Below are 47,444 nucleotides of genomic sequence, written 5' to 3'. Positions count from 1 at the left end.
AGAGTAGGACGCCGCCAAGCTTTTATCTTAAATTATATCATCGCGGGGTGGAGCAGTTCGGTAGCTCGTCGGGCTCATAACCCGAAGGTCGCAGGTTCAAATCCTGCCCCCGCAACCAAATATATAAATGAAATAAGGAGTGCCCAAAGGGTGCAACCAAAATCATTTTATACAAATATGGTCCGGTAGTTCAGTTGGTTAGAATGCCTGCCTGTCACGCAGGAGGTCGCGGGTTCGAGTCCCGTCCGGACCGCCATTATTGTAAACGAAACGATCATGTTTTCGTTTTTTTTGTGTTTTCTTTTACTGTATTTTCTGCTTGGTGTCATAGCCAAGCTTTCTTTATATCGGCAGCATCTTGGATATTTCAGCAAAATTCGATACACTAGGAAGAGCAATATAGGCGTAAGTAGGTTGAAAGGAGGTTTTGGTTCATGGATGAATTTGATTTGATACATAGCATTACTCCGCGGACCATTCACCATTCTTCCGTTGATGTAGGAATAGGTGATGATGCAGCGCTCTACACTGCGAAACACGGCGTTCAGGAAATTGTTTGTGTTGATACTATGGTAGAAGACGTGCACTTCAAATTACACTATTCCTCACCTGAAGATATCGGGTATAAGGCGTTAGCCGTTAATATAAGTGATATTGCCGCGATGGGAGGCATTCCGAAATTTTATTTGGTATCAATTGCGGTACCTTCAAAATGGACGGCATCCGAAATCAAGGCGATGTATGAAGGAATGAATGAACTGGCGAAACTATATCAGATGGATCTAATTGGCGGTGATACAGTCTCTACCTCTGACAAATTAGTCGTGACAGTCACTGTAATCGGTGAAGTTGAAAAGGGACGTGCCTGTTTGCGCAGTCTGGCAAGACCGAATGATGTTGTGTTTGTAACCGGTGAAATCGGTTCATCTGCAGCAGGACTTTCTTTATTATTAGAGGAGACTCATCCTCAAAACTCTGCTATTGACACGGATTGCTTTATCAACAGGCATAAACGGCCTCAGCCAAGAGTAAGTGTCGGCAGATTATGTTCGAATGTTCAGCGTGCAGCTTTAAATGATATCAGTGACGGCTTAGCTAGTGAACTGAATGAGATTGCTGAAGCCAGCTGTGTTTCAATTGAAATTGATGAAAGCATGCTACCAATTCATTCTGATTTACCTAGGCTTCATCCCAACTGGAAAGATTGGGCTTTGTTTGGCGGAGAGGATTTTGAGTTGACTGGGACGGTTTCACAGGAGGAGTGGGAAGTGTTGAAGCAGGAGTGTGAAATACGTCAACTGCCCATTACAAAGATTGGCCATGTCAGGGAAAAAACGGAATCAAACGTGATCCTAAAAACAGATCAAACATCAATGATTTTAGAGAAAAAAGGATATAATCATTTTAAATAAGACAGGTGACTCGTGTGAAGCAATTAAAGTGGAGAACTGTAAATCCTGAAGAAACAAAAGCGATTGCTAAGCTGACAGCATCGTTTGCTAAACCGGGAGACGTCCTGACATTAGAGGGCGATTTAGGTGCTGGAAAAACGACTTTTACAAAAGGTTTTGCGGAAGGACTTGGAATTACGCGTGTTGTTAACAGTCCGACTTTTACGATTATAAAAGAATATAACGATGGCGTGTTTCCTCTATATCATATGGATGTGTATAGAATGGAAGACGAAAGTGAAGATTTAGGACTTGATGAATATTTTCACGGACAAGGTGTCTGTCTCGTTGAATGGGCCCATTTAATTGAAGAACAGCTGCCGCAGGAGCGACTGCAAATTGTCATCAAAAGAGCTGGTGATGATGAGCGTGAAATCACCTTTACTGCTGTCGGGAACCGGTATGAAATGCTTTGTGAGGAGATAAGTAGACATGACAATATTAGCAATTGATACATCAAATTATACATTGGGCATTGCGCTGCTTCGAGGAGACACCGTCATAGCAGAATACGTTACATACTTGAAAAAAAACCATTCGGTAAGAGCGATGCCAGCTGTTCATTCATTGCTGAATGATTGTGATATGACACCGCAGGATCTTTCTAAAATTGTCGTTGCAAAAGGTCCTGGTTCATACACAGGAGTAAGAATAGGTGTGACGCTCGCTAAAACGCTTGCCTGGTCTTTACACATTCCGATTGCTGCTGTCTCAAGCCTTGAGGCACTTGCGGCAAATGGGCGGCATTTCGACGGTCTGATCAGCCCTATCTTTGATGCAAGACGGGGACAGGTGTATACAGGTCTTTATGAATACAAGAACGGGCTTTTGGAGCAAGTGGTTCATGATCAAAATGTGATGCTGGCAGAATGGCTGGACATGCTAAAAGAAAAGGATCGCCCTGTTTTGTTTTTAGGTCATGATACTTCTATTCACAGGCAGATGATAGAGGAAGAGCTTGGGACAAACGGAATTATTGGAGCTGCTGCTCAGCATAACCCGCGTCCTTCAGAATTGGCTTTTTTAGGCGCCGAAAAGGAAGTAGCTGATGTTCACGGGCTTGTCCCGGATTACTTGCGGCTGGCAGAAGCTGAAGCGAAATGGATTGAAAGTCAAAAGTAGGGTGATAGGATGAAAACAAAAGCAGCGGTCAGAAACATGCGGCTTGATGATATTGATCACGTATACGAAATTGAAACATCCTCCTTTACGTCTCCTTGGACGAAGGATTCGTTTTATCATGAGCTGCTGGAAAATCCGTATGCTCATTATCTCGTGATTGAAAAGGACGGCCATGTTGCTGGGTATTGTGGGATTTGGATCGTAATGGACGATGCCCAAATTACAAATATAGCGATAAAACCGGAGTATCGCGGCCAGTCTTTAGGAGAAACGCTTTTTCGCTCAGCGATTGAATTATGCAAAGAAAAAGACGCAAGGCGGCTTTCGCTTGAAGTAAGGGTTTCTAATCATCCTGCTCAAGGCTTATATAAAAAGTTCGGGATGCAGCCCGGCGGAATTAGAAAGAACTATTATACTGATAACGGGGAAGATGCGTTAATTATGTGGGTGACGATAAATGAGTGAGCAAAAAGCAATTTACATATTAGGGATTGAAACAAGCTGTGACGAGACAGCGGCAGCTATCGTAAAAAACGGGAAAGAAATCATTTCGAACGTAGTGGCCTCTCAAATTGAAAGCCATAAGCGCTTCGGAGGCGTTGTTCCGGAAATTGCTTCCAGACATCATGTTGAGCAAATCACTTTGGTTATAGAAGAGGCGTTTCGTAAAGCTGATATGACGTATAGTGATATTGACGCGATTGCAGTAACCGAAGGGCCGGGACTGGTGGGGGCACTTCTTATCGGAGTGAACGCTGCTAAAGCATTGAGCTTTGCGCATAATATTCCGTTAGTTGGCGTCCATCATATAGCCGGTCATATCTATGCGAATCGTTTGGTAGAAGAAATCGTGTTTCCGGCACTGGCATTGGTCGTTTCAGGAGGCCATACAGAATTGGTGTATATGAGGGAACATGGATCATTTGAAGTCATTGGGGAAACGCTTGATGATGCTGCAGGTGAGGCTTACGACAAAGTGGCGCGGACAATGGGACTGCCGTATCCGGGTGGACCGCAAATTGACAAGCTAGCTGAAAAAGGGAATGACAATATTCCGCTTCCTCGCGCATGGCTCGAAGAAGGCTCTTACAATTTCAGCTTCAGCGGGTTGAAGTCTGCGGTAATCAATACGCTTCATAATGCGTCTCAAAAAGGGCAAGAGATTGCTCCTGAAGATTTATCTGCAAGCTTTCAAAATAGCGTGATTGATGTCTTAGTGACCAAAACAGCGCGTGCGGCAAAGGAATATGGTGTTAAACAGGTCCTATTAGCCGGAGGAGTAGCTGCTAACAAAGGCCTCAGAGCTGCATTAGAAAAGGAATTTGCCCAGCATGAAGAGATTAAGCTTGTCATTCCTCCGTTAGCGTTATGTACTGATAATGCTGCGATGATCGCTGCTGCTGGCACAATTGCTTTTGAGAAGGGCATTCGCGGTGCCTATGATATGAACGGCCAGCCTGGCCTTGAATTGACTTCTTATCAAAGTCTCACGACATAATGGCGTGAGACTTTTTATCTGTTATTAACAGATAATTCACAATTTATCCACACATCTGTGAATAATTATGGAGACATAGATGGATAAAGGACTGAAGACACTGTTAGTAAAGTGGATAAATTCAGAATATTTTGTGGATAATGTGCATAAAGCGCTTACTTTGTTTGCTTGTAAGGTTATTTTCTGTGGATAAAAAGCACCTCTAAAAAAGAGGTGCTTGACTTTTTTAAGCTTCTTCTGTGGATAGTTCTTCCCATTCGGACAAAAGAGATTCCAGCTCCAGATTGAGTTTCTCGTTGTCTGCATGGATGGCTTGTACCTTTTCATGGTCTTGATAGACTTCAGGGTCACATAGCAATTCATCGTTGTGACTGATGTTTTCTTCAATGGTTTGAACAGCGGCTTCTATTTCTTCAATCCGCCGGAGTCGTTGGCGTTCTTTCTTTTTCCATTCTTTTTCTTCTTCATATGAACGTTTGGAGTCGGACTTTACCGCAGCTGGCGTTTTTTCAGTTTCCTCTTGCTGATTCATTTTCTCCAATTCCAACTGCTCTGCTTTTTTCTCGGTATAATAATCGTAATCTCCCAGATACTCCTCTATATGGTTTGGAGAAAGCTCCAATACTCTTGTGGCGATTCTGTTAATAAAATATCTGTCATGTGAGACAAATAACAGTGTGCCTGGATAATCAATCAGCGCGTTTTCGAGAACTTCCTTGCTGTCCAAGTCCAGATGGTTTGTCGGTTCATCAAGGATAAGAAAATTGGCTTTTTGAAGCATCAGCTTAGCAAGGGCCAATCTTGCTTTTTCGCCCCCGCTCAATGAATGGACGGGTTTCAGTACATCATCTCCGGAGAATAAGAAATTTCCGAGACAAGTTCTGATTTCTTTCTCAGGAAGACCGGGGTACTCATCCCACAGCTCATCAAGGACACGCTTAGAAGAAGTTAACTCAGCCTGCTCCTGGTCATAGTAGCCGACACTGACATTTGAGCCGTAAGAAATTGTTCCCTGATCTGGCTTTAGGGTGTCCATTAATGTTTTCAGCAATGTCGATTTACCGATTCCGTTAGGGCCGACAAGCGCAGCGCTTTCTCCTCTTGTGAGCATGAACGATACCTCTGTTAAAAGCGGCGGCTGGTTTTCATAGCTGATTGTGAGATCCTGAACGCGTAGGACCTCATTTCCGCTCTGTTTTGTAATATCAAAATGAAAGCTTGCGGATTTTTCATCGCCGAGCGGTTTTGACATGACTTCCATTCGTTCAAGCTGCTTTCGGCGGCTTTGCGCTCTTTTTGTGGTAGAGGCTCTCGCCAAATTTCGATCCACGAAGTCCTGAAGCTTTGCGATTTCATCCTGCTGCTTTTCATACATTTTCAGATCTTTTTCATACTGCGCGGCTTTTTGGTCGAGATAAGCGCTGTAGTTGCCGTGATACTTTTTGCTTTCAGCTCTTGATACCTCGTATACTTGGTTCACCACTTTGTCCAAAAAGTAACGGTCATGCGATACGATGAGAATGGCGCCTGAATAGCCTTGCAAATAATGTTCTAGCCAGGTTAGCGTATCAATATCCAGATGGTTTGTCGGCTCATCGAGAATGAGCAAATCAGGCTGTGTTAATAGAAGCTTCCCCAGGGCCAGCCTTGTTTTCTGGCCTCCGCTGAGGCTTTGCACCTGTGTTGAATCGTCAAAATGGCTGAAGCCGAGGCCGTGAAGAACAGATCTGACATCCGCTTCATATTGGTAGCCTCCTTTATCCTTGAATTCCTGCTGAAGCCGGTCGTAGGTTTTCATGATGCTTTCCAATTCACCGGGATCAGCTGCCGCCATGTTTTCTTCCATAGCCCGCATCTCTTTTTCCATTGCTTTTAAGTGGTCAAAAACGGTCAGCAGCTCTTCTTTTATGGTAAGCTTAGAATCCAAGCCCGTATGCTGGGCAAGATATCCCATTGTAATATCTTTCGGTTTAATGATTTCGCCCTTTTCATACGAAAGCTGGCCTGCGATAATTTTAAGAAGCGTGGATTTTCCCGCGCCATTTCTTCCGACAATGGCGATGCGATCACGATTTCTGACTTCCAGCTTTATATTGTTTAAAATAGTATCAGCACCAAACGATTTGGACAGCTGATTAACTTGTAAGATCATCATATTATTTCACCTCTGCTATAATAAGTTAAGTGTAGCTTATCAATCAGAAGTCAGCAAACAATACATTGGCCATATAAGACATAGAGAAGAAAATAGTGTATGATCTGTTTAAGGAGCGTTTTAATATGAATGGATTTTCTCATTTTAATGAACAGGGCAGAGCCCAGATGGTGGATATTAGCGAAAAATCTTCGACTGTCCGTACTGCGGCGGCTGTTTCGAGCGTACACATGAAGAATGAGGTGTACGAGAAAATACAAAGTCACGATATCGGCAAAGGAGATGTACTGGCTGTCGCGCAGGTGGCAGGCATTATGGCGGCAAAGCAAACGTCGAATATCATTCCGATGTGCCATCCGCTTTCACTGAGCGGGGTAGATATATCGTTTGACTGGAAAATAAAAGAAGCAGAAGTTATACTTCATATAAAAGCACAGGTCAAAACGAAAGGGAGTACAGGTGTGGAAATGGAAGCGCTCACTTCTGCATCGGTGTGCGCTCTTGCCGTTTACGATATGTGCAAGGCCCTTGATAAGGGAATGGTCATCGGCCCTACTTTCTTGCTGGAGAAGACAGGCGGGAAAAACGGTGATTTCAAAAGAGAACTATCCGAGTATAATTTGGAGGACCAAAAATGAATAAGGATCAATCAAAAATTCCGCAGGCGACGGCAAAACGGCTGCCGCTTTACTATCGCTTTTTAAAGAATCTGCATGCGTCAGGAAAACAGCGTGTATCATCCGCTGAACTCAGTGATGCCGTAAAGGTTGATTCTGCCACGATTCGCAGGGATTTTTCCTATTTTGGAGCTCTTGGCAAAAAAGGATACGGATATAATGTGGATTATTTGCTGTCTTTTTTCCGAAAAACCCTTGATCAGGATGAGATGACAGACGTCATCTTGATCGGTGTCGGGAACTTGGGAACGGCATTTCTTCACTATAATTTCACAAAAAATAATAACACAAAAATTTCTATGGCTTTTGATATAAATGAGAGTAAAATAGGAACTGAGGTAGGCGGCGTGCCCGTCTATAACCTTGATGACCTTGAACAACACGTGAAAGATGAATCAGTTGCCATTCTTACAGTGCCAGCAGTTGCCGCTCAATCGATTACAGACAGATTGGTCGCATTAGGAATCAAGGGCATTCTTAATTTTACGCCGGCCCGTTTGAATGTGCCGGAACACATTCGAATTCATCATATAGATTTAGCAGTTGAGCTTCAGTCACTGGTTTATTTCTTGAAGCATTATTCAGTTTTAGAGGAAATCGAATAGAGGGAAAGGAGGAGCCCACATATGCCGATCGGTCCTGGAAGCCTTGCTGTTATCGCAATCGTTGCTCTGATTATCTTCGGCCCTAAAAAGCTGCCTGAACTGGGGAAAGCTGCGGGAGACACACTCCGTGAATTCAAAAACGCTACTAAAGGATTAACGAGTGATGAAGAGGAAAAAAAGAAAGAAGATCAGTAAGTTAGGATGACTCGAATGAAAGTGAATCAAATGTCGCTGCTGGAGCATATTGCTGAGCTTCGAAAACGGTTGCTGATTGTAGCGCTGGCGTTTGTCGTTTTCTTTATCGCGGGATTCTTTTTAGCGAAGCCGATTATTGTGTATCTGCAAGAAACAGATGAAGCGAAGCAGCTTACGCTTAACGCGTTTAACCTGACAGACCCGCTTTATGTGTTTATGCAGTTTGCGTTTATCATCGGCATTGTCCTGACCTCGCCGGTTATTCTTTATCAGCTTTGGGCTTTTGTGAGCCCGGGCCTCTATGAGAAAGAGCGCAAAGTAACGCTCAGCTACATTCCGATCTCTATTTTGCTGTTTTTAGCGGGCTTATCTTTTTCATATTATATTTTATTTCCTTTTGTTGTTGATTTTATGAAGCGGATCTCTCAGGACTTGAATGTCAATCAGGTGATCGGAATTAATGAATATTTTCATTTTCTGCTGCAGCTGACGATTCCGTTTGGACTGCTGTTTCAAATGCCGGTCATCCTCATGTTTTTGACTAGGCTCGGAATTGTGACACCGATGTTCTTGGCGAAAATCAGAAAGTATGCGTATTTTACGCTCTTGGTGATCGCAGCCCTGATTACACCGCCTGAGCTTCTGTCCCATATGATGGTCACAGTCCCGCTTTTGATTTTATATGAAATCAGTATTCTGATATCGAAGGCCGCCTATCGGAAAGCGCAGAAAAGCAGTACAGCCGATCAGGATGTGTCTTCGGGGCAATAATAAAAAATCCATTTCTCTTGCGAGAAATGGATTTTCTTTATTTCTGGTTCTTTTTGATTTTAAATGAAAAGGCGAACATCTTAAAAGAAATGCTGATGTTGTAAGCGGCGAACACCATCAGCAGGATGGAGTAAAATGACCACATGCTGCCTGGTGAGCTTGCGGCAAGATAAGTAAAGATGCACCCTACGGCAAAGTAGATCATTCCCCAAACTACCGGGTTTCTCATAAACAGAATCCTCCAATAATCAATTGCATTTGTGTGCTCTGCTGTTCAAGGTAATTCCGAACAGGCTCAAGTTGCATGATGACGACGAATGTATTCATCATTAAATGGGCGAAAATCGGCACCCATATCCGTTTTGTTCTCGCATATAAAAAGGCAAAGGTGAAGCCCATCGCTGTATATAGAAGAAGATGCTTCAAATCAGCGTGAACAATACCGAAAATAACCGAGCTGATCAGTCCGGCGAAGAAGAAATTCGTTTTTTCGTACAGCGCGCCGAAAATGATTTTTCTGAAGATGATTTCTTCTAATATAGGCCCGACGACAGAAGAAACGATAATCATGAGCGGGACTGCCTGAATGACATCCAGAATCGCTTGTGTATTTTCTGATTCTCTTCCGATGCCAAATACATAATATTCAATAGAGCCTGCTATTCCTTGAGAGAAAAGGGCAATGAAAAAACCGGCTATCGCCCAAAGGATAGAAAGTCCGATTGAGTCCTTCTGTCCGTTTCGCAGCGTTTCTTTCGGAACGGTTCTCAGAATGAGCAGAACAATAACGAGACAGGCGATAAAGCTGATAACGGACCATAATCCTTGTGCATGCAGCATATTTTCATCTGTAGGCTGTCCTCCGGCATAACCGAATTTAAATAACAAGGGAATCGCGATTAATGCGGAAAACTGCATGATGATATATGTCAAAATAATAAACCAATACTGTTTTCTCAAATGGTATGTACTCCTTTGTTAAGTGGGTTTCGTTCATCTACAGCTATTGTAACATAATCGATACGGGGGTGAAAAAGCTAACGGAAAAGGGAGCGGAAAAGAATGATGTAAGCGTGAAAAATTTTTTATCTTATCACTTGAAATTGGAAGGGAGATTCTTTATTATAAGAATTGTGTTAGCACTCTTTAGTGCTGAGTGCTAAAATTACATATTCATACTATTGAGGAGGTTATTACATTGTTAAAGCCATTAGGTGATCGCGTTGTCATTGAACTCGTAGAATCTGAAGAAAAAACTGCCAGCGGAATTGTGTTGCCGGATTCTGCAAAAGAAAAACCGCAAGAAGGCAAGATCGTGGCAGCTGGTTCAGGTCGCGTGTTAGAAAGCGGAGAGCGCGTTGCTTTAGAAGTAAAAGAGGGCGACCGCATTATCTTCTCAAAATACGCAGGTACTGAAGTGAAATACGAAGGTACTGAATACTTAATCTTACGTGAAAGCGACATTTTAGCTGTTATCGGCTAATTCTTAAATAAACAATACTTAAAACATTTGAGGAGGTCTTGTAAACATGGCAAAAGAAATTAAGTTTAGTGAAGAAGCTCGCCGCGCAATGCTTCGCGGTGTCGATGCACTTGCTGATGCTGTTAAAGTAACTTTAGGACCAAAAGGACGCAACGTGGTTCTAGAGAAAAAATTCGGTTCTCCGTTAATCACAAATGACGGTGTAACAATCGCTAAAGAAATCGAGCTAGAAGACGCGTTTGAAAACATGGGTGCTAAGCTTGTTGCTGAAGTAGCCAGCAAAACAAACGACGTTGCCGGTGACGGTACAACAACTGCAACAGTTCTTGCGCAAGCAATGATCCGTGAAGGCCTTAAAAACGTAACAGCAGGCGCTAACCCTGTAGGCGTGCGTAAAGGGATGGAACAAGCTGTAGCGGTTGCGATCGAAAACTTAAAAGAAATTTCTAAGCCAATCGAAGGCAAAGAGTCTATCGCTCAGGTTGCTGCGATCTCTGCTGCTGATGAGGAAGTCGGAAGCCTTATCGCTGAAGCAATGGAGCGCGTAGGAAACGACGGCGTTATCACAATCGAAGAGTCTAAAGGCTTCACAACTGAGCTTGAAGTTGTTGAAGGTATGCAATTCGACCGCGGATATGCGTCTCCTTACATGGTAACTGACTCTGATAAGATGGAAGCGGTTCTTGACAATCCTTACATCTTAATCACAGACAAAAAAATCACAAACATTCAAGAAATCCTTCCTGTGCTTGAGCAGGTTGTTCAGCAAGGCAAGCCATTGCTTCTGATCGCTGAGGATGTTGAAGGTGAAGCACTTGCAACACTTGTTGTGAACAAACTTCGCGGCACATTCAACGCAGTTGCTGTTAAAGCTCCTGGCTTCGGTGACCGCCGTAAAGCAATGCTTGAAGACATCGCTGTCCTTACTGGCGGAGAAGTCATCACAGAAGATCTTGGCCTTGACCTGAAATCTACTCAAATCGCTCAATTGGGACGCGCTTCTAAAGTTGTCGTTACTAAAGAAAACACAACAATCGTTGAAGGCGCTGGCGAAACAGACAAAATTTCTGCCCGCGTGACTCAAATCCGCGCTCAAGTGGAAGAAACAACTTCTGAATTCGACAGAGAAAAATTACAAGAGCGTCTTGCGAAACTTGCTGGCGGCGTAGCTGTCATCAAAGTCGGCGCTGCGACTGAAACTGAGCTGAAAGAGCGTAAACTTCGCATCGAAGACGCCTTGAACTCAACTCGCGCAGCTGTTGAAGAAGGCATCGTATCCGGTGGTGGTACAGCGCTTGTAAACGTATATAACAAAGTGGCTGCAGTTGAAGCTGAAGGCGATGCGCAAACAGGTATCAACATCGTGCTTCGCGCGCTTGAAGAGCCAATCCGTCAAATCGCACACAATGCTGGTCTTGAAGGATCTGTCATCGTTGAGCGCCTCAAAAACGAAGAAATCGGCGTAGGCTTCAACGCTGCAACTGGTGAATGGGTAAACATGATCGAAAAAGGTATCGTTGACCCAACAAAAGTTACACGCTCAGCTCTTCAAAACGCTGCGTCTGTAGCTGCAATGTTCTTAACAACTGAAGCCGTTGTCGCTGACAAGCCAGAAGAAAACGCTGGCGGCGGAATGCCTGATATGGGCGGCATGGGCGGTATGGGCGGCATGATGTAATACCGACAAAAACCCCTTAATTTATAAGGGTTTGTCGGCAACGGACGTCATTTTTGATGCCCTTTTGATGCCATTTGTAAATTTCGAGGCTTCTCATGAGTTCATTGAACTTGTGAGAAGCTTCTTTTTTTCTGTCTTTTTTGATGTGTAAATAAACCTGTGTAGTATGTACGGGCATACATGGCATTTATGGACCGAAAACCAAAGCAAAAAAGGACTACTGAGTCCTTTTAAAAAATCGAAGCAGACTTTTTTGCCAAACACGTCATCTGCAATTGATATTATTTAATCTGGCATTTTACCGTCTCGATAACGATTAGAAACGTTTACTATATATGACTCGCTTTCTTTATGGAAGCTATGTAAGTATCCGAATGCAATTTCTTCCCTATCTTCAAGATCAAAAGTTTCAGGAGAGGGGGTAGCGCCGAATAGATTTTGACATATTCTAAATAATCTTTTGGGAACTTTACTTGTAATGTGTCTTCTACTTCATTAATTTCCTTGTTACTAACAGGTTGCTCTCCGAAATCCCATTCAATCATATGAAATCTCCGCCTCGATATGTAAAACCCTTCTTTATGTAAGAAGGGTTTTAATTTTATTCAGCCTTTAAATATGTCCGGAATTTTATCTCGCCATATTAATAGCAATTCTCTAAATTGATCGGTTTCAATTGAGTTTTCATAGGGTTCTTCTATCCTAAAAGAGTTTTCAACAATTGTCACATCTTTTTTAATGAGAACACTTGTAGCATTTAACTCAATCTCAAAATCTTCATATATCCCTTCTAAAACCTTCTCAATGTAATCTATATACTCGTTGGCTTGTTCTTCTGTAGCGATGTTTTCAATGAAATCAGAGAAAATACTGATTTCTTCTGGCAATACTATTCCTAAATCACCAAATGGATCTTCTTCAAATTTATATGGATATTTCATATGTTATTTCACCTTCAAGATTATTTTTTATATAACAGGTATTCGGTTGCTATTGTTCTATCCTTATTTAAATGCAATTCTTTTTTAATACCCGCACAGAGATGCCCCATTTTTTTATAGAGAAGTTTTTTTATTTTGAAGTTATCAAGGAGATTCAACTAATAAAGAAGTACGAGTAGTTTATAAGTAATAGAGTAGAGATTAAAACATCTAAAGATTACTTTATAAAAATAGAAGTTGTAGAAGAATAAAAATCCTATTAAATTTACAAAATGCATTTACAAAAATAAGGAATATAAGTTATTATATTATTTGAATGGAAGGTTATGTAATTAAAGGGGGAAAACTAATGCAAGCTTATTATAATTCTTTACTGATATCTATTTATAATAGTTTTTTATTAATTACATCTGATCTTAAAAGAGGCTTGAACATTAATAAAAGTGCAAAAAAATCATATTTATGTGTTGGTCCTCTTGTTTTTATAATTGTTGTATTGTCGGTTATTTTTGTTACTTGGGCAATTGGTCAAACAATTTGTTGGGCACAGCTAGGAAAGTCTTTTGAAATGTCTGTTAAGCTTAAAGAGGGAGTTTTTAAATTAGGTTGTCGTTAGAATAAATACTATTACATAACCTTCTATTCAAGCTAGCTAACGAAAGGAATTATTATGAAAAGAGTTAGTCTTTTAATTCAAATTTTATTTTGTCGTATCAAAAATAGACTATTTATATTTGCGTCTCAAAGAACCGAAGTCTTTTTCTCGGTATTATTAATTGGAATAGCAAGTATTTCGGCAGCTGTATTTTTACCTTCACTGTTAGAATACGAAGTTGAGATAAATATAAGTTTATTTCCAAGTGTGTCTTATATATTTATCACTGCTTCAATTTTTCCATTTTTGATATGGTTTCTAAAGAAAAATGAATCTGATAATAATACCTCTTATTCAATAATTGATTACATATATAAAGAATATTTAAAATATTTAAAATCAATCACCTTCTATATTATTCCTGCTGTACTTTCTTTTTTGTTTCTTTATATTGTTTTATCAATTTATAATAATATAATGATCATGTACTCAGTTATTTTTTGGCAGACTGTTAGTCTTTTGATTTTCTTAATAAGCTACATAATTGTAATGTTAATAAATAAATATATTGTAAAAATGAATATAGTAAGCAATAGCTTTACTTTATTTAAAACACTATTTATATTGTTTTTTTTGTTATTGATAACACTTCCGATTCATAAGTTTATTGGTGTTCACTGGTTGAGAATGACTGTATCTCCCTCTTTATTATATGTGTTTTATATTGCAATTGTTATAATATATATATACACAATGTCAATGAGAATACATTATGGAGAGGTTATGCAGGAAAATGAGAAATCTAGATGTAAAAATTATAATGTCTACTTCTTTTTGTTGATTTTTGATATAAGAAAGAACATTATTTTTTTTATAATGACCATGATGTTTTTGATAGTACTATCATATATAACAAAACAATTTTATGTTATGGTAGAGCTCTTTCAAGTAATAGCTATAATAGGTAATATAGGATTTGTATTCAATAAAGTAATGAAAACAGCAAAACCATTATTTATGTTGAGAGCGTCAAATTTCAAGTTCTCTATATGGTTACTACATTGTTATTTTATAACTTCAATATTTTTCATGATCATATTTTGCTTTGTGATATCTATACTTGGAAACTCTGGGTTTATAGCTATTATAGAGAACTCTAGTTTTTTTATTTTTTGTTTTGTACTTTATTTTAGTATCTATATTTCAATTATTATTAGCTATCTGTTTGGAGAATACTTAGGAGCAATAACCCAATCAATTTCAAGTGGTATTATTTTGATTATTAGCTATAAAGTAATCCCAGAAATCATTACACGAGTATCAATGATAGAAATACCACTTCTGAAAATAATCGTTTTTATATTCTTTATATTTGTATTATTCGTAATTAAATGGGTAACTGTAAAGGATTATAAGATAAATGAAATTAGTTAATATCTTTTTTTATTTGTACTTTAGTTATTTGTTTAAAGCAAAATATTTGCTTGTTTTCATTTCAATTACTTTGTACTTGATTACTAGTTCTTTTGTGATTTCTTTGCAATTAACTTTGTTATTAGTATTATATGTTTGTGTTCATGAGATAGGTCATATTCTTTTTTTAAAAACTAATAATTTAAATTATGAAGTTTATATTTCTAGCTATTTAATAAGCGTCTCTTTTGATTCGTTAGATTACAGCAAATTAAATAAAATAAATAAGTTAACAATAGTTTTGGGAGGACCGTTTCTTAGTTATTCATTATTAATGGTCATACTATTTCTTTTTTCTTCTATTGATTATATCTTCAATATGGTAATCTTACTTCTTTTTTGTGAGACTCTAAATCTCTTTTGTGCACAGGATGGCAGAATGTTAATGAATATTATTAAGGAGGAGGAAGAAATATGAAAAATATAAGGATGTTTTTTATATCGATTTTGATTAATATATTGATATTATTCTTTGGGAGTTTTTATTTCTTTGGGGGAAATTTGAAGAATCCGGTTGACTCTGACACTTACCTGCCAATAAAACAATTTCCTATTTATGAATTATATAAAAATGGAGAAGTCTCGTTAAATATTATAAATATTATTATTTATTCTATTATTTTTGCAATACCGATTTTTCTCATTTTGAAATTAATAAGCCGAATATTTACAAATATATTATTAAAAAAAGGGAAAATATAATATGCTAGAAACCATAAAAGTAGTTGCCTTATCGAAACAATTTGGAAGTGTAAGTGCTTTAAATGAAGTCAGTATAGAATTCAAAAAGAATAAAATATATGCAATTTTAGGTCATAATGGTGCAGGGAAGACCACTTTAATTAAAGAAATTTTGGGTTTGAACGATCAAGTAAATTCATCGATTAACTTCTATGATGGCGGACGAAATATAATTCATTCTCCTAAATATATGATGTCTTTTTCACCTGAAAAATATATCTTACTAGAAGATTTAACTGTTATAGAGTACCTCACTTTTGTATCTAAGTTGTACAATAAGTTTAATAATAAATTAAAGCAAAAGATGCAAAATCTATTAAAATTATTTGATCTGTGGGATTATAAGAATAAATTTATATTTACACTATCAAATGGCATGAAAAAAAAGGTAGCTCACATTGCTGCACTACAACTGAATACAGAATTTACTTTTCTAGATGAACCTTTTTCTGCTCTTGATCCTGTTTCAATATTTAATTTGAAAAAATATTTAATTAATAATCTAAATGAAAATAGTTTTGTTATCTGTACTCATCAATTAGATTTGCTTAAAAACCTAGACATAGGTGAAGATAAATTAGAACTTGTTCTATTTAATAAAGGAAACCTTGTATTTAAAGGTACTAGGAATGAGTTATTCTGCAAAACAAAAAGCAAATCTATTGAAGATGCTTATCTTTACTATTATACTGATAAACAATACTGATTACTTTTCAATTGCTTGTTTAATGTTTCAATATTTTAATCTTCAGACGTCTTATCCCATAAAAATAATATTATTTTTTATGGGATAAGGCCTATAGCTTTTTATTACTGATTATATATGCAAGTTGCAAAATTACTTTATAGTATTTATCTTACAAATACTAACAATAAATGTTTTCTTAATTTCTTTTAAAAACCATATCAAATCGTTCCGCCTCTCCCCGAATCCCAATCGCAGGCTCCCACGAATCAATCAAACGAATGGCCTTCTGATTAGCTTCCATCGCTTTCGTTTTCTCTCCTTTACGGTTCAACAGCTGCGCCATCCCGTAAAAATAATAGATCAACTCAACCTGATTGGCGTTATGTTTGTCATAGAGCATCTGCTCAAAGGCTTCTTCCGCTTTCCCAAACCGACCACACTTCACGTAAGCGACACCCAGATTGAAATAGGCTTCTATCGTTTTTTCGCCGCCGTACGTGGAGCTAATTTCATTTGCCGTTTCGTATAATTGAATGGCTTCTTCATCATGACCTCTCGCAAAGCTTAAGTCACCGCGAACCAATAGAACTCTGTGTTGAATGGTAGGGGAAATCGGTTGATTTTCGATTTCGTTTAAAATGGTCTCTGCTTTTTCCTGTTGCCCAGCTTTTAAAAAAAGTCTTGCTTTGAGTGCGTGTCCCCAAACCTTTAGATCATAGGCATCGTGAGCGTCTGATTGTTCCAGAATCCTCAGCCCGGCTTCAATTTGCTGTAAGGCCCCGTCTAAATCATTGACTTCCATCAGTGCCCAGCCTGCTGTGTCGATTCGGAAGAATGCTTCTCGTGTGTGTTTGCCTAATTGATGGGCGGCGTCGGCGGCTTTGCATCCGTATTCGATACGCAGGGGCAGGTTGATTCTGCTGAGAAAATGGCTGATGCGGGTGATGAGTTCGATTAGGATTTCTTTTTGATCGGTTTTACTTGCCCATTGGATGACCTTTAAGATGTTTGGCCATTCTAGTTTCATTTGGTCTAAGTTCCGTCCCAGCAGATAGCTCCAATAGATGGAGTTGGGCTGTTCCCGCTTTAAATGGGTTTCGGCATACTCAATATAATAGTGCGCCCAGCGGCTGCGGGCTTCTTTTTCATATTCGTGCTGTTCGGACAAGTGCTGTTCTCCGTAAGCGACAACGGTTTGGTGCGCTAAGTATTGCGTCCTGCCTTCGCTTCGTTCTGGCTGAATCAGCGCATATGACCGCATTTGCTCCATAGCGTAATGAAAACGGCGGGCGTCTAATTCGGCTGCTGCCGCCAGGCTTTTCTCATCTGGCGGCTTGCTGAAAAAGCAAAGCGTCTGCCATAGCTTTCGTGTATCTTCATTGCATCTGTCCCAGGTGCGGCCAAAGAGGAATTCAAACAATTCCAGCAGTGAGTAGCCTGCTTTTCCAAGCTCATGAATCAGCTGCTGAGCGGGAATGTCATCGTCTGACATATAGGCGATGCTGAGTGCCATGGCTTTCGGGTTTCCGGCAGTCGCTGAAATGAATTCGTTCTTCAAGTCAGGTGATAGGTGTAACAGCTGCTCCAGCTTTTCCCGTTTATTTTGAATGTTGCATGTTTGTAAGCAGCGGTGCACTTCTTGATGAAAAAATTCAAGGGCATCTGTTTGGTCAAGGCCGCTCAGCTGGATGGCTGCCATTTCTCCGAAGCCTTCCCGATAGTTTTGCTTTACGTTTTCCCGCGCTGTGAGGAGAACTTTCACGCCTTGCGGAAGGCTGGTGATAAATTCATGAATGTCACGTTCTGCAGTATCAATGCTGTCAACGATAAGCAGGATCGGTTTTTCTCTAGTGTAATTAGCTAACGCATTGCGGACGACGAATCGTTTTTCATTGATTGATTTATCGATTTGTTCTGTGCGTCCGAGCTGATAGGCGATCGTATTTAAAAAATCGCTAAAGCTCAATCCTTTCCAATCAGCGCTGACCCAAATGATGCTGTTGAATGCCGGCCAATCTGAAGTATCATCGACACAGGAATAGGCGGCTTCAAGAGCGATTGTGGTTTTTCCCATGCCGGCCCAGCCGGTGATTAAACAGGCTGGTGACGGAGAAAGCATCCATTGCCGTATCGCTTCCATATCAAAGCTGCGTCCGATAAAGTGTCCGGACCAGCGTGACGGTAGGTTATGCGTGATAGGCTGTTCTATAAGCGCATTCGTTTCTTGGACGGGGATATCATGAAACAGCCGCTTTACTGCTTTTTCAATATCGTTATCACTCGGAGCTCCGAATGATCCGTCTTTTCGCAGCGTTTTCGCTTTTTTCAAACAAGACGCTGCCCATACAGGCAATGCGGGTTTGATAACAGGGATGGTGGTGGTTTCCAGCAGGTTGGTCAACCACTCGATATCCAAGTCGGTCTTTTCGAGAATGATCCAGATCATCCCGAACAGTTTTCCGTCGTCAATTCTTCCGGGAATGTAGTTAATCCCCATCTGTCCGATCCAGCTTTTGATCGTGTTAGAGGAGACACCCAGCTGGAGTGCGATTTTATCTATATAAGACTGTCCTGTTTTTTCGTTCTTTTTCCTTCTGACTTTATAATCAGGATGGAGCTTGAGCGATTTTACGCCAGGTGCCAGCAGTTGTGCAAATTGTTTCCGGTTTTCAAGTTCAGCCATAAGCCTGCACCTCCTATTATTACTATTTTATCAATCCAGCGTTTTTTGTATATGAAAAAATAAAAGGACAGTGCCGCTGTCCTTTTATACAGCAGAAAAGGCTGTTGAACGTCTTGAAAAGCAGATAAAATGGGGGCAGTAACAGAGAAAACAAAAATGTATGCACTTACATTTTATTTTCTGAAGAAAGGAATTTGCCAAATGACTCACATAGTACCTCAAAACATGAAAGCGGCTGTTATGCACAACACAAGAGAGATCAAAATTGAAACAGTGCCTGTGCCTGACATCAACCATGATGAAGTGTTGATTAAGGTGATGGCTGTCGGAATTTGCGGATCGGATCTGCATTACTATACGAATGGCCGAATCGGCAACTACGTTGTGGAAAAACCATTTATTCTTGGCCATGAATGCGCGGGTGAAATTGCCGCTGTCGGGTCGTCTGTCGATCGATTTAAGGTGGGAGATCGCGTCGCTGTTGAGCCGGGTGTCACATGCGGACGCTGTGAGGCGTGCAAGGAAGGGCGCTATAACCTTTGTCCGGATGTACAGTTTTTGGCTACACCGCCGGTAGACGGCGCGTTTGTTCAATATATCAAAATGCGTCAGGACTTTGTTTTTTTGATCCCAGACTCACTTTCCTATGAAGATGCGGCTTTGATTGAACCGTTTTCTGTCGGCATTCATGCAGCGGCGAGAACGAAGCTTCAGCCCGGATCAACGATTGCGATTATGGGGATGGGCCCTGTTGGGTTAATGGCTGTTGCGGCAGCTAAAGCATTTGGGGCAAGCACAATTATCGTGACCGACTTAGAGCCGCTGCGGTTAGAAGCTGCGAAAAAAATGGGAGCGACTCATGTCATCAATATTCGTGAACAGGACGTGCTTGAAGAAATTAAAACGATCACGAATGATAGAGGCGTTGATGTTGCTTGGGAAACAGCGGGGAATCCAGCGGCATTGCAATCCGCATTGGTTTCTGTGCGCAGGGGCGGAAAACTGGCGATTGTCGGTTTGCCTTCTCAGAACGAGATCCCGCTCAATGTGCCGTTTATTGCGGACAATGAAATTGATATCTACGGGATCTTCCGTTATGCCAATACGTATCCAAAGGGAATCGAGTTTCTCGCTTCCGGCATTGTGGACACGAAGCATCTTGTAACGGACCAATATTCACTGGAGCAGACACAAGAGGCGATGGAGCGGGCGCTTCAATTTAAGAATGAATGTTTAAAAGTGATGGTGTATCCAAATCGCTGAGTGAACAGGGAGGATCTTTGTATTCTCCCTCTTGTTTACTGGAAATGAAAACGGATTCTTGGGGTGGGAAATGATGATTGAAACAGAAAAAGTAACGGCAATGAAAGTGAAGCAACAGTCAAAATCCAGCACCGGCCTGTCCTGGTTTGAACGAATCGGCTATGGATTCGGCGATATGTCGTATAATATTATCTTTCAGTTTGTAAACGCATACCTATTATTTTATTATACAGACGTCGGCGGCATTCAGCCTGCAGTGATCGCAACTTTGTTTCTTGTTGTGCGGGTGCTGGATGCTATTTTTGACCCGATCATGGGGTTGATTTTAGACAAAACGAATACAAGGTGGGGAAAAGCAAGGCCATATTTGCTGTGGGTGGCATTTCCTTTTGCGTTATTTACATTCTTATGTTTCACGACGCCTCATTTCGGTGAGACCGGGAATATGGTATATGCGTACGTCACCTATATTCTGCTTGGGATGTCCTTTAGTATGCAAACAATCCCGGTGAACAGCTTAACGGGGCGGATGACGAATTCTGTGGAGGAGCGGACGGTTCTGACCACAACCCGGATGATTTTGGTGTATATCGGCATTCTTTTATCTATTTCTTGTGCGACACCGCTTGCAACTGCTATCGGAGGAGAGAATCAGGCGTTTGGGTTTCAGATGACAGCGCTTATCTATGCGGCGGTCAGCATTATTTTGAATTTATTTAGTTTCTTTACTGTACGGGAGCGGATTCAGCCTAAAAAGAGAAAAAAACAAGGGATCAAAAAGACGTTATCCGTTTTATTCCGAAACAAGCCCTTGCTTATGTTAATTTCATCATTTTTGGCTTTTGCGATCGGGTTTAATATTAAGCTCAGCACGATGGTGTACTATTTTACGTATAACGTAAACCATAAAGAGTTCGTGTTTTTGGGTACGGTTTTATTTTTCGGAGCAGCACTGATCAGCAATCTGTTTATTCCTTACTTTTCTGAGAAGTGGGGCAGAAAACAAGTCATGATCATCACGGCAGCTCTATCGCTTATTTCTTATGCCGGCCTGCATTTTACGCCGTATTCTTCCATTACACTCATTTTCATTTGGCTTTTCGTTTCAGGATTTTTCACAACGCCTTTAAACACACTTGCTTGGGGGATGGTTGCCGATTGTGTCGATTATGCGGAATGGAAGACAGGGGTTCGTGCCGACGGAGTAGTGATTTCGAGCATGAGCTTTATCAATAAGCTGGGCGTTGCGTTAGCCGGGTCATTTTCGGCCATCTATTTAGGAATCGCAGGATATGTAGCGAATGCAGACCAGACAGTTACGTCATTGAATGCGATTAAAAACATGAATGCTTTGATTCCGGGATTTTTCATTTTGCTTTCTATTATTCTCATCGCCTTCTATCCTTTAACTGAAAAGAGATATAAGCATATCATTTCAGAGCAGGAGAAAAAGTCTGCAAAATAAATATATGTAAAATTTTTAATATTCAATGTTGTATTTATGGCAGAAAGTAATATACTGAGACTGTAATCTAGACTTTATAAATGAGTGTGATAATATGCGTAGTTATTCTGTTATTTGTATTGGAGAATTGTTAATTGATTTCTTTTGTACCGATGTTGATGTTGATTTAATGGAAGGGCGCCATTTCTTAAAAAGTGCCGGCGGTGCACCGGCGAATGTGTCAGCAGCCATTGCCAAGCTGGGCGGACAAGCTGCTTTCAGCGGAAAAGTAGGCAAGGATCCGTTTGGGTATTTTCTAAAGCAAACATTAGACGCTGTACACGTTGATACCTCTATGCTGGTCATGGATGAGAAAGCGCCTACAACGCTTGCTTTTGTTTCATTAAAGCAAAATGGAGAGCGCGACTTTGTTTTTAATAGAGGCGCGGACGCTTTGTTTACGCTGGAGGACATTGACCAGGAAAAACTAAACGAAGCGAAAATCCTTCATTTCGGCTCTGCAACGGCACTGTTATCAGATCCGTTTTGCTCAGCCTATTTACGGCTTATGTCGATTGCGAAACACAATGGGCAGTTTATTTCGTTTGATCCTAACTATCGTGAAGATTTATGGAAGGGAAGGGTCTCAGAGTTTGTAAGTGTCGCAAAAAAAGCGATCGCTGTAAGTGATTTTGTGAAAGTCAGTGACGAGGAGCTTGAGATTATCAGCGGTGTGAAGAATCATGAAAAGGGCGTTGCGATCCTTCATGAGATCGGGGCCAACATTGTCGCTGTGACACTTGGGAAAAGCGGGACTCTTCTTTCGAATGGGAAAGACCATGAAATCATTCCGAGCATTCCGGTTACATCAATCGACTCAACAGGAGCGGGAGATGCTTTTGTCGGTGCGGCTTTATATCAATTGGCAAACACGGATCACATTCAATCAGTAGAAGCTGATTTTGAGAAGCTGCGTGAAATTGTGGCGTTTGCCAATAAGGTAGGAGCCGTTGTGTGCACTAAAATTGGAGCCATTGATGCACTGCCCAGCATGGATGAGATTGAAGTTACTTTGTAAAGAGCATGGATGTTTCTTGAAAGTCTTTGGACTTTTGGGGGGCATCTTTTTTTATTTGCCTACTCTCGTATAGGCCATTTTCGAGCACCCGCTTGGATAATTCCCAGCAGCAATTGACGACGTTCCTTTATAGAATGGACGGCCATTTGAAATGTTTGCTTTGATAAAGCCGGTATGCCTGATTGTTGAAGCTTTGAGATGTCTGGTTCCGGCGGCGCTTGTTCTGCAGGATGGATATAGGCAGTATGAACGGTATCCAGGTAGTTTTTGATGCTTGAGCGTGCTTCTTTGATATGAAGCTGATTTGGCTGATATTGTTCAGGAATGCCGTATTTGAAAATGGTTAGAGCCTCATCCAATACAGCAACAGCTATAATGGATGATTCCTGATGCTGCGTGCTGTGGTAAAAATGAAGGATGGGGAAGGCGTTATGCTGAGCGGTCAGCTTTCCCAGCTCTGATGAGGCAGTGGCAAGAAGGAAATCAATGTCGTGAAAATCCTTGCCGTTCCATGCGTTCTGGACGATTTCTGTTCCGTCATGCCCTAGACTTAATACACTTTGGGCAAAGGAGCGCTTTTGATTAACTGCACTCAAGACCGAAATCAAATACGTGACAGAAAACGTGATGGTAAGCAATCCTTGAGCTGTTTCAATCACTGTGACAAGCCTCCATAGGCCTCCGTTTGGAGCGAGGTCGCCATTTCCTAATGTAAACATGACATAGCCGGAAAAATAAATTCGGTCTGACCAGGAAGCCGGTTCTTTCGATTGAGTTTCCATCAGTGAGTGAGGGTCGCTCGAGTAAATCAAAACCCACCCGCTCCAAAATAGACTGATCCATATCACTAACGTCAGGCATAGCAGCAGTGGGCCTGCCATACTTAGCACCTTTGCGTGGTCTCCGCTGATTTTGCGGCAGCCTTTCCACAGCCAAGCAGACAGACATCTAGTAATCGGGCCTGCACCGCTCTCTAACCATAACGTGGTCCATAAAAAATCAATCATCCCCGCTGTCAACAATAAAAGGCCTGCAATGACATAAACCTCGTTCAATATTGTTGCCTCCCCTATGCCAGCCATCTTTATTTTCCTTTTCTATTTCCTTTTATCTTGATTCTGAAACAATTGTATATGTTTGATAAAGGGTGATTGCTAAAATTAATAGGAGAAGTTACCCAACACTTACTCATTGTGGCGAAATTAGCAAATAAACAGAAACTCACAGGGATTTTGACTTGATTTACTCATTATTATAAAGAAAAAAGTTCATTTTCCCCTTGAATTGGTGATTTTACTTTTTTTGAGTTGAAAATTTTCAGAAATTTTTATTGACTGAAAGCGCTTTTGTAATTATGATAATATCAGATGTAACAAAAATGTCACTATCATATTACTATAATAGAACTATTAAGTGACTATAAGATAACAATACATCATGTATATGCACAAAGAATTACCCACTGTTCGTTTAGCGATAAATGAAATCGCTTCCAAAGAAATTGACATGCTGGAAAGAAGGGTAGGTTATGAGGCCATTGGAGAAAAACATAATGAACTTTTTTCTGAAGCCTGCTTACGAAATGTGAGGAAGGCAGCAGCCCTGGAATAAGTTTTTGAAATACGCATTGATTGATTTTGAAAAAGACTGGGGGAAACAGTATGAATCAACAAGGCAATCAAATGTCATTTTTACGTACCGTTATTTTAATCTCGACTTTTGGCGGGCTTCTCTTCGGTTATGATACCGGAGTGCTCAATGGCGCGTTGCCATATATGGGAGAGCCGGATCAGCTTAACCTCAATGCCTTCACTGAAGGGCTTGTCACCAGTTCACTTCTTTTTGGAGCTGCGCTGGGTGCTGTGTTTGGCGGCAGGATGTCTGATTTTAACGGCCGCCGCAAAAATATCTTGTTTCTCGCTGTTATATTTTTTATTTCAACGATCGGGTGTACGTTTGCTCCAAATGTAACGATCATGATTATCTCCCGTTTTGTGCTTGGAATTGCTGTCGGGGGAGCATCAGTAACGGTGCCTGCCTATTTAGCAGAGATGTCTCCTGTGGAAAGCAGAGGGCGGATGGTGACGCAGAATGAATTGATGATAGTATCGGGACAGCTTTTGGCCTTTGTTTTTAACGCAATCCTTGGAACAACAATGGGAGACAACTCTCATGTGTGGAGGTTTATGCTGGTCATTGCCTCACTTCCAGCCGTGTTCCTGTTTTTCGGCATGATCAGAATGCCTGAGAGCCCACGCTGGCTTGTTTCTAAAGGAAGAAAAGAAGATGCTTTGCGTGTATTGAAAAAAATCAGGGACGAAAAGCGGGCAGCAGCTGAGCTGCAAGAAATTGAATTCGCTTTCAAAAAAGAAGACCAGCTTGAAAAAGCAACGTTTAAAGATCTTTCAGTCCCATGGGTGCGCCGTATTGTGTTTATTGGGTTAGGAATTGCGATTGTACAGCAAATTACAGGTGTTAACTCCATCATGTATTATGGTACAGAAATTTTGAGAGATTCAGGATTCGAAACGGAAGCTGCGCTGATTGGGAATATTGCCAATGGTGTGATTTCTGTGCTCGCGACATTCGTCGGCATCTGGCTGCTGGGGAGAGTGGGGCGCCGGCCGATGCTGATGACAGGCTTGATCGGTACGACAACGGCATTATTGCTGATTGGGATATTTTCACTTGTACTTCAAGGATCACCGGCGCTTCCATATGTGGTTCTGTCACTAACGGTTACATTCCTAGCTTTCCAGCAGGGGGCGATTTCACCAGTGACCTGGCTGATGCTTTCTGAGATTTTCCCGCTTCGCCTTCGCGGCCTGGGAATGGGCGTCACGGTGTTCTGTCTGTGGATGGTGAATTTTGCAGTCAGTTTCACCTTCCCGATATTGCTGGCCGGCATCGGGCTGTCCACAACGTTCTTTATCTTCGTTGGATTAGGAATTTGCTCTGTTCTATTTGTGAAGAAATTTTTGCCGGAAACGAAAGGTCTTTCGCTTGAGCAGCTTGAGGAAAACTTCCGCTCTTATGATCGCGGCGAGGAGAAGAAAGAGCCCGGTGCTGAAGTGATTGGATAAATAAAAAAAGAATCCGCACCCGAGTGCGGATTCTTTTTGGTTTCAAACTAGTTAGGTCTGACAAGAATTTTGACTTGGTTTTTCTCTTTAATCAGGGCCTCGAAGCCTTCCTCGATCAAATCGTCTAACACGATTTTTTTCGTTACGAGTTTGTCAGCTGAGAAATACCCTTCTTTCATCAATGACAAGACAGCCGGGAAGATGTCACGGTATCCGATAATTCCTTTTACTGTGCGTTCTTTGATGACGATATCGTTCGGATGGATTTCAGCGCCTTTTTCCCAAATGCTGACGATAACGGTTTCACCGGCGATTGTAGTGGATTGGATCGCTTGGCGTAATACCACTGGAACGCCTGTGACTTCGAATGCTACGTCAACACCGCCGCCTGTGCGCTCTGCAATTTCAGCGACTACATCGTCTGTTTTGGACGGATCAACGATAATGGCTCCAAGCTCTTCCGCTTTTTGCTGGCGTTCAGGTGAAAGCTCAACAGCGTAAATATCAGTTGCACCGGCAGCCTTCAGCGCTTCAATGACAAGAAGCCCGATCGGGCCGCAGCCGAATACAGCCGCTTTGTCGCCGGCTTTGATTTTGCTTGAGCGGACAGCATATAAAGCGACCGCAGAAGGTTCAACGAGCGCGCCTTGTTCATATGATAATTCATCAGGCAGTTTGAACAACAGCTCTTCATCCACAGAGACGTATTCAGAGAAACCGCCGCCTCCGCCGGCTAAGCCGAGGAATCCCATTTGTTCATCAAGGTTGTAGGCGCCCTGGTGGCCGTGAGTGGCAAAAATCGGTTCGACCACAACGCGGTCTCCAACTTTATAGTTTTCAACGCCTTCTCCGACTTCAACAACTTCACCGGAGAATTCATGGCCCATTGTGACAGGTGCTGTTTCTTTCGTTAACGGATGCGGTTTGTCAACCGGAATAAAGATCGGGCCGCCCAGATATTCGTGTAAATCACTGCCGCAGATGCCGCACCATTTGACTTTGATCTTTACTTTTCCCGGTTCCGTTTTTGGCTCTTCGATATGTTCAATACGGATATCCTTTTGGTTATGCCATCTTGCTGCCTTCATGGATTACCACTCCTATAACTTTTGATGTGAGTAATTCCGCACCGGTCAATATGAACTGTTCACAAAATCGCCATTTTTAAAACCAAAAAAGAAGTAAAATTTTTATATAATATAATCTACGTTTTTTGAAAAAAGAAACTTTGGAGAAAAAAGAGTCTCGCACACTCTTTTTTCTTTATATGAGAGTATGATTCGTTTACATAGCTATGAATTTGGTTTGAACAATACGGTAATGGTTCGTTCATATTGAATGCGACAACTACTCTATCAACAATTATAACGCTAATACTGCATTTGTAATAGGATAATTTTCCATGGTTTATTTTAGCAAAGGTAACTTTCCTGACTTTGTAACATTACTGTAAGGATATTGAAATAAAAAATCCCTGGTTGATCGTGTATAATCTTCCTAGATGTTAACAAACAGGGGGACGAAATGTTGAAAAAAGTCATTTTAGCCGCTTTTATCTTAGCAGGAAGTACTTTGGGAGCTTTCAGTTTTTCATCAGATGCCAGTGCGAAACATGTGAACGGAAATATTACTTGGTATAATGGAGTCGGGAAAAAAGGCTCTTCAGGTAAGAAACTTGGACATTGGGATTGTGCGACCAAGATCGGATTTGACGTTCCTAAAAACGGAACGAAAATCAGAGCTTATGCAAAAGCGAAACCTAAAAAGGTGATTACGGTTTACAAAAATGATGTTGGCAGAATGCCTAATGCGGTATTGGATGTAAGCCCTAAAGCGTTTAAAGCGCTTGGATACCCATTAAGCAAAGGAAAAGTAGCGGGACATTACAGCTATTAATCTACATATATAATCTGTAAAGCAAGAAGTCACATTCTTGCTTTTTCTATTGGTGGAGATAAGAGATGAAAAAAAGAATCATATTAATGTTAGGAGTTATAATAGCAGCCGCTGCGGCGGGCATTGCATTTTACGTGACAAAGGATAAAGGCCATGAGAGGGCTGCTGATGTTTCAGTCAATACGGAGAGCGGTGATAAGCTGCTGGTTTCAATTACAGATACGGATTTGCTGACGAAGTATTATGAAAATGACAAGGTGATTCATGAGGAGAAGCTGACCAGCTATCCGGCATTTGTCTTGGATCAAAAAAAGCAGGTGCTCTATTATACGGGCAATAATGATCAAAATGAAATGAGGCTTTTTAAGCTGGATCTTAAGTCTCATAAAAAGACGATGCTTTATAAAGGTCCGGAGAGTGCTGACAGCCTGTTTTTATCAAAGGACCGTTCAACCATCTATTTCCGTTTAGGAAAAGCGGACGAAAGCAATTTTCGGATCGCAGCTTTTGATCTGAAAACGAAGAAGTACAAGAACCTTTATCCTGCCGCTAATGATCAGGATGACACCGTCAGCAGCTTCTTTTATAATCGAAAAAACGATTCATTTGCCTTGCTTCATTATTCTGTAGAAGAAGATTACAAGAAAACAGATGAAGCGAACGAAAAGGGAATCGATCCTGAACCGACAACGATTCATTTTGCGGCAGGAAAGCAAAACCAACTTGATGAACTGAAGAGCCTCGACCAGTTCATCAGCGATATTGCTGTTTCTGATGATGATAAACGGATTTTGTTTACATCATATACGCAGAAAGGTACAAACCAAACCGCTTCTATTCAGATGCTCAATGCGGATACGAAAAAATATGAAACCATCATTTCAAATCAAAAAGCATGTAAGCTGTTAATTGACGCACAGCCGCAGTTCTCTAAGGACGGCAAGAACATTTATTTTCTAGCCGAAGCCAAGGGGGCTAAAAAGCTGAAGGATGAAACAGGGCGTGAAGCTAAGGTGCGGACGATTTATTCCTATAATCTTGAAGATAAGACGTTCAAAAAAGTGTGGGAAAATCCAAACGGCATCATTAACAGCTTTTCTGTCATCAACTAATAAAAACCACTCGGCATGGGCTGAGTGGTTTTTTTAATGGACGAGGTGCAGGGCTAATGATCCGAGCCACTTAAAGAAATGAATCAGAGGTATCGATAAAAACAGAAGTTCAACATATGAGTTCATTGCAAGGTTCAGCTTTTTGAACGCAGCTCTTTTTTTCAGGTCACTTTGCTGCTGGTTTGAGATCACATTATCAATCCTCTCGCATCCATATTATACCATTGTAAGCAAGAAAAGCCCTAAACATTTACAGTTTTGGGCTTCTTTCTAATTTACGGCCTCTTGCAATCCAGAGGCTTATTCTGAAATATAGAATTTTGTCTCCGTTCGGGGATTGTATGTTTGAAGGAGACTGTATTTGTTATTGGGAAGAACTAGCTTGTTTTCGTTTGGCTGTTGTTTTGGAGATTCACTAATGAACGGATGCCGTCGACCATTTTACTTCCGCACAAAGGGCACAATGGCGTATCACTGCTGGCAAAGTTTTTTCGAGTCCAGCCGTTACAGTCTTCTTTTGTGCATTCCCAAGTACTCACATCTTCTTTTGGCAGCGGTTCTTGATTTCGTTTGTTATAGTAAGACATAAAGTCACTTCTTCCCTCATGTATTTTACTGCACATTTCTTATTGTCTCATACTTTTCCCTAATCTCCTAATTCCTTTTTCTTTATGACTTTCCAATCAGCCCATCTAAAAAGGAGAGGAGGGTGCTGTTAAAAGCGTCCGGTTCTTCTAAAAACGGGCAATGGCTGCTTTTAGAAAAGGTAACGAGCGTCGAGTTTGGAATATGGCTGCGCAAGTGTTCTCCAGCTGCTATAGAGAAAAATTTGCGGTCTTCCCCGAAGCACAGCAATGTCGGCACATTGATGTTTTGGAGGGTGCCGCGGTAATCAGCAGCCGTTTGGTTAAATAAAATCGTGCTTGAAATGGCAGCCGGCTGTTTGAGGATTTCTGCCAGCATCCATTCTGTTTCTGTCTCGGCAGGCGGTTCGGCGAACATATTATGGATGAAGTCCTTGTAGAATGGCAGCGGGTTGGTCTGAATGGCGTGCATTGCCGTTTTTAAGCCGTCAAAATCAAATGGGCCGTGCTCCCAGCCCTCCCATTGATAATCGGAAGCTGATTGATCGATGATCACAGCGGCTTGTATGTTATCATACCCAAATTGATTGAGATAATCCCATACGACGAAAGCGCCCATTGACCAGCCGGCAAGAACGGCGCGATCGAGCTCCATTGTGTTCAGAAATTCCCTTACGTCACGGGCATATTGGGAAATAGTGTGTCCGTGAAGGACCTTGTCGGATTCGCCGTGTCCTCTAAGATCGAGACGAATACACTGGTAATTGGCAGAGAGTGCTGAGAGTTGTTTGTGGAAAAACTGTCCGCTCATCAGCACCCCATGTATAAATAGGATCGGTGTACCGCTGCCGTGCGTTTCATAGTATAGGCGCGTCTGATCTTCCAATGTGATGTATGGCATGTTTCTCCTCCTCTAGTTTCCGTCATGAGAATGGCTGGCTGCTGTTGAGCTGATAATGGCAGCTGTCGCGGCTGCCTGCTGTGCCTGGATGGCGGTTTCTATGGCTGTGTACAGTCCTGATTCCATCAGCAGATTTTTCTCCATATGTTCACTGAGATATAGGCTGACAGCGATTTTGAAGTTCAATTCTTTTTTCCATTTGAATTGTTTTTCTTGGTTCAGCTCGTGTGTGATGGCCAGAACGGTTTTGATATCTGGCTCTTCCAGAAATGTGAGCAGAGCCAGATCAGGGTAATGGACATCCTTGGGTTTTTTGTGAGATTCAGTGATGGTTTGAAATAGCTTTCTGCATTGCAAAACAAGCGTTTCAGCGTCTTTTTCGGCATGCAGGGCAAGAATATGGCTGGTTTGGTGTAAATGCTGGCCTTTGCGAAATCCGTCTTTCGACAGCTGCTGGTAACACGCTTCCGCTTTATTCAGCGCCTCTAATCCCTTCCCATTCCCGGCCAGCAATACAGCAAGCGGGATATTATGAGTTGACGTGAGGAAATAGTGCTGTTTTTTCATCTGCTGATAAACAGAGAGGCCCAAGCTCATCTGTTCTTTTTGATTGATCGCTTCGGACTTGCCGGTGAGTAGGATAAGAGCGGATAGGTAAGTGAAAATGTCCCGTTTGTATCCAAGCCTCACCATCTCGTTGTATCTGTCGATAAAAGCGAGAAATGCTTGTTTGGCTTCCTGCTGAAAATGAATGTCCAGAAAGGAAGCGACGGTAAAACGATGGTGTGAATTGAGTGTTGAGAAGCTGCCGATGTTTGATTTGATATAGCTGCTCAAATCATAAAAGCGCTGAAAATCAAACTCTCTTTTATTCACAATATATGCAGAAGAAATGAGCATTAATATCTGATCGTGTAAAACTTTCCACTTTAATTTTGATTTTAATTCAGCATAAATGGAAATGTATTGCTTTGTTTTTTCATGTAGGCCGTGTGTCAGCATAACAAGCAGCTCCTTTTTGCTGTTTTTACGTAATACGATAAATAGGGCCAAAAGTTTCATAAAGAAAAACTTGCCTGCAAGAGGCAAGTTTTGTCGGGTTATTTATGAGGATCTATTATATCCATCGGCCTCATCATGTCATAGTCTTCATGCTCAAGAATATGGCAGTGCCATACGTACCGTCCGCTGTACGGCCCGAATGTTGCCGCAATTCTCAGGACTTCACCGGCATGGGATTGAATGGTGTCTTTCCAGCCCTTTTCATTTGGCGGCGGCGGAACAGCCGGGCCGGTGTAGGACAATTCCCCGCTTTCTTGATAGCGCGCGATATCAAACGGACGCCGGTCTAGCACACGGAAGGAGACCAGGTGCAGGTGGATCGGATGTGTTCCGCGCGTCGGATTGATGATGGACCATATTTCAGTTGTGCCGACTTTTGGTGCTTCTGTGACGGGATCGTGCCAGCGTTTGTTATTGAGGAGGAGGACGGGTCTGCCGTATTCGTCTTGGGTGCCTGCCAGTTTCAGTGTTCTGATGTTTTGTATTCTTTCATTCTGCACTGAAGGGTATGAGGCGAGGTACTTCGGCTTTCTGCTTTCGTCTTTTTGCGTCAATGGTTTTGTGACTCTGAATTGCATAATATTCGCATCTGTTTCTGGATTAACGTCACCGTCACAGCCCTCGCTGTTTGCCAAAATGATCGATTGCCCTTCATAGGCTGTGAAGTCAATGATGATGTCATAACGTTCAGCAGGCGCAAGACTGAAAGAGTTCAGTTTAACAGAGCGAGGCAGGAGCCCTCCGTCTGAACCGATCTGAATAAATTCTCCGCCGTTATCTAGTGACAGGTTATAGGTTCTTGTATTGGAGGCATTGATGACGCGGAAGCGGTATTTCCTCGGTTCGACCTCAAAGTATGGCCATACCTTCCCGTTCACAAGTATGGTTTCTCCGCAAAAAGCCGGAACGATTGAAGGGTTAGGCACTGACGAGGAAGGGTTTTCAGGCCCGCTTGGATAAAACAAAGAACCGTCCTCATTGATCGTGCGGTCAGTGATAAGGAGCGGCACGTCGTATTCGCCGGAAGGCAGCTTTAGGCGTTTTTCTTTTGGATCATGAATGATATAGGCGCCGACAAGCCCGGCATAGACATTCAGCCTGGTGAGCGCCATGGCATGATCGTGATACCACAAAATCGCACCGCGCTGCTGATTCGGATAATGATAAACCTCTCGTTTAAAATAAGGGCCTGTTTGTTCAAAGTCTTTAGAGAACCAAGCCTCTGGATACCCGTCACTATCATCTGGCGTGACGCCTCCGTGTAAATGAACGACAGTCTTTACTTCTGGCTCTTCATGCTGGCTGTCACTGTGATGAATGGTGTGATCAATCGGTAGGAAATGCTCTGAAGGAAGGTTATTCATCCATTTCACATAAACGTTTTCATTTCTGTTGGCTTCAATGGTAGGCCCGGGAAATAAGCCGTTGTAGCCCCACAAGCGGGTTGGAGGGAGATCGCGGTGAAGCTGATGGGCGCATTCTTCCATGGTGACTTCGTAGTATGTTTTTTCTTTTGATTGCTGCACTGGCTTTAGTGTATCTGGGATTGGGAGAGCATCCACAAATTTTTCAAGTGTCATTTTCATCTGTCCTTATTTAAATTTTCCAAATTGGTACTATAGTTAATGACAATAAGGACGTGATGGTTACAAAAAAATCTGTGTGCCGCTGCCTGCAGAAGAAATAAAACATCCTAAACGGCAGACCGTTTAGGATGTGATCGGCATTAAGGCAGGATGTCGGGCTGCTGCTGTGTGACTGGTTTGGCTGCTGCTTTCTCCCTCACCTTGCGTTTTCTGAACACAAGGTAAGAAATCAGAACAATGCCCGTGATGACGCCTGTCAGAAGCAGTTCATCCCTCATGGAATCAATAAATGCCATAGATACTAAAATTCCGCAGATGGCGATGATAGTCAAGTAGGTTAGGAAAGGGAAGAGCCACATTTTGATCTTCAATGCTTCCGGGTTTGTTTTTTCGAGTTTTTTTCGCATTCTCAGCTGCGACACAGCGATGACTAGATAGACGAGCAAAGCAATTGCGCCTGATGAATTGACCAAGAATAAAAAGACAGTATCCGGTGAAAAGTAGTTCATTACAACTGCGATATAGGAGAAAAAGGTTCCGGCGACAATTGCCTGTACGGGAACACCTTTTTTGCTCAATTTCATAAAACGGCGCGGCGCCTCGTTTCTTTCTGCGAGTGAATACAGCATTCTGGATGTGGTGTACAAACCTGAATTCAGGCAAGAGAGTACGGCTGTGAGGACGATAAAGTTCATAATCTGCGCTGCGGCCGGCACGCCAATATGCTCAAGTACAGCGACGAAAGGGCTTTCTAATATATTTGCTGAATTCCAAGGCAAAAGTGCCACAACAATGGCGATAGAGCCAACGTAAAAGACGATGATGCGCCATACAACGGATCGGGTCGCTTTTGTCACGGATTCAACCGGGTTGGATGTTTCACCTGCTGCAATGGCGACAATTTCTGTACCCATAAAGGAGAAGATGACAACGACAATCCCGAGCAATACGGAGCCGACGCCTTCCGGAAAAAAACCGCCTTTGCCTGTGATATTTGAAAAACCGACTGGTTCACTGCCAGGAGCAATGCCAAAAATAAAGGCAAAACCAACGATTAAAAAAGCGATGATGGTCACAACTTTAATGAGGGAGAACCAATATTCAAACTCACCGAATGACTTAACAGAGTAGATGTTTGTCAGGGTAAGCACGATCGTCAAAATCAAACTTGTCAGCCACAGCGGAATATCGTGGTACCAGTATTGAATAATGCCGGCGCCGGCGATGGCTTCGATCGCGATGACAATCACCCAGAAAAACCAATACAGCCATCCGATTGTAAATCCTGCCCACGGTCCGATGGCATCATGGGCGTATTGAGAAAACGATCCGCTCGTCGGGTTTACCGCAGACATCTCTCCGAGCATTCTCATGATAAAAATCACCAATAATCCGGCTAACGCGTAAGAAACTATGGCACCGGGCCCGGTCGAGTGAATCACTGAACCGCTGCCTACAAATAGTCCGGCTCCGATTACGCCGGCAATCGAAATCATTGTCATATGGCGGGTCTTTAATTCTTTTTTCAATCCTGGTTGAGTCTGGTTCATAAATTACCTCCTTTAAAAATGTAATCATTACTGAATATTATGATAATTGAAACTCTATCATAAATATACAGTTTGTCGAAAATTCGTGTAAGAAAATATAACATATTATTTCAAATTTGTAGTGTTTTGTTGGGGGTATTTTCAGCGAGACGCTGGAATAAAAGAAAAAATGTTCCGTTAATTATTCATTTTTGTGGTTTGTCATGATTTTGAAAATATGGAAGATCGTCAGAAGCATTGGTATCATTGAAGTTGAAGCGGTTTTCGGATGAGAAAATAAATTGGTTTAGAGAAAGAGTGTTCTATTGTCACTATTTTTCTGTGGTTGGTGAATCATGTTTCTGTAGACCCACTGCGTTTCAGCTTTGTATCATAATAATAGGAAAACACGAACGGAGAGGAGGTTTTGTATGGAGAGATATGATGAACTGAAAAAGGGAGAATCCGGGGCGCTGGTCAGTATTGCCGCGTATCTTGTTCTGTCCGCGATGAAGCTGATCATCGGTTATCTTTTTCACTCTGAAGCACTGACGGCAGACGGGTTGAATAACACAACTGACATTATTGCTTCTGTTGCTGTACTGATCGGCCTCCGCATCTCACAAAAGCCTCCTGACGAAGATCATCCATACGGCCACTTCCGTGCAGAAACAATTGCATCACTTATTGCATCGTTTATTATGATGGTTGTCGGGCTGCAAGTGCTGTTCAGCGCCGGTGAGTCTATTTTTTCTGCTAAGCAGGAGACACCGGATATGATTGCGGCTTGGACGGCAGCGGGCGGGGCAGCCCTGATGCTGCTGGTCTACCAATACAATAAAAGGCTGGCCAAAAAGGTAAAGAGTCAAGCGCTCCTTGCCGCGGCCGCTGATAATAAATCAGATGCGTTCGTCAGCATCGGCACATTTATCGGAATTATGGCCGCGCAATTCCACCTGGCTTGGATTGATACGGTAACGGCGTTTGTAATCGGCCTTCTCATTTGCAAAACGGCATGGGATATTTTTAAAGAATCATCTCACTCATTGACAGATGGCTTTGACGTAAAGGACATGTCAGCTTATAAACAGACGATCGAAAAGGTCTCCGGTGTGAGCCGTTTAAAAGACATTAAAGCGAGATACTTGGGCAGTACGGTTTACGTTGATGTGGTGGTTGAGGTATCGGCAGATTTAAATATTACGGAAAGCCACGATATTGCCAATGAAATTGAGCGGAGAATGAAGGAGGAGCATGCGATTGATTATTCACATGTTCATATGGAGCCTTTAGAACACAAATAATAAAGCTTCCTGCCATAGGAAGCTTTTTTGTGTGTTTTGGCCTGCTTTATTGGAAACAATTTGCTAGAATCGTTTTTTTATACAGATTGCTTTTTGTGGTAAAGTTAGGTTACATTATGATGAATTTTGTAGATGACTAGGAGGAAAAGAATGGCATATCAAGAAGACCTGCATCCTTTGCTGGGGAAAGCAGTTGACCATATTAATAGAGTAATGGTTGGAAAGCGAGACATCGCCATACTCAGTTTAGCAGCCATTCTTGCCAAAGGGCATGTGCTGCTTGAGGATGTGCCTGGAGTCGGTAAAACGATGATGGTCCGCGCGCTGGCAAAGTCAATCGGCGCCGACTTCAAAAGAATCCAGTTCACTCCGGATTTGCTGCCATCTGATGTCACAGGCGTATCCATCTATAATGCGAAAACGATGGAATTTGAATACCGTCCCGGCCCGATTATGGGAAACATCGTACTTGCCGATGAAATCAACCGGACCTCTCCGAAGACACAGTCTGCTTTGCTTGAAGCGATGGAAGAGGGAAGTGTAACGGTAGATGGACATACGATGCCGCTTGCCGCTCCGTTTTTTGTGATGGCAACGCAAAACCCGGTCGAATATGAAGGGACCTATCCTTTGCCGGAAGCCCAGCTTGACCGTTTTTTATTTAAGCTTCGCATGGGCTATCCGTCCTTTAATGAGGAGCTGGATGTTTTATCTCTTCAGGAAAAAAGCCATCCGATTGAGACACTTGAGCCGGTTATTACAAGAGAAGACTTCATCCGATTGCAGCAGGAAGTGCAACATGTCCGTGCCGATGACAGCATAAAAGAATATATTGTTGAACTCGTGCAGAAAACGAGACATCATGCCTCTGTTCAATTAGGCGTCAGTCCGCGCGGATCAATCGCTCTGATGAAAGCGGCCCAAGCATACGCGCTGCTGCATCATCGCGACTATGTCATTCCGGATGATATTCAATATTTGGCTCCTTTTGCGCTGCCGCACCGGATGCTGCTGCAGCCGGAGGCGAAATTTGAAGGGGTACAGGCAGAAGCGATAGTACAGGAGATCATGTCCACCGTGAAGGTGCCGGTTCAAAGGTCGTCGATCCGCTGATGAAGAAGAAATGGCAATGGCTCGTTTATGGATGGAAGCTGATTGTATTAACGTTATTGACGGCTGCTGTTTTTTCTTATGCAATGTTTCAGGGCGGCTTTGTCAGCTGGTTTTTGTTTTATGCATTTCTCCCTTTTGTGGTGTATGCCGGGCTGCTTGCGCTGTACCCGCTCCGCTCTTTTCAGGCTTCACGGCAAATGGCCAAAACACAATTGCATGCGGGGGACAGGCTGGCCGTGTTGATTACACTGAGGAGAACGCTGCCGTTTCCCCTGATGTATATGGTGATTGAAGATTGCCTGCCAGAAGGAATCGGGTCATTGAACCGAGGGGAGGCCCCGGGCAAACGGCTCGTTTTTCCTTGGTTTAAACAGAGCATGACGATGTCGTATGAATTAGCTCGGGTACCGCGCGGGGAGCATCATTTTCATGCTGTCAGGGTGCGGACCGGGGATGTTCTTGGCTTGATTGAAAAAACAGCTTTTTATGAGCTGAAAGATACTCTGTTTGTTTATCCGTCTTTTCAGCGTCTTCCTTATCAGGTGAATGAGAGGCATCAGGAAGATGGTGTAAGCGGTTCTTCTCCAGTTCATCAGCACCATTCTGCAGTCGCAGCGAGTGTGCGCAATTATGAGCCGGGAGACAGGTTTGCTGCACTAGACTGGAAGACTTCTGCACGGCGGAGCCAGCTGATGACAAAGGAATTTGAACCGTCTCGAAGCAAAAACCTGTTTCTTCTGATGGACCGTTTTCCCTCTGAAGCATTTGAAGAGGTCATTTCTGTGACAGCTTCGATTCTTCATTCTGTTTTGAAAAACGGCGCGGGGGCAGGCTTGGCCTCAGTCGGAAAGGAAAAAACAATTTTTCCTGTTCAGGAGGGTGAGCAGCATTTTAAGCACATGCTTCATCATTTAGCCGTCGCTCATTGTGATGCGGCTGACCCGGTAAGCCGCTATGTACGTGAGGAGCTGGGGAAACCGTCTGTTCGCCAGGCTGATAGAGTGCTCGTCACGGGGCAGTTCACGGAGGATTTGCTGAACATAGCAGAAATTGGGGGCGGCCGAGTTACAGTGATACTGGCAAAAGAGAAAGATGCTGAGCTTTCTCAAGCTGAAAATGTCATGATCGAACGCATGTTGAAACGCCAAATCAGAGTTCAGGTCATGAGGGGCGGCCGAGTTTCGCGTGTTGTTTAGAAAGAGAGGTGACGGGTGCACATGCCGCACGATGATCAGAAAGGAAGCCGTTTGAGCTTGCTGTTATTTTATTTTTTGGCATTTTTATTGCTGTGGGAGTGGCTCAGGCCGCTTGACAGTTTTACAGATACGAAACATACAGGCTTTTTTATTGTCTTTATCGGCTTGACGTTTCTGCTGACCTTTTTCAGGATGAGGTGGTTTGTCACCGTTCCTTTTTGTGTCTTATTTACGTTGATCTCGATACACATCCTGTTTTATCAAGGATCTCTATTTGACTTGAGCTGGGTCGGCTCTTTTTTGCAGGATGTTTATTTGAATATCATGCTGATTCAAACAGGGCAATGGAATGATATGATTCCTTCGTTTCGGACCCTACTCTTTTTTGTGCTGCTGTGGCTGCTGGTTTATCTCCTTCATTATTGGGTGATTTACCAGAGAAGAATCTTGTTTTTCTTTATGATGACAGTAGCGTATATTACGATTCTTGATACCTTTACGCCATATGACGCCACTTTTGCCGTCATCCGTATTGTGCTGATCGGCTTTTTTATGCTGGGCCTTTTATACTTAGAACGCATCAGGCTGATGGAAAGAATTACGCTGCCAAAAGCGTCTGTTCTGAAATGGTTTCTTCCTCTATCTGTATTCATTTTGGCTGCAGTGGGATTCGGACTTGCCGCTCCGAAATCAGATCCAGCTTGGCCTGATCCCGTGCCTTTTCTCAAAAAAATCACCAATCAGGACCGTGTGCCGGCTGGAGAAAGCAAAATCGGATACGGGAACCATGATGAATCGCTCGGCGGCCCGTTTCAGCAGGATGATACCCCTGTTTTTACATGGCAGGGAAAAGAGCGCACGTATTTCCGGGTGGAAACGAAGGATACGTATACAGGAAAAGGCTGGATTGAAACAGACACAGGCATGTCCTATCAGCTTAGCGGAGGAAAAGTTGAAAATCTGTGGTTTGACCACAAGGTTTCGACAGAGCGCAGCACTGTTCGTGTAAAGGTCGATGATCACTATGGATATAACCATGTGATGTATCCGATCGGTGCTGAAGCCATTCAGCCAAAGCGGGCTGTCTCACTCGAGATGAACGGGAATACGGAACAAATTTCTCCGATCAGTGAACAAGCTGGTAAGGTCAGAAATATGGGGAGCTATACAGTATCGTACAACTCCCCGGTCTATAAGCTGGATGAGCTGAGAAAGGTGAAAGTCAGAAACAGTGAGGAATACACATTCAGCGACCGCTATATGCAGCTGCCGGATACACTGCCTGAGCGGGTGAAAACCCTTGCGATCAAGCTGACTCAGGATCACGACAATATGTTTGATAAGGTGAAAGCGGTTGAGGACTATTTAGGATCAGATGAGTTCACATATGAGACCGAAAACGTGACCATCCCAAAGAATGATGAGGATTATGTCGATCAGTTTCTGTTTGAAACAAAGATGGGCTACTGTGATAACTTTTCTTCCTCAATGGTCGTGCTCCTGCGCTCGGCCGGCATTCCGGCCCGCTGGGTAAAGGGTTATACGTCCGGTGAATATAAAGAAGCAGGGAACAAAAACGGCAGCATCTACGAAGTGACAAATAACAACGCCCATTCCTGGGTAGAGGTGTATTTCCCGGAACAGGGCTGGGTCACATTTGAGCCGACTAAAGGGTTTACAAATCCGGCTGAATTTACTTCCTCTAATGACACAAAGGATTCCGGCAGCGAAAGCAGCTCGCAGGAGAAAACGAAGAAAGAACAGAAAGAAGAAAAAAAACAGCCGGAAAAAGAGGAGAAACAAAAGGAAAAACGGGAGCCAGCTGTTTCTAAAAAATCGACCGCTCCACACGCAAATGCCGGTGCAGGCTGGTATGCAGCACTTTCAGTCCTTATAGTCCTCCTGTTAGCAGCGGTATTGCTGTATGTTTTCCGTTCGTTATGGATGCCAGCTTTCGTTGTGAGAAAATTGAAGCGGCGCAGCGATCAGCACGTGTTTTTTGAGGCGTACGGCGCCCTCCTGAAACAGATGAAGAGAAGGGGACTGCCGAAACAAGACAGTGAAACGCTGCGTGATTATGCGAAACGAATCGATGAAAAATACGACATGGAAGACATGTCAAAGCTGACATTACGCTATGAACGGGCGTTGTACAGAAATGAAGATTCAGCGTCGCTTTGGAATGAATCAAGAGAGTTATGGGAAAATTTAATTAAAAGAAGATGGTCTTGACCGCTTATCAACGTGTTGTTAGAATTAGTGAATATTATCGGAGTCTGGGAGCGAGTTGCCTGACTCCGGCAAACGGCCTTGCCAAAGAGGGCGGAGCGTGCTTCATATCTGTCCTCGTTTTTTTCTGTGTCAAAAAACTTAGAGGAGATTAGGTGACAACCATGACAAAGTTAGTGAATGAAATGATTCTTGTCCTTGATTTCGGCAGTCAGTATAACCAGCTGATTACACGCCGTATCCGTGAATTCGGTGTATACAGCGAGCTGCATCCACATACATTGACGGCTGAAGAAATTAAAGAAATGAATCCAAAAGGAATTATTTTATCCGGCGGTCCAAACAGTGTGTATGATGAAAACTCTTTCCGCTGTGACGAGAAAATTTTCGAGCTTGATATTCCTGTTTTGGGAATTTGCTACGGCATGCAGCTGATGACTCATTACCTTGGCGGTAAAGTTGAAGCGGCAAGCCAGCGTGAATACGGAAAAGCAAACATCCGCATCGAAGGCACACCTGATTTGTTCAAAGATCTTCCGAACGAACAAGTGGTTTGGATGAGCCATGGTGATTTGGTTGTAGAAGTTCCTGAAGGCTTCACTGTTGACGCGACAAGCCATCACTGCCCGAATTCAGCGATGAGCAAAGCGGACAAAAAATGGTACGGCGTTCAGTTCCACCCGGAAGTGCGCCACTCTGAATACGGCAATGATCTTCTGAAAAACTTTGTATTCGGCGTTTGCGAATGCGAAGGCGAATGGTCAATGGAGAACTTTATCGAAATTGAAATGCAAAAAATCCGTGAAACGGTCGGAGACAAGCAGGTTCTTTGCGCGCTAAGCGGCGGCGTTGATTCCTCTGTTGTTGCTGTTTTGATTCATAAAGCGATCGGCGACCAGCTGACTTGTATCTTTGTAGATCATGGTCTTCTCCGTAAAGGCGAGGCTGAAGGTGTTATGAAAACATTCAGCGAAGGCTTTAACATGAACGTAATTAAAGTAGACGCGAAAGACAGATTCTTAAATAAACTAAAAGGCGTTTCTGACCCTGAGCAAAAACGCAAAATCATCGGTAATGAATTCATTTACGTGTTCGATGATGAAGCGGACAAGCTCAAAGGCATCGACTACCTTGCCCAAGGAACGCTTTACACAGATATCATCGAGAGCGGTACAGCAACGGCGCAAACGATCAAATCTCACCACAATGTCGGCGGGCTTCCTGAAGACATGCAGTTTGAACTGATCGAACCGTTAAACACGCTCTTCAAAGACGAAGTGCGCGCGCTTGGCACAGAGCTCGGCATTCCGGATGAAATCGTGTGGCGCCAGCCATTCCCAGGACCGGGACTCGGAATCCGTGTTCTTGGCGAAGTAACAGAAGAGAAACTTGAAATCGTTCGTGAATCAGATGCGATTTTGCGTGAAGAAATTGCAAATCACGGATTAGAGCGTGATATCTGGCAATACTTCACTGTTCTTCCTGACATCCGCAGCGTCGGTGTTATGGGTGACGCAAGAACATATGATTACACAATTGGAATCCGCGCCGTTACATCAATCGACGGCATGACATCTGACTGGGCGCGTATCCCGTGGGATGTGCTTGAAGTCATTTCGACACGTATCGTAAACGAAGTGAAGCACATTAACCGCGTGGTGTACGATATTACAAGTAAGCCGCCTGCGACGATTGAGTGGGAATAAGTAAATAACAACAATGAAAAAACGTCCCTTTTATAAAAGGGACGTTTTTTTGTTAACTTTTTGAAACCGTTTCGACAATTTTCGTATCTAACAACATAGGAGGTGGATAAGGTGAAGGAAGAAAGATTGATTACAAAGGCGAGAAAAGGAAATGCTCGGGCCTTTGAAAAGCTTATGCTGGCACATCAGGAGACTTTATATAAAACAGCTTATCTCTATTTAAGAAATAAAGAAGATGCACTTGATGCTGTACAGGAAACAGCTTATAAAGCTTTTATCAGTATAGAAAAACTAAAAGAGCCAAAGTATTTTTTAACGTGGCTTACTCGAATATTGATTAATTCCATTTTTGCCATGACTAAAAAGAAAGGAGAATTGGTTCCGTTTGAGAAACATCACGACACTGGAATCGCTCAAGGTAATATTGAGGAATATATAGACCTGCGAAATGCACTTGATACACTTGATGAACATGTTCAGCTCACGATTCAGCTATATTATTTTCAAGATTATTCAATATCAATGATAGCTGAACAAACAGGTATGGCAGAAGGCACAATTAAAACACATTTACATAGAGCGAGAAAAGCATTGAAACAGGAGCTGGAAAAGGAGGATCAAAACAAATGGACAAACACCAAGTGAAGCAGATGTATGATGACATAGCAGTGCCAAAGAAAGCACTCAAAAAGGCAATACATCAAGCTGTCGTTCGTGCTGAAAATGAAAGTAACACAAGGCGCCGTTTTAAATGGGCACGACCTATTACAAATGGAATGGCTATTGCTGCTGTGGTATGTATATTGTATTTATCATCTGGTCTTTTTCTTCCCTCTGTAAACAAAGCGATGGGAAGCATCCCCATTGTCGGACAAATTTATAAAGATTTTCAAGATAAAGTTGGTCTATCATTGTTTAAAAGCAATTTGGTCACAGCTTTAAATGAAAAAGCAGAGTCCAGGGGAATCACTGTTTCTGTAAACAGCTCCTATTACGATGCCGGACAGCTTGTTTATAACTTCACTGTTGATAACTTCCAGTCTGATGAAAAAGAGATCATGTATGATGTCGACGAAACGAGTTATAACGACAACTTTTCAATCAACTACGATTCTTTAATGCTTAAAAAATTAAATAATAAGCAATACGCAGGACAATTAAGGATTTATACAAATGGTACTGAAATAAAAAATGGGGATACCGTGCCTTTTGTGATTACTCATATTAATGAAATACAGGGGAATTGGAGATTTAAACTGCCTATTGCCAAAAGCAAAACTAGTTATTTAGAAAGCGCAAAAATTGTATCGGCTTATCATAATCGTTATCAATTTTCCAATATTCAAGTGGAGAACGGGAAACTTGGATCTGTCCTTCAATTTACAATTGATTATCAAGGTTTAGCAAAGCATGATACGGTTGAAATTAACGAAGTCAAAGATGATTTAGGAAACACATATGAGATGACATCGTCAAACATTGAACTTGGAGACCGGAAAAAAATAAATGGGAGAACGGTAAGAGCAAAAGGACAAACACAGCTAGAATCACCAATCAATCCAAAAGCGAAAAAGCTAACATTAATAGCAGATATTAGATCTGAGGCTGAGGACAGTGAAATCGTTCCGCTAAATGCAGAGATGCCGTATCGTCTTTCGGAAACAAAGCATCAAAACATAGGGATAGAAATCAATAACATTAAACAAGAAGGGAGGAAAGTATTGGTTCATTACCGTTTCACTGGAGTTGATACTTCAAATATGTCAAAAGATGACTTAGTGAATATAGGCGAAATGATTGGCCTTGGTGATATGAAAAAAATGCAATCATGGTCTGATCCAATGGCTTATTATGAAGAAGGTTATTATTTAAAATGGAATAAAGCTGAAGTGAAGAATATGGACACAGCCGAAATGGTATCAACTTTTGAATTGAATGACGCTTATCTTGATAAGCTGTCTTTAAAGCATTTTGAGTTTAATGAATACGGTCTGTATATTGATAAAGGCATTTTAAATGACCTGATTCAACTAAAGCCATTCTCGTTTACTGTACCAGTGCATCAGGTGAATCAGCCTGTAACATAAAATCATTAGTAAGTTGAAAAGCCGTATGAAGCCATGCATACGGTTTTTATCATTGTTGCCAATTTAGTCAATAGACGAATAAACCAATTTTTTTAATAAGTAATGTTCGTTATTTATATTGTCATTTCAAAATGAACTTGGTACAATAGACACAGAAATCAAATAAGATGAATTCGTATAATCGCGGGAATATGGCTCGCAAGTTTCTACCAAGCTACCGTAAATGGCTTGACTACGTAAACATTTCTTTCGTTTGATATAAATAAAACACGTTTATTTATTCAAGCTGGAATCCGTCTGTAGTCAAGCGTCCCAATATAATTGGGGCGTTTTTTATTTGGCGTTTTCAGGACAGAATAAATAGCAAAGAGTGAAGGGAGTCAAATAGCTTGAAAAAGTTTTTTCAGTTTGATGAGCTGGGCACCAGCTATCGCAATGAAATCATTGGCGGATTAACGACTTTTTTGTCTATGGCATATATTCTGTTCGTCAATCCGATTACGCTTGCTTTGGAGAGCGTGAAAGATTTTCCGGAGGCGCTGAGAATTGACCAGGGTGCGGTCTTTACAGCGACAGCGCTGGCGTCTGCAGCAGGCTGTATCTTAATGGGATTGATAGCGAGATATCCGATTGCCATCGCGCCCGGTATGGGACTGAACGCGTTTTTTGCGTTTTCTGTCGTCCTCGGTATGGGCATTTCATGGCAGGCAGCTTTGTCTGGTGTTTTTATTTCAGGTCTTATTTTCGTTGCTCTTTCTTTAACAGGTTTTCGTGAAAAAATCATCAACGCCATTCCGCCTGAGCTGAAATTGGCAGTCGGCGCGGGAATCGGACTGTTTATTACATTCGTTGGCTTACAAGGTTCAGGGATTATTACAGCGAACTCTTCTACACTTGTCACAATCGGAAACATTCACAGCGGCCCTGTGCTGTTAACGATTTTCGGTGTGATTGTAACAGTTATTTTAATGGTGCTTCGCGTGAACGCAGGCGTGTTTATCGGGATGCTGTTAACAGCGGTGGCCGGCATGATTTTCGGATTGGTTCCGGTTCCGTCTCAAATTATCGGCAGTGTGCCGAGCCTTGCGCCGACTTTCGGACAAGCGTGGATACACCTGCCGGATATTTTCTCCGTCCAAATGCTGATCGTCATTTTAACGTTCTTGTTTGTCGGATTTTTTGATACAGCGGGTACACTTGTTGCTGTGGCGACTCAAGCTGGTTTAATGAAGGAAAACAAATTGCCGCGTGCGGGCCGTGCGCTTTTAGCTGATTCATCTTCCATTGTAATCGGTGCCGTGCTTGGTACGTCTACTACAACTTCTTATGTGGAATCAAGCTCAGGTGTTGCTGCGGGTGCCCGTTCAGGATTTGCGGCTATTGTAACTGGGATTCTCTTTTTATTGGCTACATTTTTCTCACCGCTTCTATCCGTTGTTACTTCAAACGTAACAGCTCCGGCGCTGATCATTGTTGGCGCACTGATGGTGGCGCCGCTTGGCAAAATCGCTTGGGATAAGTTCGAAGTGGCCGTTCCTGCTTTCCTTACCATGATCATGATGCCGTTAACGTACAGCATTGCGACTGGGATTGCCATCGGGTTTATTTTCTACCCGATTACGATGGTGTGCAAAGGAAAAGCCAAAGAGGTTCATCCAATCATGTACGGGCTGTTTGTCATATTTATCCTGTACTTTATCTTCTTAAAATAAAGAATGAAAACCAGCTGCGGGCGCAGCTGGTTTTTTTGTTGCAAAAGGTAAAACCATTTCATACGATATACCGTCATGTAGATGTGCCGCCATGCTTTACTTAAATGGAAATGACTTGACTGTTCAGGAAGGCTTCGGTACCTTATATAAGTGTTTTATTTTCTTGCTGAATGGTATTCCGCCGTATTTTTTTGATAGGAGTTGCTGACATGACGGAAGAAAGAAAAGAAACGTTTGAGGAAGAAGTTAACCAGAGTGAAAGAATAGATGCAGATGAAGAGCCGTTATCGAGAATGTCCAGGACTGCGAGCCGGCAAAGCAAGCAGAAGCAAAAACAAAAGCAGAAACCGCACAAAGAACGCGGTGAATCAATTGCTAAAGACAAGCTTGCGTCGGTATGGGCAGCGATTAACAGATATTGCGGCTTTGCGTTCTCGATTTTAAAATCACCGGCGAAAACCGTCGTAACGGATGGTTTTTCACATTATAAGTATGGCCTGATTTCAATGCTTATCTTTAGTATCATCTTTTCAATCGGGAACTGGTTTCAGTTAAAGGCGAGCTGGAATCGGCCGCTCGGTTTCGGAGAACGACATCATGCTTTCTATGACGGGTTTTTAGTTGTTCTTGTGTATTTGCTGATCTTTTTTGCGGTAATGGTCTTTGCTATATGGGCTGTCTCCCGCTATATGATGAAGCAGAAGGTGACGTTCAGAGAAGCGGCAGCCGGTTTGGGTTCCTTGCTTGTACCGGTGATTGCTGTTTCAATCCTTTGGCTGATCTTTGCGATCGTGAATATCCCGATGCTGACAGTTCTGTTTACAGTGCTGATTTTGTTTTCAATCTTTTTTATGATGGCGCTGTATGTGCAGCGTGAGTACCAGGCGGCACAGGATGCACCGATTGACTATATCTATTGTGTATTTGCTGTGGTAGCGGTAGCGCTGCTGTTTACGGCGGTGACGTGGCCGTTTATTTCTGAATATTTCACGGCGTCGCTGATTCCGCTTTAATGAAAAAACCGGCTGCTCTTAGCCGGTTTTTTTAATGTCACACTTTTTACAAATATATCTAAAAAACATAGTTGATTTGTAGGATTAATCCATGTATGATGGGGAAAATGCTGTAAACGTCCAGCGCACAAACCTTTATGTTTAAGGAGGATGATGGACATGGCTGATGTACTTCGCCGCGCGATTAATCAAAAGAAACAATTTTTAAAAACCAAATTACTGCTTTCGGAGTTTTATCAGGGAAGAGGGGAACAACTGGCTGATTATACGCTGAGTGAGCTTGAAAAAGAATACAAGTCCCTTCAGAAAATGAAAAAAGAGATCTGACAATAGATGAGAAGAGGTAAGTCTGCTGATAAGCGGGCTTTTTTGTTTTGATTTTGAAAAGGCGAGAAAGAGGGTAAACTACTACTGTTCAACCTGTTAAAGCATGTCGAAATATTTTGCTTAAGCTTACGTGCGAAGCTGATTGTAAACGGCTCATTTCTCTAGTAGAATATGAATGCTTTGAGCAAGCTGAAGAGTAGGGGGATGAAATAAAATGATGCAAACCATCTTATCAAATGGGATAGCTATGGTACTCATAATTCTCATTATTAATATTGTCTATGTATCATTTTTTACAATAAGAATGATTTTAACACTGAAAGGCCAACGGTATTTAGCAGCGGGCATCAGTACGATTGAAATACTGGTTTATGTGACAGGATTGAGTCTGGTCCTCGATAATTTAGACCAGATTCAAAATGTGATTGCGTATGCGCTCGGTTACGGTCTTGGCGTCATTGTC

General features: G+C 42.2%; 44 protein-coding genes, 2 tRNA genes and 1 riboswitch (1 of these 47 cut by a window edge). Of the genes, 33 read left to right on the top strand and 13 right to left on the bottom strand.

Annotated elements, in window-relative coordinates; all coding sequences use genetic code 11:
* Nucleotides 1-41 precede the first annotated feature (41 nt).
* The 7 genes from MOB98_RS16995 (at nt 42) to tsaD (ending at nt 4,071) form a co-directional block, all read left to right on the top strand.
* A tRNA-Met gene (locus tag MOB98_RS16995) sits at nt 42-118 on the top strand.
* A gap of 61 nt (nt 119-179) precedes the next feature.
* Nucleotides 180-256 (top strand) — tRNA-Asp (locus MOB98_RS16990).
* A gap of 178 nt (nt 257-434) precedes the next feature.
* Nucleotides 435-1,412, top strand: coding sequence for a thiamine-phosphate kinase (gene thiL / locus MOB98_RS16985; protein ID WP_268358690.1), 978 nt, complete (start codon nt 435-437; stop codon nt 1,410-1,412).
* Between the two features lie 14 nt (nt 1,413-1,426).
* The gene (tsaE, locus tag MOB98_RS16980; protein ID WP_268358688.1) at nt 1,427-1,903 is read left to right on the top strand and encodes a tRNA (adenosine(37)-N6)-threonylcarbamoyltransferase complex ATPase subunit type 1 TsaE; all 477 of its coding nucleotides are present in this window, start codon (nt 1,427-1,429) and stop codon (nt 1,901-1,903) included.
* Nucleotides 1,884-2,573 carry a tRNA (adenosine(37)-N6)-threonylcarbamoyltransferase complex dimerization subunit type 1 TsaB gene (tsaB, locus tag MOB98_RS16975; RefSeq protein WP_268358685.1) on the top strand — a complete coding sequence of 230 codons (690 nt, stop codon included), beginning with the start codon at nt 1,884-1,886 and terminating at the stop codon, nt 2,571-2,573. Before tsaE ends, tsaB begins: the two co-directional genes overlap by 20 nt.
* A 9-nt stretch (nt 2,574-2,582) precedes the next feature.
* Nucleotides 2,583-3,038 (top strand): ribosomal protein S18-alanine N-acetyltransferase, encoded by a 456-nt coding sequence (rimI, locus tag MOB98_RS16970; RefSeq protein WP_268358683.1) that lies wholly within the window; start codon nt 2,583-2,585, stop codon nt 3,036-3,038.
* Nucleotides 3,031-4,071, top strand: coding sequence for a tRNA (adenosine(37)-N6)-threonylcarbamoyltransferase complex transferase subunit TsaD (gene tsaD, locus MOB98_RS16965; RefSeq protein WP_268358681.1), 1,041 nt, complete (start codon nt 3,031-3,033; stop codon nt 4,069-4,071). The genes rimI and tsaD overlap by 8 nt, the downstream gene beginning before the upstream one ends.
* Before the next feature lie 226 nt (nt 4,072-4,297).
* Here tsaD and MOB98_RS16960 read toward each other — a convergent pair whose 3' ends face one another.
* On the bottom strand, nt 4,298-6,226 hold the full coding sequence (locus tag MOB98_RS16960; RefSeq protein ID WP_268358680.1) for an ABC-F family ATP-binding cassette domain-containing protein: 1,929 nt from the start codon (nt 6,224-6,226) through the stop codon (nt 4,298-4,300).
* Nucleotides 6,227-6,351: 125 nt separating this feature from the next.
* Between MOB98_RS16960 and moaC the strand changes: the two genes are divergently transcribed.
* The 4 genes from moaC to tatC are packed head-to-tail and all read left to right on the top strand — an operon-like array spanning nt 6,352 to nt 8,474.
* Complete coding sequence (gene moaC / locus MOB98_RS16955; RefSeq protein WP_268358678.1) at nt 6,352-6,864, top strand: cyclic pyranopterin monophosphate synthase MoaC; 513 nt, start codon at nt 6,352-6,354, stop codon at nt 6,862-6,864.
* Entirely contained in the window at nt 6,861-7,508 is a 648-nt protein-coding gene (locus MOB98_RS16950; protein WP_003234073.1) for a redox-sensing transcriptional repressor Rex, read from the top strand. Before moaC ends, MOB98_RS16950 begins: the two co-directional genes overlap by 4 nt.
* Before the next feature lie 21 nt (nt 7,509-7,529).
* The gene (tatAY, locus tag MOB98_RS16945; protein ID WP_003234072.1) at nt 7,530-7,703 is read left to right on the top strand and encodes a sec-independent protein translocase protein TatAY; all 174 of its coding nucleotides are present in this window, start codon (nt 7,530-7,532) and stop codon (nt 7,701-7,703) included.
* A gap of 6 nt (nt 7,704-7,709) precedes the next feature.
* Nucleotides 7,710-8,474, top strand: coding sequence for a twin-arginine translocase subunit TatC (tatC, locus tag MOB98_RS16940; protein WP_268358677.1), 765 nt, complete (start codon nt 7,710-7,712; stop codon nt 8,472-8,474).
* Between the two features lie 37 nt (nt 8,475-8,511).
* Here tatC and MOB98_RS16935 read toward each other — a convergent pair whose 3' ends face one another.
* The gene (locus tag MOB98_RS16935) at nt 8,512-8,703 is read right to left on the bottom strand and encodes a YdiK family protein (RefSeq protein WP_003225680.1); all 192 of its coding nucleotides are present in this window, start codon (nt 8,701-8,703) and stop codon (nt 8,512-8,514) included.
* Entirely contained in the window at nt 8,700-9,434 is a 735-nt protein-coding gene (locus MOB98_RS16930; protein WP_268367202.1) for a type II CAAX endopeptidase family protein, read from the bottom strand. Before MOB98_RS16930 ends, MOB98_RS16935 begins: the two co-directional genes overlap by 4 nt.
* A gap of 238 nt (nt 9,435-9,672) precedes the next feature.
* Here MOB98_RS16930 and groES point away from each other — a divergent pair, with 238 nt between their 5' ends.
* Both groES and groL read left to right on the top strand, forming a co-directional pair.
* The gene (gene groES / locus MOB98_RS16925; protein ID WP_003155970.1) at nt 9,673-9,957 is read left to right on the top strand and encodes a co-chaperone GroES; all 285 of its coding nucleotides are present in this window, start codon (nt 9,673-9,675) and stop codon (nt 9,955-9,957) included.
* Between the two features lie 46 nt (nt 9,958-10,003).
* Nucleotides 10,004-11,635, top strand: coding sequence for a chaperonin GroEL (gene groL, locus MOB98_RS16920; RefSeq protein ID WP_003234067.1), 1,632 nt, complete (start codon nt 10,004-10,006; stop codon nt 11,633-11,635).
* Nucleotides 11,636-12,240: 605 nt separating this feature from the next.
* Here the strand turns inward: groL and MOB98_RS16915 are convergent.
* Nucleotides 12,241-12,576, bottom strand: a complete 336-nt coding sequence (locus MOB98_RS16915; RefSeq protein WP_124044670.1) for a tRNA-Val4 — start codon at nt 12,574-12,576, stop codon at nt 12,241-12,243.
* A gap of 349 nt (nt 12,577-12,925) precedes the next feature.
* On the opposite strand from MOB98_RS16915, the gene MOB98_RS16910 reads away from it, so the two are divergent.
* Both MOB98_RS16910 and MOB98_RS16905 read left to right on the top strand, forming a co-directional pair.
* Entirely contained in the window at nt 12,926-13,192 is a 267-nt protein-coding gene (locus MOB98_RS16910; protein WP_187957383.1) for a hypothetical protein, read from the top strand.
* A 2,155-nt stretch (nt 13,193-15,347) separates the two neighbouring features.
* A complete protein-coding gene (locus MOB98_RS16905; RefSeq protein WP_268367203.1) occupies nt 15,348-16,091 on the top strand; it encodes an ABC transporter ATP-binding protein in 744 nt (247 codons plus the stop codon).
* Nucleotides 16,092-16,269: 178 nt separating this feature from the next.
* On the opposite strand, the gene MOB98_RS16900 is transcribed toward MOB98_RS16905, so the two are convergent.
* The gene (locus MOB98_RS16900; protein ID WP_268362764.1) at nt 16,270-18,756 is read right to left on the bottom strand and encodes a tetratricopeptide repeat protein; all 2,487 of its coding nucleotides are present in this window, start codon (nt 18,754-18,756) and stop codon (nt 16,270-16,272) included.
* Nucleotides 18,757-18,957: 201 nt separating this feature from the next.
* Here MOB98_RS16900 and gutB point away from each other — a divergent pair, with 201 nt between their 5' ends.
* From gutB to MOB98_RS16885, 3 genes are all read left to right on the top strand, one after another.
* Entirely contained in the window at nt 18,958-20,019 is a 1,062-nt protein-coding gene (gene gutB, locus MOB98_RS16895) for a sorbitol dehydrogenase (protein ID WP_268362766.1), read from the top strand.
* A gap of 73 nt (nt 20,020-20,092) precedes the next feature.
* Complete coding sequence (locus tag MOB98_RS16890; protein ID WP_268362769.1) at nt 20,093-21,484, top strand: MFS transporter; 1,392 nt, start codon at nt 20,093-20,095, stop codon at nt 21,482-21,484.
* 94 nt (nt 21,485-21,578) lie between these two features.
* The gene (locus MOB98_RS16885; protein ID WP_268362772.1) at nt 21,579-22,541 is read left to right on the top strand and encodes a carbohydrate kinase family protein; all 963 of its coding nucleotides are present in this window, start codon (nt 21,579-21,581) and stop codon (nt 22,539-22,541) included.
* Between the two features lie 59 nt (nt 22,542-22,600).
* Here the strand turns inward: MOB98_RS16885 and MOB98_RS16880 are convergent, their stop codons facing one another.
* Complete coding sequence (locus MOB98_RS16880) at nt 22,601-23,596, bottom strand: potassium channel family protein (RefSeq protein WP_268362774.1); 996 nt, start codon at nt 23,594-23,596, stop codon at nt 22,601-22,603.
* Between the two features lie 382 nt (nt 23,597-23,978).
* On the opposite strand from MOB98_RS16880, the gene MOB98_RS16875 reads away from it, so the two are divergent.
* Together MOB98_RS16875 and iolT are read left to right on the top strand one after the other, a co-directional pair.
* On the top strand, nt 23,979-24,152 hold the full coding sequence (locus tag MOB98_RS16875; RefSeq protein ID WP_268367204.1) for a hypothetical protein: 174 nt from the start codon (nt 23,979-23,981) through the stop codon (nt 24,150-24,152).
* Nucleotides 24,153-24,202: 50 nt separating this feature from the next.
* Entirely contained in the window at nt 24,203-25,624 is a 1,422-nt protein-coding gene (iolT, locus tag MOB98_RS16870) for a myo-inositol transporter IolT (RefSeq protein WP_268362776.1), read from the top strand.
* A gap of 47 nt (nt 25,625-25,671) precedes the next feature.
* On the opposite strand, the gene bdhA is transcribed toward iolT, so the two are convergent.
* The gene (bdhA, locus tag MOB98_RS16865) at nt 25,672-26,712 is read right to left on the bottom strand and encodes a (R,R)-butanediol dehydrogenase (protein ID WP_268362779.1); all 1,041 of its coding nucleotides are present in this window, start codon (nt 26,710-26,712) and stop codon (nt 25,672-25,674) included.
* Nucleotides 26,713-27,148: 436 nt separating this feature from the next.
* Here bdhA and walM point away from each other — a divergent pair, with 436 nt between their 5' ends.
* Entirely contained in the window at nt 27,149-27,520 is a 372-nt protein-coding gene (gene walM / locus MOB98_RS16860) for a cell wall metabolism protein WalM (RefSeq protein WP_268362782.1), read from the top strand.
* Between the two features lie 65 nt (nt 27,521-27,585).
* Nucleotides 27,586-28,632, top strand: coding sequence for a hypothetical protein (locus MOB98_RS16855; protein WP_268367205.1), 1,047 nt, complete (start codon nt 27,586-27,588; stop codon nt 28,630-28,632).
* A 33-nt stretch (nt 28,633-28,665) separates the two neighbouring features.
* Here MOB98_RS16855 and MOB98_RS16850 read toward each other — a convergent pair whose 3' ends face one another.
* From MOB98_RS16850 to gabP, 6 genes are all read right to left on the bottom strand, one after another.
* Entirely contained in the window at nt 28,666-28,824 is a 159-nt protein-coding gene (locus MOB98_RS16850) for a hypothetical protein (protein WP_268358724.1), read from the bottom strand.
* A gap of 185 nt (nt 28,825-29,009) precedes the next feature.
* Nucleotides 29,010-29,219, bottom strand: a complete 210-nt coding sequence (locus MOB98_RS16845; protein WP_003234008.1) for a cold-shock protein — start codon at nt 29,217-29,219, stop codon at nt 29,010-29,012.
* 82 nt (nt 29,220-29,301) lie between these two features.
* On the bottom strand, nt 29,302-30,117 hold the full coding sequence (locus tag MOB98_RS16840; protein ID WP_268358726.1) for an alpha/beta fold hydrolase: 816 nt from the start codon (nt 30,115-30,117) through the stop codon (nt 29,302-29,304).
* 12 nt (nt 30,118-30,129) lie between these two features.
* Nucleotides 30,130-31,119 carry a DUF4003 family protein gene (locus MOB98_RS16835; RefSeq protein ID WP_268358728.1) on the bottom strand — a complete coding sequence of 330 codons (990 nt, stop codon included), beginning with the start codon at nt 31,117-31,119 and terminating at the stop codon, nt 30,130-30,132.
* 98 nt (nt 31,120-31,217) lie between these two features.
* Nucleotides 31,218-32,759, bottom strand: a complete 1,542-nt coding sequence (gene cotA / locus MOB98_RS16830) for an outer spore coat copper-dependent laccase CotA (RefSeq protein ID WP_268358730.1) — start codon at nt 32,757-32,759, stop codon at nt 31,218-31,220.
* A 146-nt stretch (nt 32,760-32,905) separates the two neighbouring features.
* The gene (gabP, locus tag MOB98_RS16825) at nt 32,906-34,315 is read right to left on the bottom strand and encodes a GABA permease (protein WP_268358733.1); all 1,410 of its coding nucleotides are present in this window, start codon (nt 34,313-34,315) and stop codon (nt 32,906-32,908) included.
* Between the two features lie 410 nt (nt 34,316-34,725).
* On the opposite strand from gabP, the gene mneS reads away from it, so the two are divergent.
* From mneS to MOB98_RS16770, 11 genes are all read left to right on the top strand, one after another.
* A complete protein-coding gene (gene mneS, locus MOB98_RS16820) occupies nt 34,726-35,598 on the top strand; it encodes a manganese transporter MneS (RefSeq protein ID WP_268358736.1) in 873 nt (290 codons plus the stop codon).
* Between the two features lie 150 nt (nt 35,599-35,748).
* Nucleotides 35,749-36,711 (top strand): AAA family ATPase, encoded by a 963-nt coding sequence (locus MOB98_RS16815; RefSeq protein ID WP_268358738.1) that lies wholly within the window; start codon nt 35,749-35,751, stop codon nt 36,709-36,711.
* Nucleotides 36,711-37,907 (top strand): DUF58 domain-containing protein, encoded by a 1,197-nt coding sequence (locus tag MOB98_RS16810; protein WP_268358740.1) that lies wholly within the window; start codon nt 36,711-36,713, stop codon nt 37,905-37,907. Before MOB98_RS16815 ends, MOB98_RS16810 begins: the two co-directional genes overlap by 1 nt.
* Before the next feature lie 21 nt (nt 37,908-37,928).
* Nucleotides 37,929-40,139: a DUF4129 domain-containing transglutaminase family protein gene (locus MOB98_RS16805; RefSeq protein ID WP_268358743.1), complete on the top strand. Its 2,211-nt coding sequence runs from the start codon at nt 37,929-37,931 to the stop codon at nt 40,137-40,139.
* Between the two features lie 161 nt (nt 40,140-40,300).
* A complete protein-coding gene (gene guaA / locus MOB98_RS16800) occupies nt 40,301-41,842 on the top strand; it encodes a glutamine-hydrolyzing GMP synthase (RefSeq protein ID WP_268358744.1) in 1,542 nt (513 codons plus the stop codon).
* A gap of 111 nt (nt 41,843-41,953) precedes the next feature.
* Complete coding sequence (locus tag MOB98_RS16795; RefSeq protein WP_268358745.1) at nt 41,954-42,487, top strand: sigma-70 family RNA polymerase sigma factor; 534 nt, start codon at nt 41,954-41,956, stop codon at nt 42,485-42,487.
* A complete protein-coding gene (locus MOB98_RS16790) occupies nt 42,469-43,929 on the top strand; it encodes a DUF4179 domain-containing protein (protein WP_268358747.1) in 1,461 nt (486 codons plus the stop codon). The genes MOB98_RS16795 and MOB98_RS16790 overlap by 19 nt, the downstream gene beginning before the upstream one ends.
* 153 nt (nt 43,930-44,082) lie before the next feature.
* A riboswitch (purine riboswitch) is annotated at nt 44,083-44,184 on the top strand.
* A 134-nt stretch (nt 44,185-44,318) separates the two neighbouring features.
* A complete protein-coding gene (gene pbuG, locus MOB98_RS16785) occupies nt 44,319-45,641 on the top strand; it encodes a hypoxanthine/guanine permease PbuG (RefSeq protein ID WP_268358749.1) in 1,323 nt (440 codons plus the stop codon).
* Between the two features lie 209 nt (nt 45,642-45,850).
* A complete protein-coding gene (locus tag MOB98_RS16780) occupies nt 45,851-46,654 on the top strand; it encodes a hypothetical protein (RefSeq protein ID WP_268358751.1) in 804 nt (267 codons plus the stop codon).
* 159 nt (nt 46,655-46,813) lie between these two features.
* A complete protein-coding gene (locus tag MOB98_RS16775; RefSeq protein ID WP_003244066.1) occupies nt 46,814-46,981 on the top strand; it encodes a Fur-regulated basic protein FbpA in 168 nt (55 codons plus the stop codon).
* Between the two features lie 214 nt (nt 46,982-47,195).
* Nucleotides 47,196-47,444 carry the 5' portion of a DUF2179 domain-containing protein gene (locus MOB98_RS16770; protein ID WP_009966729.1) on the top strand. The gene runs 306 nt beyond the window's last position, so 249 of the gene's 555 nt are visible here — the first part of the coding sequence; its start codon is at nt 47,196-47,198; its stop codon lies off the right edge, out of view.

Source organism: Bacillus sp. N13C7, from assembly GCF_026790065.1.
Classification (GTDB): domain Bacteria; phylum Bacillota; class Bacilli; order Bacillales; family Bacillaceae; genus Bacillus.
Note: the sequence above shows the minus strand (reverse complement) of the source record. Positions and strands in the feature narration are given on the sequence as shown.

Bases quoted from the DNA above. Each gene is read 5' to 3' on its own strand.
- MOB98_RS16905 (WP_268367203.1), top strand. From the start codon at position 15,348: ATGCTAGAAACCATAAAAGTAGTTGCCTTATCGAAACAATTTGGAAGT.
- MOB98_RS16910 (WP_187957383.1), top strand. From the start codon at position 12,926: ATGCAAGCTTATTATAATTCTTTACTGATATCTATTTATAATAGTTTT.
- gutB (WP_268362766.1), top strand. From the start codon at position 18,958: ATGACTCACATAGTACCTCAAAACATGAAAGCGGCTGTTATGCACAAC.
- MOB98_RS16915 (WP_124044670.1), bottom strand. From the start codon at position 12,576: ATGAAATATCCATATAAATTTGAAGAAGATCCATTTGGTGATTTAGGA.
- MOB98_RS16875 (WP_268367204.1), top strand. From the start codon at position 23,979: ATGTATATGCACAAAGAATTACCCACTGTTCGTTTAGCGATAAATGAA.
- MOB98_RS16935 (WP_003225680.1), bottom strand. From the start codon at position 8,703: ATGAGAAACCCGGTAGTTTGGGGAATGATCTACTTTGCCGTAGGGTGC.
- MOB98_RS16845 (WP_003234008.1), bottom strand. From the start codon at position 29,219: ATGTCTTACTATAACAAACGAAATCAAGAACCGCTGCCAAAAGAAGAT.
- MOB98_RS16835 (WP_268358728.1), bottom strand. From the start codon at position 31,119: ATGCTGACACACGGCCTACATGAAAAAACAAAGCAATACATTTCCATT.
- MOB98_RS16775 (WP_003244066.1), top strand. From the start codon at position 46,814: ATGGCTGATGTACTTCGCCGCGCGATTAATCAAAAGAAACAATTTTTA.
- MOB98_RS16790 (WP_268358747.1), top strand. From the start codon at position 42,469: ATGGACAAACACCAAGTGAAGCAGATGTATGATGACATAGCAGTGCCA.
- rimI (WP_268358683.1), top strand. From the start codon at position 2,583: ATGAAAACAAAAGCAGCGGTCAGAAACATGCGGCTTGATGATATTGAT.
- guaA (WP_268358744.1), top strand. From the start codon at position 40,301: ATGACAAAGTTAGTGAATGAAATGATTCTTGTCCTTGATTTCGGCAGT.
- tatAY (WP_003234072.1), top strand. From the start codon at position 7,530: ATGCCGATCGGTCCTGGAAGCCTTGCTGTTATCGCAATCGTTGCTCTG.
- MOB98_RS16810 (WP_268358740.1), top strand. From the start codon at position 36,711: ATGAAGAAGAAATGGCAATGGCTCGTTTATGGATGGAAGCTGATTGTA.
- MOB98_RS16900 (WP_268362764.1), bottom strand. From the start codon at position 18,756: ATGGCTGAACTTGAAAACCGGAAACAATTTGCACAACTGCTGGCACCT.
- mneS (WP_268358736.1), top strand. From the start codon at position 34,726: ATGGAGAGATATGATGAACTGAAAAAGGGAGAATCCGGGGCGCTGGTC.
- walM (WP_268362782.1), top strand. From the start codon at position 27,149: ATGTTGAAAAAAGTCATTTTAGCCGCTTTTATCTTAGCAGGAAGTACT.
- groL (WP_003234067.1), top strand. From the start codon at position 10,004: ATGGCAAAAGAAATTAAGTTTAGTGAAGAAGCTCGCCGCGCAATGCTT.
- MOB98_RS16855 (WP_268367205.1), top strand. From the start codon at position 27,586: ATGAAAAAAAGAATCATATTAATGTTAGGAGTTATAATAGCAGCCGCT.
- MOB98_RS16890 (WP_268362769.1), top strand. From the start codon at position 20,093: ATGATTGAAACAGAAAAAGTAACGGCAATGAAAGTGAAGCAACAGTCA.
- gabP (WP_268358733.1), bottom strand. From the start codon at position 34,315: ATGAACCAGACTCAACCAGGATTGAAAAAAGAATTAAAGACCCGCCAT.
- moaC (WP_268358678.1), top strand. From the start codon at position 6,352: ATGAATGGATTTTCTCATTTTAATGAACAGGGCAGAGCCCAGATGGTG.
- MOB98_RS16780 (WP_268358751.1), top strand. From the start codon at position 45,851: ATGACGGAAGAAAGAAAAGAAACGTTTGAGGAAGAAGTTAACCAGAGT.
- cotA (WP_268358730.1), bottom strand. From the start codon at position 32,759: ATGACACTTGAAAAATTTGTGGATGCTCTCCCAATCCCAGATACACTA.
- MOB98_RS16815 (WP_268358738.1), top strand. From the start codon at position 35,749: ATGGCATATCAAGAAGACCTGCATCCTTTGCTGGGGAAAGCAGTTGAC.
- tsaB (WP_268358685.1), top strand. From the start codon at position 1,884: ATGACAATATTAGCAATTGATACATCAAATTATACATTGGGCATTGCG.
- tsaD (WP_268358681.1), top strand. From the start codon at position 3,031: ATGAGTGAGCAAAAAGCAATTTACATATTAGGGATTGAAACAAGCTGT.
- bdhA (WP_268362779.1), bottom strand. From the start codon at position 26,712: ATGAAGGCAGCAAGATGGCATAACCAAAAGGATATCCGTATTGAACAT.
- MOB98_RS16960 (WP_268358680.1), bottom strand. From the start codon at position 6,226: ATGATGATCTTACAAGTTAATCAGCTGTCCAAATCGTTTGGTGCTGAT.
- MOB98_RS16950 (WP_003234073.1), top strand. From the start codon at position 6,861: ATGAATAAGGATCAATCAAAAATTCCGCAGGCGACGGCAAAACGGCTG.
- MOB98_RS16840 (WP_268358726.1), bottom strand. From the start codon at position 30,117: ATGCCATACATCACATTGGAAGATCAGACGCGCCTATACTATGAAACG.
- MOB98_RS16885 (WP_268362772.1), top strand. From the start codon at position 21,579: ATGCGTAGTTATTCTGTTATTTGTATTGGAGAATTGTTAATTGATTTC.
- MOB98_RS16805 (WP_268358743.1), top strand. From the start codon at position 37,929: ATGCCGCACGATGATCAGAAAGGAAGCCGTTTGAGCTTGCTGTTATTT.
- thiL (WP_268358690.1), top strand. From the start codon at position 435: ATGGATGAATTTGATTTGATACATAGCATTACTCCGCGGACCATTCAC.
- iolT (WP_268362776.1), top strand. From the start codon at position 24,203: ATGAATCAACAAGGCAATCAAATGTCATTTTTACGTACCGTTATTTTA.
- tatC (WP_268358677.1), top strand. From the start codon at position 7,710: ATGACTCGAATGAAAGTGAATCAAATGTCGCTGCTGGAGCATATTGCT.